The organism is Halalkaliarchaeum sp. AArc-GB (genome assembly GCF_031432225.1).
Classification (GTDB): domain Archaea; phylum Halobacteriota; class Halobacteria; order Halobacteriales; family Haloferacaceae; genus Halalkaliarchaeum.
In genome coordinates, this window is record NZ_JAVKGM010000011.1 from 53,879 (window position 1) to 106,511 (window position 52,633).

At 65.8% G+C, this 52,633-nt stretch carries 59 protein-coding genes and 1 tRNA gene; 31 read left to right on the top strand and 29 right to left on the bottom strand.

The window, feature by feature from the left end; all coding sequences use genetic code 11:
- Positions 1 to 23: 23 nt before the first annotated feature.
- Complete coding sequence (locus tag RH858_RS11210) at positions 24 to 608, bottom strand: hypothetical protein (protein WP_259534213.1); 585 nt, start codon at positions 606 to 608, stop codon at positions 24 to 26.
- A gap of 84 nt (positions 609 to 692) precedes the next feature.
- On the opposite strand from RH858_RS11210, the gene pheA reads away from it, so the two are divergent.
- From pheA to RH858_RS11225, 3 genes are all read left to right on the top strand, one after another.
- Positions 693 to 1,505, top strand: a complete 813-nt coding sequence (gene pheA / locus RH858_RS11215) for a prephenate dehydratase (RefSeq protein WP_310561897.1) — start codon at positions 693 to 695, stop codon at positions 1,503 to 1,505.
- Between the two features lie 77 nt (positions 1,506 to 1,582).
- Positions 1,583 to 2,023 (top strand): archaeal heat shock protein Hsp14, encoded by a 441-nt coding sequence (gene hsp14 / locus RH858_RS11220; protein ID WP_259534215.1) that lies wholly within the window; start codon positions 1,583 to 1,585, stop codon positions 2,021 to 2,023.
- 121 nt (positions 2,024 to 2,144) lie between these two features.
- Complete coding sequence (locus RH858_RS11225) at positions 2,145 to 2,636, top strand: Hsp20/alpha crystallin family protein (RefSeq protein WP_259534216.1); 492 nt, start codon at positions 2,145 to 2,147, stop codon at positions 2,634 to 2,636.
- 25 nt (positions 2,637 to 2,661) lie between these two features.
- Here RH858_RS11225 and RH858_RS11230 read toward each other — a convergent pair whose 3' ends face one another.
- The 3 genes from RH858_RS11230 to RH858_RS11240 form a co-directional block, all read right to left on the bottom strand.
- Positions 2,662 to 3,003, bottom strand: a complete 342-nt coding sequence (locus tag RH858_RS11230) for a hypothetical protein (protein ID WP_259534217.1) — start codon at positions 3,001 to 3,003, stop codon at positions 2,662 to 2,664.
- Positions 3,004 to 3,086: 83 nt separating this feature from the next.
- A complete protein-coding gene (locus tag RH858_RS11235; RefSeq protein ID WP_259534218.1) occupies positions 3,087 to 3,689 on the bottom strand; it encodes a uracil-DNA glycosylase in 603 nt (200 codons plus the stop codon).
- Positions 3,690 to 3,734: 45 nt separating this feature from the next.
- Positions 3,735 to 4,415 carry a class I SAM-dependent methyltransferase gene (locus tag RH858_RS11240; protein WP_259534219.1) on the bottom strand — a complete coding sequence of 227 codons (681 nt, stop codon included), beginning with the start codon at positions 4,413 to 4,415 and terminating at the stop codon, positions 3,735 to 3,737.
- Between the two features lie 119 nt (positions 4,416 to 4,534).
- Between RH858_RS11240 and RH858_RS11245 the strand changes: the two genes are divergently transcribed.
- Complete coding sequence (locus tag RH858_RS11245) at positions 4,535 to 5,116, top strand: hypothetical protein (protein WP_259534220.1); 582 nt, start codon at positions 4,535 to 4,537, stop codon at positions 5,114 to 5,116.
- A 37-nt stretch (positions 5,117 to 5,153) separates the two neighbouring features.
- Here the strand turns inward: RH858_RS11245 and npdG are convergent, their stop codons facing one another.
- Positions 5,154 to 5,822, bottom strand: coding sequence for an NADPH-dependent F420 reductase (gene npdG, locus RH858_RS11250; protein ID WP_310561898.1), 669 nt, complete (start codon positions 5,820 to 5,822; stop codon positions 5,154 to 5,156).
- Positions 5,823 to 5,962: 140 nt separating this feature from the next.
- On the opposite strand from npdG, the gene RH858_RS11255 reads away from it, so the two are divergent.
- Both RH858_RS11255 and cgi121 read left to right on the top strand, forming a co-directional pair.
- Positions 5,963 to 8,284, top strand: a complete 2,322-nt coding sequence (locus RH858_RS11255) for an ATP-dependent DNA helicase (protein WP_310561899.1) — start codon at positions 5,963 to 5,965, stop codon at positions 8,282 to 8,284.
- Between the two features lie 22 nt (positions 8,285 to 8,306).
- Complete coding sequence (gene cgi121, locus RH858_RS11260) at positions 8,307 to 8,801, top strand: KEOPS complex subunit Cgi121 (protein ID WP_259534223.1); 495 nt, start codon at positions 8,307 to 8,309, stop codon at positions 8,799 to 8,801.
- A 140-nt stretch (positions 8,802 to 8,941) separates the two neighbouring features.
- Here cgi121 and cmk read toward each other — a convergent pair whose 3' ends face one another.
- On the bottom strand, positions 8,942 to 9,556 hold the full coding sequence (gene cmk, locus RH858_RS11265; protein ID WP_259534224.1) for a (d)CMP kinase: 615 nt from the start codon (positions 9,554 to 9,556) through the stop codon (positions 8,942 to 8,944).
- Between the two features lie 152 nt (positions 9,557 to 9,708).
- Between cmk and RH858_RS11270 the strand changes: the two genes are divergently transcribed.
- Both RH858_RS11270 and RH858_RS11275 read left to right on the top strand, forming a co-directional pair.
- Entirely contained in the window at positions 9,709 to 9,858 is a 150-nt protein-coding gene (locus RH858_RS11270) for a hypothetical protein (protein WP_259534225.1), read from the top strand.
- Between the two features lie 14 nt (positions 9,859 to 9,872).
- The gene (locus RH858_RS11275; RefSeq protein ID WP_259536466.1) at positions 9,873 to 10,865 is read left to right on the top strand and encodes a TFIIB-type zinc ribbon-containing protein; all 993 of its coding nucleotides are present in this window, start codon (positions 9,873 to 9,875) and stop codon (positions 10,863 to 10,865) included.
- Between the two features lie 76 nt (positions 10,866 to 10,941).
- Here the strand turns inward: RH858_RS11275 and RH858_RS11280 are convergent, their stop codons facing one another.
- On the bottom strand, positions 10,942 to 11,943 hold the full coding sequence (locus tag RH858_RS11280; RefSeq protein ID WP_310561900.1) for a class I SAM-dependent methyltransferase: 1,002 nt from the start codon (positions 11,941 to 11,943) through the stop codon (positions 10,942 to 10,944).
- A gap of 113 nt (positions 11,944 to 12,056) precedes the next feature.
- On the opposite strand from RH858_RS11280, the gene RH858_RS11285 reads away from it, so the two are divergent.
- The 3 genes from RH858_RS11285 (at position 12,057) to RH858_RS11295 (ending at position 14,451) form a co-directional block, all read left to right on the top strand.
- Entirely contained in the window at positions 12,057 to 13,193 is a 1,137-nt protein-coding gene (locus RH858_RS11285; protein WP_259534227.1) for a glycosyltransferase, read from the top strand.
- 62 nt (positions 13,194 to 13,255) lie between these two features.
- On the top strand, positions 13,256 to 13,636 hold the full coding sequence (locus RH858_RS11290) for a hypothetical protein (RefSeq protein ID WP_259534228.1): 381 nt from the start codon (positions 13,256 to 13,258) through the stop codon (positions 13,634 to 13,636).
- Entirely contained in the window at positions 13,633 to 14,451 is an 819-nt protein-coding gene (locus RH858_RS11295; RefSeq protein ID WP_259534229.1) for a hypothetical protein, read from the top strand. The genes RH858_RS11290 and RH858_RS11295 overlap by 4 nt, the downstream gene beginning before the upstream one ends.
- Before the next feature lie 28 nt (positions 14,452 to 14,479).
- On the opposite strand, the gene RH858_RS11300 is transcribed toward RH858_RS11295, so the two are convergent.
- On the bottom strand, positions 14,480 to 15,631 hold the full coding sequence (locus RH858_RS11300; RefSeq protein WP_310561901.1) for a rhodanese-like domain-containing protein: 1,152 nt from the start codon (positions 15,629 to 15,631) through the stop codon (positions 14,480 to 14,482).
- Positions 15,632 to 16,404: 773 nt separating this feature from the next.
- On the opposite strand from RH858_RS11300, the gene RH858_RS11305 reads away from it, so the two are divergent.
- The 5 genes from RH858_RS11305 to RH858_RS11325 are packed head-to-tail and all read left to right on the top strand — an operon-like array spanning position 16,405 to position 21,303.
- A complete protein-coding gene (locus RH858_RS11305; RefSeq protein ID WP_310561902.1) occupies positions 16,405 to 18,693 on the top strand; it encodes a molybdopterin-dependent oxidoreductase in 2,289 nt (762 codons plus the stop codon).
- Complete coding sequence (locus tag RH858_RS11310) at positions 18,693 to 19,301, top strand: 4Fe-4S dicluster domain-containing protein (protein WP_310561903.1); 609 nt, start codon at positions 18,693 to 18,695, stop codon at positions 19,299 to 19,301. The genes RH858_RS11305 and RH858_RS11310 overlap by 1 nt, the downstream gene beginning before the upstream one ends.
- Before the next feature lie 5 nt (positions 19,302 to 19,306).
- Positions 19,307 to 19,621 carry a hypothetical protein gene (locus RH858_RS11315; RefSeq protein ID WP_310561904.1) on the top strand — a complete coding sequence of 105 codons (315 nt, stop codon included), beginning with the start codon at positions 19,307 to 19,309 and terminating at the stop codon, positions 19,619 to 19,621.
- Positions 19,618 to 20,589, top strand: coding sequence for a cytochrome b/b6 domain-containing protein (locus RH858_RS11320; RefSeq protein ID WP_310561905.1), 972 nt, complete (start codon positions 19,618 to 19,620; stop codon positions 20,587 to 20,589). Before RH858_RS11315 ends, RH858_RS11320 begins: the two co-directional genes overlap by 4 nt.
- Positions 20,590 to 20,610: 21 nt before the next feature.
- Positions 20,611 to 21,303: a molecular chaperone TorD family protein gene (locus RH858_RS11325; RefSeq protein ID WP_310561906.1), complete on the top strand. Its 693-nt coding sequence runs from the start codon at positions 20,611 to 20,613 to the stop codon at positions 21,301 to 21,303.
- Positions 21,304 to 21,415: 112 nt separating this feature from the next.
- Here RH858_RS11325 and RH858_RS11330 read toward each other — a convergent pair.
- A tRNA-Gln gene (locus RH858_RS11330) sits at positions 21,416 to 21,488 on the bottom strand.
- Positions 21,489 to 21,596: 108 nt separating this feature from the next.
- Here RH858_RS11330 and RH858_RS11335 point away from each other — a divergent pair.
- Positions 21,597 to 24,101 (top strand): MMPL family transporter, encoded by a 2,505-nt coding sequence (locus tag RH858_RS11335; protein ID WP_310561907.1) that lies wholly within the window; start codon positions 21,597 to 21,599, stop codon positions 24,099 to 24,101.
- A 24-nt stretch (positions 24,102 to 24,125) separates the two neighbouring features.
- Here RH858_RS11335 and hemA read toward each other — a convergent pair whose 3' ends face one another.
- Positions 24,126 to 25,487, bottom strand: coding sequence for a glutamyl-tRNA reductase (hemA, locus tag RH858_RS11340; RefSeq protein ID WP_310561908.1), 1,362 nt, complete (start codon positions 25,485 to 25,487; stop codon positions 24,126 to 24,128).
- Positions 25,488 to 25,784: 297 nt separating this feature from the next.
- Positions 25,785 to 27,479: an ethylbenzene dehydrogenase-related protein gene (locus RH858_RS11345; RefSeq protein WP_310561909.1), complete on the bottom strand. Its 1,695-nt coding sequence runs from the start codon at positions 27,477 to 27,479 to the stop codon at positions 25,785 to 25,787.
- A gap of 295 nt (positions 27,480 to 27,774) precedes the next feature.
- Between RH858_RS11345 and RH858_RS11350 the strand changes: the two genes are divergently transcribed.
- Positions 27,775 to 28,386, top strand: coding sequence for an IMP cyclohydrolase (locus RH858_RS11350; protein ID WP_310561910.1), 612 nt, complete (start codon positions 27,775 to 27,777; stop codon positions 28,384 to 28,386).
- 31 nt (positions 28,387 to 28,417) lie between these two features.
- On the opposite strand, the gene RH858_RS11355 is transcribed toward RH858_RS11350, so the two are convergent.
- Both RH858_RS11355 and RH858_RS11360 read right to left on the bottom strand, forming a co-directional pair.
- Entirely contained in the window at positions 28,418 to 28,747 is a 330-nt protein-coding gene (locus tag RH858_RS11355; protein WP_310561911.1) for a hypothetical protein, read from the bottom strand.
- Positions 28,748 to 29,122, bottom strand: coding sequence for a hypothetical protein (locus RH858_RS11360; RefSeq protein ID WP_259534235.1), 375 nt, complete (start codon positions 29,120 to 29,122; stop codon positions 28,748 to 28,750).
- Between the two features lie 132 nt (positions 29,123 to 29,254).
- Between RH858_RS11360 and RH858_RS11365 the strand changes: the two genes are divergently transcribed.
- A complete protein-coding gene (locus tag RH858_RS11365) occupies positions 29,255 to 29,992 on the top strand; it encodes a metallophosphoesterase family protein (protein ID WP_310561912.1) in 738 nt (245 codons plus the stop codon).
- Positions 29,993 to 30,024: 32 nt separating this feature from the next.
- On the opposite strand, the gene RH858_RS11370 is transcribed toward RH858_RS11365, so the two are convergent.
- The 10 genes from RH858_RS11370 to cobA all read right to left on the bottom strand — a co-directional run bounded on the left by RH858_RS11370 (position 30,025) and on the right by cobA (position 39,191).
- Positions 30,025 to 31,614 carry a globin-coupled sensor protein gene (locus tag RH858_RS11370; RefSeq protein ID WP_259534237.1) on the bottom strand — a complete coding sequence of 530 codons (1,590 nt, stop codon included), beginning with the start codon at positions 31,612 to 31,614 and terminating at the stop codon, positions 30,025 to 30,027.
- A gap of 169 nt (positions 31,615 to 31,783) precedes the next feature.
- On the bottom strand, positions 31,784 to 32,422 hold the full coding sequence (locus RH858_RS11375) for a thioredoxin family protein (protein WP_259534238.1): 639 nt from the start codon (positions 32,420 to 32,422) through the stop codon (positions 31,784 to 31,786).
- A gap of 308 nt (positions 32,423 to 32,730) precedes the next feature.
- A complete protein-coding gene (gene cobJ, locus RH858_RS11380; RefSeq protein WP_259534239.1) occupies positions 32,731 to 33,561 on the bottom strand; it encodes a precorrin-3B C(17)-methyltransferase in 831 nt (276 codons plus the stop codon).
- A gap of 15 nt (positions 33,562 to 33,576) precedes the next feature.
- The gene (locus RH858_RS11385) at positions 33,577 to 34,515 is read right to left on the bottom strand and encodes an SAM-dependent methyltransferase (protein WP_259534240.1); all 939 of its coding nucleotides are present in this window, start codon (positions 34,513 to 34,515) and stop codon (positions 33,577 to 33,579) included.
- On the bottom strand, positions 34,512 to 35,456 hold the full coding sequence (gene cbiG / locus RH858_RS11390) for a cobalt-precorrin 5A hydrolase (protein ID WP_310561913.1): 945 nt from the start codon (positions 35,454 to 35,456) through the stop codon (positions 34,512 to 34,514). Before cbiG ends, RH858_RS11385 begins: the two co-directional genes overlap by 4 nt.
- Before the next feature lie 4 nt (positions 35,457 to 35,460).
- Positions 35,461 to 36,240, bottom strand: a complete 780-nt coding sequence (cobM, locus tag RH858_RS11395; RefSeq protein ID WP_310561914.1) for a precorrin-4 C(11)-methyltransferase — start codon at positions 36,238 to 36,240, stop codon at positions 35,461 to 35,463.
- Positions 36,237 to 36,977: a cobalt-factor II C(20)-methyltransferase gene (locus tag RH858_RS11400; protein WP_310561915.1), complete on the bottom strand. Its 741-nt coding sequence runs from the start codon at positions 36,975 to 36,977 to the stop codon at positions 36,237 to 36,239. The genes cobM and RH858_RS11400 overlap by 4 nt, the downstream gene beginning before the upstream one ends.
- Entirely contained in the window at positions 36,974 to 37,567 is a 594-nt protein-coding gene (gene cbiT, locus RH858_RS11405; protein WP_310561916.1) for a precorrin-6Y C5,15-methyltransferase (decarboxylating) subunit CbiT, read from the bottom strand. Before cbiT ends, RH858_RS11400 begins: the two co-directional genes overlap by 4 nt.
- A gap of 75 nt (positions 37,568 to 37,642) precedes the next feature.
- Positions 37,643 to 38,284, bottom strand: coding sequence for a bifunctional precorrin-2 dehydrogenase/sirohydrochlorin ferrochelatase (locus RH858_RS11410; RefSeq protein ID WP_310561917.1), 642 nt, complete (start codon positions 38,282 to 38,284; stop codon positions 37,643 to 37,645).
- A 22-nt stretch (positions 38,285 to 38,306) separates the two neighbouring features.
- Complete coding sequence (gene cobA / locus RH858_RS11415; RefSeq protein WP_310561918.1) at positions 38,307 to 39,191, bottom strand: uroporphyrinogen-III C-methyltransferase; 885 nt, start codon at positions 39,189 to 39,191, stop codon at positions 38,307 to 38,309.
- A 158-nt stretch (positions 39,192 to 39,349) separates the two neighbouring features.
- On the opposite strand from cobA, the gene RH858_RS11420 reads away from it, so the two are divergent.
- Genes RH858_RS11420 through RH858_RS11435 form a run of 4 tightly spaced genes read left to right on the top strand, consistent with a single transcriptional unit; the run spans position 39,350 to position 41,764 of the window.
- Positions 39,350 to 40,012: an energy-coupling factor ABC transporter permease gene (locus RH858_RS11420; protein ID WP_310561919.1), complete on the top strand. Its 663-nt coding sequence runs from the start codon at positions 39,350 to 39,352 to the stop codon at positions 40,010 to 40,012.
- Positions 40,009 to 40,290, top strand: coding sequence for an energy-coupling factor ABC transporter substrate-binding protein (locus RH858_RS11425; protein WP_310561920.1), 282 nt, complete (start codon positions 40,009 to 40,011; stop codon positions 40,288 to 40,290). Before RH858_RS11420 ends, RH858_RS11425 begins: the two co-directional genes overlap by 4 nt.
- Positions 40,291 to 40,328: 38 nt before the next feature.
- The gene (gene cbiQ / locus RH858_RS11430; RefSeq protein ID WP_310561921.1) at positions 40,329 to 41,054 is read left to right on the top strand and encodes a cobalt ECF transporter T component CbiQ; all 726 of its coding nucleotides are present in this window, start codon (positions 40,329 to 40,331) and stop codon (positions 41,052 to 41,054) included.
- Positions 41,051 to 41,764, top strand: coding sequence for an ABC transporter ATP-binding protein (locus tag RH858_RS11435; RefSeq protein ID WP_310561922.1), 714 nt, complete (start codon positions 41,051 to 41,053; stop codon positions 41,762 to 41,764). Before cbiQ ends, RH858_RS11435 begins: the two co-directional genes overlap by 4 nt.
- Before the next feature lie 18 nt (positions 41,765 to 41,782).
- On the opposite strand, the gene RH858_RS11440 is transcribed toward RH858_RS11435, so the two are convergent.
- A complete protein-coding gene (locus tag RH858_RS11440) occupies positions 41,783 to 42,409 on the bottom strand; it encodes an MBL fold metallo-hydrolase (protein ID WP_310561923.1) in 627 nt (208 codons plus the stop codon).
- A 136-nt stretch (positions 42,410 to 42,545) separates the two neighbouring features.
- Between RH858_RS11440 and RH858_RS11445 the strand changes: the two genes are divergently transcribed.
- Both RH858_RS11445 and RH858_RS11450 read left to right on the top strand, forming a co-directional pair.
- Positions 42,546 to 42,722, top strand: coding sequence for a DUF5786 family protein (locus RH858_RS11445; RefSeq protein ID WP_259534250.1), 177 nt, complete (start codon positions 42,546 to 42,548; stop codon positions 42,720 to 42,722).
- Between the two features lie 23 nt (positions 42,723 to 42,745).
- A complete protein-coding gene (locus RH858_RS11450) occupies positions 42,746 to 43,336 on the top strand; it encodes a DUF99 family protein (RefSeq protein ID WP_310561924.1) in 591 nt (196 codons plus the stop codon).
- 12 nt (positions 43,337 to 43,348) lie between these two features.
- On the opposite strand, the gene RH858_RS11455 is transcribed toward RH858_RS11450, so the two are convergent.
- Positions 43,349 to 44,644 carry an O-acetylhomoserine aminocarboxypropyltransferase/cysteine synthase family protein gene (locus tag RH858_RS11455; protein ID WP_310561925.1) on the bottom strand — a complete coding sequence of 432 codons (1,296 nt, stop codon included), beginning with the start codon at positions 44,642 to 44,644 and terminating at the stop codon, positions 43,349 to 43,351.
- A gap of 162 nt (positions 44,645 to 44,806) precedes the next feature.
- On the opposite strand from RH858_RS11455, the gene RH858_RS11460 reads away from it, so the two are divergent.
- A complete protein-coding gene (locus RH858_RS11460) occupies positions 44,807 to 46,498 on the top strand; it encodes an ethylbenzene dehydrogenase-related protein (protein ID WP_310561926.1) in 1,692 nt (563 codons plus the stop codon).
- A 58-nt stretch (positions 46,499 to 46,556) separates the two neighbouring features.
- On the opposite strand, the gene RH858_RS11465 is transcribed toward RH858_RS11460, so the two are convergent.
- Together RH858_RS11465 and RH858_RS11470 are read right to left on the bottom strand one after the other, a co-directional pair.
- Positions 46,557 to 47,321 (bottom strand): CoA-transferase, encoded by a 765-nt coding sequence (locus RH858_RS11465; RefSeq protein ID WP_310561927.1) that lies wholly within the window; start codon positions 47,319 to 47,321, stop codon positions 46,557 to 46,559.
- 4 nt (positions 47,322 to 47,325) lie between these two features.
- The gene (locus RH858_RS11470; protein WP_310561928.1) at positions 47,326 to 48,333 is read right to left on the bottom strand and encodes a CoA-transferase; all 1,008 of its coding nucleotides are present in this window, start codon (positions 48,331 to 48,333) and stop codon (positions 47,326 to 47,328) included.
- Positions 48,334 to 48,444: 111 nt separating this feature from the next.
- Here RH858_RS11470 and RH858_RS11475 point away from each other — a divergent pair, with 111 nt between their 5' ends.
- Positions 48,445 to 48,621: a hypothetical protein gene (locus RH858_RS11475; RefSeq protein WP_310561929.1), complete on the top strand. Its 177-nt coding sequence runs from the start codon at positions 48,445 to 48,447 to the stop codon at positions 48,619 to 48,621.
- A 33-nt stretch (positions 48,622 to 48,654) separates the two neighbouring features.
- On the opposite strand, the gene RH858_RS11480 is transcribed toward RH858_RS11475, so the two are convergent.
- Complete coding sequence (locus tag RH858_RS11480) at positions 48,655 to 48,867, bottom strand: hypothetical protein (RefSeq protein ID WP_259534256.1); 213 nt, start codon at positions 48,865 to 48,867, stop codon at positions 48,655 to 48,657.
- Between the two features lie 160 nt (positions 48,868 to 49,027).
- Between RH858_RS11480 and RH858_RS11485 the strand changes: the two genes are divergently transcribed.
- A complete protein-coding gene (locus tag RH858_RS11485) occupies positions 49,028 to 49,348 on the top strand; it encodes a hypothetical protein (RefSeq protein ID WP_259534257.1) in 321 nt (106 codons plus the stop codon).
- 31 nt (positions 49,349 to 49,379) lie between these two features.
- Here the strand turns inward: RH858_RS11485 and RH858_RS11490 are convergent, their stop codons facing one another.
- Positions 49,380 to 50,636, bottom strand: a complete 1,257-nt coding sequence (locus RH858_RS11490; RefSeq protein WP_310561930.1) for a GTP-binding protein — start codon at positions 50,634 to 50,636, stop codon at positions 49,380 to 49,382.
- Between the two features lie 110 nt (positions 50,637 to 50,746).
- Between RH858_RS11490 and RH858_RS11495 the strand changes: the two genes are divergently transcribed.
- The 3 genes from RH858_RS11495 (at position 50,747) to RH858_RS11505 (ending at position 52,489) form a co-directional block, all read left to right on the top strand.
- Positions 50,747 to 51,124, top strand: a complete 378-nt coding sequence (locus RH858_RS11495) for a VOC family protein (protein WP_259534259.1) — start codon at positions 50,747 to 50,749, stop codon at positions 51,122 to 51,124.
- Positions 51,125 to 51,218: 94 nt separating this feature from the next.
- The gene (locus RH858_RS11500; protein WP_259534260.1) at positions 51,219 to 51,515 is read left to right on the top strand and encodes a hypothetical protein; all 297 of its coding nucleotides are present in this window, start codon (positions 51,219 to 51,221) and stop codon (positions 51,513 to 51,515) included.
- Positions 51,515 to 52,489 carry an ArsA family ATPase gene (locus tag RH858_RS11505; RefSeq protein ID WP_259534261.1) on the top strand — a complete coding sequence of 325 codons (975 nt, stop codon included), beginning with the start codon at positions 51,515 to 51,517 and terminating at the stop codon, positions 52,487 to 52,489. Before RH858_RS11500 ends, RH858_RS11505 begins: the two co-directional genes overlap by 1 nt.
- The last annotated feature ends 144 nt before the right edge of the window (positions 52,490 to 52,633 follow it).

Genomic DNA, 52,633 nt, shown 5'->3' on the forward strand with positions numbered 1-52,633 from the left:
TGCTCCCGACCGTTCCGAGACCGTCACGACAGCCGAACGTGGTCGACGTAGCGGGTGATCTCCGCCTGCCGGGCCACGGAGATCCCGACTGCCACGAGACCGACACCCTCCGCGTCGACCGGATACTCGACGGTCTCCCAGCCCTCGTGGTCCTCGACAGGGCGGGTACTATCGAAGTGCTCGGCCCGGAGGTAGCCACGGTTCGGTCGCGGCCCCACATACGCCGCGACCCTGGAGATCGTCGCTGTCGATTCCTCGGGGCTGTACACGTCGAAGGAAAGGCTGGTCACCCCTGTAAGATCGACCGCCTGCTGGGCCCAGATCGTCCCGCTGTCCTGTCGGCCGTCGACGAACAGTTCGCAGGAACGCTCTCCCTCCGAGGCGACGTCCGTCGTCGATCCCGCCCGGGAGGCCACGTACTGGCCGGTGGTGGGGTCAACCGGCAGGTCGCGGCCGATCACCCACGCCAGCAGCCCGTCTTCGAAGCCGGGGTTCGCCAGCTCCCCCGGCGCTGAGGGGTCGTCGGGACCAATCCACGGTGCAGTACAGCCAGCGAGCCCCGCTGTCGTCGCACTGCCGAGCACACAGATGAACTGTCGTCTGTCCATGGTGGATCGTTTCCCCACCTCCGCCAAAAGTAGCCACCGCGTTACCCACGCGTTTATCCCGCGCGATGGTGTATCCGACAAGCGATGAGAGCTGTCACACTCGGGCCCGCCGGAACCTACTCCCACCGGGCGGCCCGCGCAGTCGCCGAGGAGGTCGCGTTCCGCGAGTCGGTCACCGCCATCGTCGAGGCGGTCGCCGACGGGGAGTTCGAGCGGGGGGTCGTTCCGATCGAGAACAGCATCGAAGGGTCGGTCACGGAAAGCCTCGACGCGCTCGCAGACCGCGAGGTTGCCGTCACAAGGGAGATCGTCACCCCGATCCGACACGCGCTGCTGGCGCAAGGCGAGGAGTTCGACGTCGTCGCCAGCCACTCGCAGGCGCTCGCGCAGTGTCGATCGTTCCTCGAATCCGAGTATCCCGACGTCGGCCAGGAGGCGGTCGCCTCGACCGCCCGGGGGGTCGAACGCGCCCGGGAGGACCCGACGGTGGCCGCGATCGGTCACCCCGACAACGCGAACAACGGCGTCGAACTGCAGGTGCTCGCGGAGGACATCCAGGACCGCTCCTCGAACGCGACCCGCTTTCTGGTTGTCGCGCCCGTCACAGAGCGCTCGGAGGCCGGCGGCAAGACGACCCTTGTCGTTTACCCGAACGCGAACTACCCCGGGCTCCTGTTGGAGCTGCTGGAGGCGTTCGCCGAGCGGGACATCAACCTCTCGCGGGCGGAATCGCGCCCCAGCGGTCGGCGGCTCGGCGACTACCTGTTCCACTTCGACGCCGAGGCCGGACTCTACGAAGAGCGGACCAGGGAGGCGATCGAGGAGATCGAACGGATCGCCGAAAACGGCTGGGTCCGCGTGCTCGGCAGCTACGACACGATGCACGTGTTGTACTGATACTATCGGTCGAAAACCCGGCGGGTTTTCTCCCGCCGGTAAACATTCAAGAGATCTCTCGCCGAACAAACAACAGCATGACAGACAGAGATCCGTTCAGCGAGATCGACGAACTGTTCGAACGGCTGAACAGGGAACTCGACCAGTTCGGCGGACAGTTCGATCCGAGCCTTCCCGGCCGGGGCGTCAAGGTCGACATCGCCGAACACGACGACGAACTGGTCGTCACTGCCGATCTCCCCGGCTTCGAGAAGGACGACATCGAGGTGACGATACAGGAGGGGACGCTCACGATCGAAGCCGACCGGGAGGTCGAGTCAACACAGGAAGCGGAAGCGGACGACGGGCCGCGATTCCACCGGCGCGAACGCAGCCGGACGGCCGTCTCCCGGCGAATCCGTCTCCCGGTCGAGGTCGACAAGGCAGACGCCCGGGCGACGTATGCGAACGGCGTGTTGACGATCACCCTCCCGAAGCTGAAAAGCGACGACGGGGGACACACGATCGACGTGAGCTGAAAGAAGTCCACCTTACTGATACTACATCCCGGCTGTCCACACCACCACCCGTGCGACGGGCTATCCAGTATTCTGCTGTCTTTAAGCCCTGAGGCGCCGATATACGACCTGGTGAATACTGATGAGATACACGCCCTTTGAGGACATCGACCGACTGTTCGAACGGATGAGCGAGCGCCCCGCCGCCCGTGGGTGGAGCCCGTGGGGAGAGACGTGGAGCCGGATGGACGACAACCGAATGGACGTCGACGTCGCCGAATACGACGACGAAATCGTCGTGATGGCCGACCTCCCGGGCTTCGAGCGCGAGGAGATCGAGGTGACGATCGACGAGGGGTCCCTGCGGATCCACGCCGAGCGCGAACGCGAGTCCGAGCACCGCTCGGGCGACGAACGCGGCGCAGACGGGGAACTGATGACCCGCGAGCGCGGCAGCCGCCAGACGTATCTCCACCACGAACGCCGGCACGAATCCGTCTCCCGCCGCATCGACCTCCCCCGATCGGTCCGCGAAGCCGAGGCGAGCGCCCACTACCGCAACGGCGTGTTGACGGTGACCCTGCCGCTTGACCTCGATAGCGAGGGCGACGGTCACCGGATCGACGTCGAATAACGAGCGGGGACAACCTCCCCGTTTTTTACTCCGCGTTTTCAGCAGTGTCTGTGTTTCCTCGTTCGTCCGAAACGTAGCCGAACTTCGCGGCGGCGAGCCCGATCGTCACCACGAGCGTCGTCCCGATCACCGCGGTTTCGGCGTTGTCGACCTCGGCGTACGTGAGCGGGAACAGGAAGATCGGAACCAGATACGCGAACCAGGCGACGGCCTCGGCGCGTCGCCCCCGTTGATAGCGCAGATAGCCGGCCAGGGTGACGATCGCAGTGACGATGCCGACGGCGATGCTCGGCGGGAGGTAATCGCCGACGACGATCACCGTCACCGCCATGAGCCCGACGAGGACGAACCAGTCGACGGTATCCATCGGCCGGGAGTGTGCCACGCGAGCTTAAAAAAACCGCGTGACTGGGCCACGCAAACGACTGGCACCAACAGGGGGTCGAACGGCTATCCGTACCGGTCGAGCTGGGACTGTCCCTCGCCGTCGGACGATCCCACGCCGGCGATCGAGGCCGCCCGTTCGATCGCCGCGAAGAATCCGTCCCGCTGGCCACGGTCGTACAGCGTCGCCGCCGGATGCACCGACAGCAATACCCGGCGCGACCGATCGCCGATTCGGGCGTCGACCACGTCGCCGGCCTCGGACGTGATCGCCACCGGTCGATCCAGGAGGTGTTCGCTGGGCACCTTTCCGAGCGTGACGATCAGCTCCGGATCCACGGTCTCGATCTCGCCCTCCAGGAACTCGCGACAGTTACCCAGTTCCTCGGCGGTCGGATCCCGGTTGTCGGGGGGGCGACACCGGACGCAGTTGGTGATCCGGACGTCGCGACGTGGTACCGCCGCCGCCGACAGTGCCTCATCGAGCACGTCGCCCGACCGCCCCACGAACGGCTCTCCTCGCTCGTCTTCCTTCTTTCCGGGTCCCTCCCCGACGAACAGGAGCGCGGCGTCGGCGGGACCCACCCCGTTGACGATCCGGCTGCGCGACTCCAAAAGCGCGGGACACTGGCTACAATCACTCACACACAGTCCGTCGAAGTCGGCCATCTGTCTTTTGAGTCGGTGGCTACAGTTCGAGTTAAAGCTGGCGAGTCACGGTGCGACGCCCACCGTCAGAAGCGTCCCCCAGGTCCGGTAGCGGTCGACCATCTCCTCGCGGGTTTCCCAGTCGTCAGTCGGGAACTCCTCGGCCGGCGGGATCTCGATTTCCCGGTCAGGGATCGTGTCCTGCTCGACGACGTACAGCCCCGCCTCCCGGAACGCCTGCCGGTACTCCTCCCGGCTCCACCGGGTCATGTCGACGGTGATGTTCTCCTGCCACTCGTGGGAGGCCTCGTTTTCCTCGTAGTAGTTGACCGCACAGTAGAACGTCCCACCCGACCGGAGCACCCGTTCGACCTCCCGAAGGGTTTCGTCCGGATCCGCCGCATAATAAAATGCCTCCATCGAGAAGACGTGATCGACGCTCCCGTCGGGAAACGGGAGATCACCGAAGTCGCCGACGAGATACCCCACCGACGAGTCGTCGGTGTACGACCGGGCGTTTCGAGTCATTTCGGGCGAGCCATCCAGTCCGTACGCCCGGCCGACGCCGGCGGTCTCACGCAGCGCTCGCAGCGAGTAGCCGCTGCCGCATCCGAGATCCAGTACCGTTTCCCCCGCCTCGACGGGCATCCGAGCGAGAACGTGTTTGGCCGTGTGCCAGTGTCGCTGTTCCATCCCGCGGTCCTTGCCGGCCGCCGCCCAGGCGTCGAACTCCTCGCGAACGCTCATATGTCCGCGACGGGCGGGCGAAACAAAACGGGTTCGGACCGGACTCGAGTCCGAACCTTCCGGAGCCCCATTCTGCACTGATGTCCACGCTTAAGTTACTGGGGAGCGACCCACGTCGTATGGATTACGCCCTCGAACTCGAGGACGGGCCGGAAACGATCCCGGGGGGAACCGGACTACTGTTGTTGCACCCGAGCATCGGCGAAACCGACCGCGTCGACACCGGCTTTCTGAAGGTCGACACCGACCGATTCCTGGTGGTTTCCACCCGAACCACCGCCCGCGAAGTCGAACAGAAGCTGGAACACTACGAGGTCGACGAGACCAAAGCCGAGATCCTCGACACCCTCTCCGTCGAACGGGGCTACTCCCGACGCAAGAGCGACGACGTCCACTACGTCGGCTCGCCGGACGACCTCGCAGGGATCGTCGCAAAGGTGGAGGCGTTCCTCGAGTCGACGACCGGGAAGCGGCGGGTCTCGGTCGACTCGCTCACCGAGATGGCGTACTACGCCGACGTCGACGGCGTTCTCGACGCGACCGCGGAGATCCTCGATCTCCTGGGGGAACACGACGCGGTCGGCCTGTTTCACCTCTCGAAGGAGGTCCACGACGAGGAGACGGTCGATCGGTTCCGGGAGCTGTTCGACGGCGTCGTCGATCTCGCACCCGACGGCAACGTCTCCGTCGAGATCCAGTGACGCCCGAGCGGAAGGCCGGTGCCGAACAGACCCCGTGTCACCTGAAGCGGACGCCCAGATCGTGTAGCCCGTCGTTGTGCTGTGCGACGTTTATCAAAAGCGGCGTGAGCGCCTCCACCTCCGCCGCGTTCGCGAGCCCGCCGGCGTCCAGCGCCCGCAACCCGTCGATGTCCTCCGCGAGCAGCGTCGCGATCTCCTTTGCGCCCTCGTCGTCGCCGACCAGCAGCGTGTCGATCCCCAGCTCCGCGTCGAGGTCTGCGAGCCGGCCGGCCGAGAGGTTGTGAAACGCCCCGACGACCGACACCTCGTCGGGAACGGCCCCAGCGGCCAGTTCGGTGACGCTGCCAGCACTGGGTGGATGGGCGTGAAAGCCCGACTCGTCGCGTTTCATCCCCGCCGCCGGAGAGATCACCACGTCGGCGTCGGAAAGCGTCGACGCCACCGCCTCGACGGTGTCGGTGACGTGATACGGCGGCACCGCGAGCACGACGGCGTCGGCGCCGGCCGCCGCGTCGGCGTTATCCCGTCCCTCGATGGTGACGTCGATCCCGCGGCTGTCCAGCTCCGTCTCGTAGGCGTCGGCCTTCGTCTGCGCCCGGGTCGCCTCCCGCGAACCGATCACCAGCTCGTGGTTCGCGTGGTAGCCCCACCGGAGCGCCAGCCCTTCGCCGATATCGCCCGTGCCGCCGAGTATTGCAATTCGCATAGCGGTATCCCCGTCCGGCAGGGGTGAAAGCGTTTCGCGACGCCGGACGACTCGGGCGACCGATGAACGGAAGTAAACTCGAGTGACGACGGCACCCGACATCCGACGGTTTAAACGGGATCGGCAACCAATCCCTGGTGATGGAACCGACCGCCCTCGCGGGGCTGCCCGACGGCGTGACCGAGGCGCTCGCAGCGGAGGGAATCGAGGAGCTGTATCCGCCACAGGCGGAGGCCGTCGAGAAGGGGTTGCTCGACGGCGAGAGCCTCGTCGCCTCGGTGCCGACCGCATCGGGCAAGACGCTGATCGCGGAGCTCGCGATGCTGTCGGCGATCGAGCGCGGAGGGACCGCCCTCTACATCGTCCCGCTGCGGGCCCTCGCAAACGAGAAGAAAACGGAGTTCGAACGCTGGGAGGAGTTCGGCGTCTCGGTCGGCGTCTCGACGGGGAACTACGAGTCCGACGGCGAGTGGCTCGCCTCCCGGGACATCGTCGTCGCCACCAGTGAGAAGGTCGACTCGCTGGTCCGCAACGACGCCCGCTGGCTCTCGGATCTCTCCTGTGTGGTCGCCGACGAGATTCACCTGGTCGACGACAGTCACCGCGGGCCGACGCTGGAGGTGACGCTGGCGAAGCTGCGCCGGATCAACCCCGGGCTCCAGACCGTTGCGCTGTCGGCCACCGTGGGCAACGCCGACGTCGTCGCCGACTGGCTCGACGGGGAACTCGTCCGGTCCGACTGGCGACCGATCGACCTCCGGATGGGCGTCCACTACGGCAACGCGATCAACTTCGACGACGGCAGCCAGCGCGAGGTGCCCGTCGGCGAGGGACAGCGACAGACCGAAGCGCTCGTGGCCGACACGCTCGATGAGGAAATCGACGGCCAGGGCGGCTCCCTGCTCGTGTTCGTCAACTCCCGGCGCAACGCCGAGTCGGCCGCCCGCCGGCTCGCGGGCGTCACGGACCCCCGGCTGACCGCCGACGAACGGAACCGCCTCGAGGAACTCGCCGCCGAGATCCGCGACGGCTCTGACACCGACACCGCCGAATCGCTGGCCGACTGCGTCGCCCGCGGCGCGGCGTTTCACCACGCTGGGCTCACCGGCGACCACCGCCAGGCCGTCGAGTCGGCGTTCCGCGAGCGCCTGATAAAGGTGATCTGTGCGACGCCAACCCTCGCGGCGGGCGTCAACACGCCCGCGCGTCGGGTGATCGTCCGGGACTGGCGGCGCTACGACGGCGAGTTCGGCGGGATGCAACCGCTCGACGCCCTGGAGATCCACCAGATGTGCGGCCGGGCCGGACGGCCGGGACTGGATCCGTACGGCGAGGCGGTGCTGCTCGCCTCGGACGCCGAGACGATGGACGAACTGTTCGAACGGTACGTCTGGGCCGACCCCGAGCCCGTCCGGTCGAAGCTCGCAGCCGAACCCGCCCTCCGCACCCACGTCCTCTCGACGATCGCCTCCGGCTTCGCGGCCTCCCGGAGCGAACTACTGTCGTTCCTCGATCGAACACTGTACGCCACCCAGACAGCCGATCCCGGACGGCTCGAGGACGTCACCGACACCGTGATCGACTACCTCGAGGCGAACGGGTTCCTCGAACGGGACGCCACCGACGGGGGCGGCGACACGCTCACAGCGACGAGTCTGGGCCACACCGTCTCCCGGCTCTATCTGGATCCGATGTCGGCAGCCGAGATCGTCGACGGACTGCGAGACCGGGAGAGTGAAACCGAGGACCCACCCACCGCGCTCGGTCTGTACCACCTTGTGAGCCGGACCCCGGACATGTACGAACTGTATCTGAAATCCGGCGATCGGGAGCAGTACACCGAACTCGCCTACGAGCGGGAGGGAGAGTTCCTCGGGGCGATGCCCTCGGAGTTCGAGGACGTTCGGTTCGAAGACTGGCTCGCCGCGCTGAAGACCGCGAAACTGCTCGAAGACTGGGCGAGCGAGGTCGACGAGGACCGGATCACGGAGCGGTACGGCGTCGGCCCGGGCGACATCCGCGGGAAAGTCGAGACCGCCGAGTGGCTGTTGCGGGCGGCAGAACGGCTGGCCGGCGAGGTGGGTGTCGACGCCGTCCCGGTCCGGGAGGCCCGGAAGCGCGTCGAGTACGGCGTCCGGGAGGAACTGCTGGATCTGGCGGGCGTTCGGGGCGTCGGGCGCAAGCGCGCTCGCCGGCTGTTCGAGGCCGGAATCGAGACCCGGACGGAGCTCCGGGAGGCGGACAAAAGCGTCGTGCTGGCGGCGCTGCGGGGGCGTCCACGGACGGCCGAACGGATCCTCAAAAACGTCGGCCGGGAGGACCCATCGATGGACGGCGTGCGCGAGGGCACCGAGGCGACGGCCGCGGTCGCCGGCGAGGGCGACGATAGCGACGGCGGACGCAGTCGCGAGCGGGGAGGCACGGCCGACGAGAGCCAGTCGAACCTGGGTGATTTCGGATGACGGCGCGTTCGGAGGTGGTGAAATGAAACTCGTGGAGGGAGTCGCCCACGTAGACGACCTCGAGGAGTTCCTGGCGGCGGTCGACCGGATCACCGCAGAGACCGGCGCGATCGTCCAGGTGTTCGACGCCCGGTACGTCGTCTCCCGGGAGCAGCTGGAACGGGCGGTCGAGCTCGCCGAGCGCGCCCGCGACCGCGGTGAGGAGATCGCCCGCGATCCGGCCGTCGAGATCCTCCTGTATGCGGCCGGGCGCCGCCAGATCGATCGGGCCCTGGAGATGGGGATCGAGGAGGGAGAAACCCCCGCAGTCGCCGTCGTCGTCGGGAACGACGGCGACGAATCGGCGGCCGCAGCGGCGCTGGGGTCACTGTTCGCCGACGCCGACACGCTCGGCGAGTACGACGAGACGCGCGTGCGGGAGTTCTTCGACGTCTCCACCGCCGAACTCGCCGCCGTCGACGGCGGGCTGGCTGACGTCGTGCTCGAACGGGTGGCGCTTCTGGACGTCGAAAAGTGAGCGACCCGACCCGGGCTGGTTCGCCTTAACAGTAGTTGGCAATATGACCAGCATTTATATACGAAACCGGAGTACTCGAACGTGGAACGCTAGTTTGCGGGTTCCGACCCGAATAAAGAAGATCGAATTGCCAACAACTGTTAAATCTCCAGTTCCGGCGTCGGGAACGCCCCCTCGTCGACCTGCGAGTCGTACTCCTCGATGGCCCGCAACACGATGTCCAGCGTTCCCCCCGGGCTCCAGCGGGCCGTGTTAATGACCAGGTCGTAGATCGACCGATCCGAGAGGTCGATCCCGTAGTAGGACTCGTACCGCTGGCTTTCGATTACCTCCCTGACTTGCATCTCCGCCCCGCGCTCCTCGCGATCCTCCGTGCGCTCGAGGCGTACCTCCTCGGGGGCGTCCAGCCAGATCCGCAGATCCGCCCGATTGCCGGCGAGCCAGCCGGCGAGACGCGATTCCAACACGAACGCCTTGTTTGTCGACCCCCACTTCTCGGCGATCGTCCGGAGCCGACGATCGATCGCCCGGTCGAGTTCGTCCGACTCGCTCGCCCTGGCGGTCAGCTGCGAGAGGCTCAGGTCCCGCTCGGTTGCGATCTCCCGGAACACCTCGCCGCCGGAGACCCACCCGCAGTCCAGCGCCGCCGACAATCCCTCACACAGGGTGGTCGCCCCACACCCCGGCGGCCCCGAAACGGTGATAAAGAGGTTGGCGTCGAGTTCCCGCTCCGTGGTCCGATCGGTCGATGACATGACTCGGCTATCGGCACCCGAGGTGTTAAACGTCCCCGCGTGGGCCGGCCCCGATCGTCTACCGTTCGCAACTGAGGATAATTACTTTTGGTTTCATTAACTGTTATTTGGAACTAATAAACTTTACATCATTGGGTGTGTTATCTACGGTCATGACGATCGAACGCGCGGACGGGACGACACGGACGAAACAGACGATTGCGACGGAATGTGTCGCGACTACGAGTGAACGGGCGAGGATACGGGAGCGACTCGCCAGCGATCCACCGACTGTCCACCGATCGGGAGGTGAAGACGGGTGACGAAGTCGGGGTCGATCAGAGAGTCGACGAAAGAGCGACCGCGTGAGCACGGCACCCGGGAGCAGGAGAACTGCCCGGAGTGCGCCGGACCGCTCGTCGTCCGCGAGGACGACGGGGAGACGGTCTGTGACGACTGCGGGCTGGTTACCAGGGAGGCGGCGCTGGATTCGGGTCCCGAGTGGCGGGCGTACGACGCCGCCGAACGGGAAAAGAAATCCCGAGTCGGCGCGCCGTCGACGGAGCTGCTCCACGACCGGGGGCTGTCGACGACCATCGGGTGGGACGACCGGGACGCTCACGGACGGACACTGGATTCCCGAAAGCGACGGCAGCTCGCGCGGCTCAGGCTGTGGGACGAGCGGTTCCGGACCAAGGACGCGCACGAACGGAACCTCAAACACGCGCTCGGCGAAATCGACCGGATGGCTTCCGCACTCGGCGTGCCCGATCCGGTTCGAGAGACCACCGGCGCGATCTATCGTCGGGCACTGAACGACGATCTACTTCCGGGTCGGTCGATCGAGGGGATGGCTACCGCTGCGCTGTACGCGGCTGCCCGGCTGGACGGGGTCGCTCGGTCGATCGAGGAGGTGACAGCGGTCAGTCGGGTCGATGGGATGGAGGTGAAACGGACCTACCGGTATCTCTCCCGCGAACTCGAACTCGAGGTCCCCCCGACCCATCCCGCGGAGTATCTCGGTCGGTTCGCCTCCGACCTCGGCTGCACCGACGAGACCGAACGCCGCGCGCGGGAGCTCATCGACGCCGCGACCGAACGAGGGGTCCACAGCGGCAAACATCCGGTCGGAATCGCCGCGAGTGCCCTGTATGCCGCCGCAACGCTGACCGACGAGGAGGTGACCCAGTACGATGTGTCCGACGTCGCGAACGTGAGCGAGGTCACGATCCGGAACCGGTACCGCGAGGTGCTGGAGGCGGGCGCGTCCGAGGGCGTCGTCGACGACGATAGCTTCACGAACGAGGGGACCGAGGAGGCCGACGCCTGACTGCGAGGACAACCGATCGAGGCCACCTGTTCCGCGGCGACGCCGGTGCAGTGACGGCATCTCCCCCGAATCCGTCTCACGACGGCGCCCGATAGAGCAGATCGTACTGGTGGGCGACGTAGGCAAGCTCCGCCGTCGCGAGTTGTCGCCGGCGCGTCTCAAGCCAGTCGTCGAATCCGTCCCGGTCCAGTTCCGGAACCGTCGAGGCCGCCGGATCGACCGCACCGTCGACGAACGAGAGGATCCGAGAGACGAACCAGCGCTCGTCCAGGGGATACCCGCCAGTCGCTCCGTCCCGGGGCCGGACGATCCAGTCGGAAGCGTTCGCCGCGAGGAGCGTGCCGTCACGGTCGGCCAGACGCGAGAGCGCGGCCCGTCCCGCACGGCTGTTCCGCCCGTCGACGGCGTCGATTGCGTCGTGATAGGCTCGCTCGACGGCGTCGTCGAGCGGGTGGTCGGGAGCGAACAGCGTCCCGCCGTCGAACGTGATCGGCAGGTACGCCAGGCCGCCGGGCGCGAGCGCAGACTCGATCGCCTCGATCGTCGGCTCCAGCGGTGCCACGTCGAGGAACGCCCCCGCGACGACGAGGTCCGCGCCGCGTTCGCCCGATATCCGTTCCTCCGCGCCGCGTTCGCCCGATATCCGTTCCTCCCCGCCGCGTTCGCCCGATGTCCGTTCCTCCCCGCCGCGTTCGTTCGCTCGTTGCGAGAGCAGTTCGAGCGCGTCACCTGTCTCGAAGGCGAACTGTACCTCGACCGGGCGACTCTCCCGGGAGGCCTCGATCCGTCCGCCGCGTTGGGTGTCGACCGCCTCGTATCCCCGATAGCGGAGCTCCTTCGGACGAGCGTCGCGTGCGAACGCGATCACTCGGGGGTCGCGATCGACGCCGAGGTAGTCGAACGCCCGGACGCCCCACGACAGCAGTCGGGGGACGGTCACCCCTGTTCCGCAACCCGCCTCGAGCACCCGCGGCGCTCGGGGGAGCCCCGCCAGTAGTGCCGCGCGCACCCGCCTCGAGAGCGCCCGCCGGTCGACGGATCGCTTCGCCTCGAGGTATCTGGGCTCGGCGTGGTCCATCGTCCCCAACTGTGTGGCGCTTCTCATCAACGTTCGGGTCAGGGGGCGGCTGGGTTGGTCCCGAGACGAGAACGGTCCGTGAGCTTGATTGCAGTTCCGCCCCCCGTTGGACCATGGCGAGGGTGGCGGTCGTCCACAACACGCTGGATTTCCGGGGCGGCGCCGACGTCGTCGCGCTGTCGGTCTGTGACGCGCTCGACGCCGGCCACCGGGGGAGCCACGACGTCGATCTGTTCACAATCGCGGAAACCGACCCCGACGAACTGGCGCCGCGGTTCGGACTCGACGTCGACGTTCCGGTCTGTGAGCCCCCCATGGCCGATCGGATCGCCCGGACGCTGGGAACGCTCACTCCACAGATCGGTCCCCAGATGGCCGCCAGGAGCGCTCTCGTCTCGCGGTTCTTCCGACGTCACGCCGACGGCTACGACCTCGCGGTGAGCACCACCAACGAGCTCTCGCTTCCACTCCCCTCGGTGCAGTACGTCCACTTCCCGCAGTTTTCCCTCGGCCGTCTCCCGGACCGGTTCGACGCCGACCCAGGTCGGTTCGACTGGCTGTGGGCCCGACTAAGTGCGCCGACGCCCGGGGAACTCCCCGATGACGCGACGTTCGTGGCCAACTCCGAGTGGACCGCAGACGCTGTCGAGGCGATCTACGGCCGGTCGGCCGCCGTCGTCTACCCGCCCGTCCGGCCGATCCCGGGGCCACGGCCCTGGGAGGAGCGGGAGCTCGGAGCGGTGGTCGTCGGACGGATCGCACCCGATCGACGGACGTTCGAGGCGATCGACGTCGTCGACCGCGTTCGCGACCGGGGTCACGACCTCCACCTCCACGTGGTCGGCACCGCTCCGCGGGCGTACCGGCCGTACGTCGACCGGGTTCGTCGGGCGGCACGAGGACGGCCGTACGTCCACCTCGAGACGGACGTCCCGCGGGATCGGCTCGAGGCGCTGCTGCGGTCCCACCGATACGGGCTGAACGTCCGTCCGGACGAGTCGTTCGGAATCGGCGTCGCGGAGTTCCGCGCGGCGGGGATGATCGCGTTCGCCCCCGACGCCGGCGGGCAGCGGGAGGTGCTCGATGGCCGATCCGACAGGCTCTTCGAATCGCTCGAAGAGGCCGTCGATCTCCTCTCGGCGTCGATCGAATCGGGAGATCGTCCCGGGATGCCGACGGATCGATTCGGGCCCGACCGGTTCCGATCCGAGATCCGAACGCTCGTCGCGGACGCACTGGCTGAACTGTGAGGTTCCGTCAGTCCTGTCGTTTCGACGGTCGCGTTTATGATCCCGGGATGCTATCATGGACCATGGTCCAGTTCGAGCTCGATTTCGATTCGCTGACCGGCCTTCACTGGTTCGGCGTCGGTTGCGCGGCGGTGACGGGCGTCATTCACCTCTGGTTGGGCGTCGAGTTCATCGACAGCCCGATGGGGTGGAGCTTCCTGGCGGCCGGCCTGGGGTTTTTCGGCGCCATCGGTCTGCTGCTCGTTGGCGTCCGTCGGCGCCTGCTGTATCTGGTCGGCATCCCGTACACCGGAATCCAGATCCCGCTGTGGTGGATCGCCAACGACATCGTGGTTGCTGACCTGTTCGAACCCGGGATCGGCGTGTTCGACAAGCTGGTGCAGTTGCTGTTGATCGGTACGCTGGTCATCCTCTACCGTCGCGAGCGGGACGTCCCACAGTGAGCGATCGAACCGTGGCCGGAACCCACAGCTGGACCGCACGGCTCCGGGCCTCGTTCAAACGGCGGATGGTGTGGCCCCTCGCGGGTCGTCTCGTCCGGACGCCCGCCTGGGACGCAGCGCTCGTGGGGTACGCCGCGGTCGCGTCCGCCGGGTTCCGTCCCGGCAGGCGGACCGACGCCGATCCGCTTGCACTGCGGTGGATCGATCCGGCCCGACCGCTGGCGGACGCACTGCCGCCGGCGCCGGAACGCCCACCGATCGGTCGCGTCGAGGGGGGCGACTGGGATCTGGTCGACGACCGGTTCGCCGATCGGCCGGTCCCGCGGGCGATCGAGTTGCGCTTCCGGGAGGGGAAGCCGTGGGAGGAAACGCCGCTTTCGGATCACGTTCGCGATCAGGTCGAGCGATTCGGCGACGCCTGGGGCCACGTCGAAGAGGCGTTCGAACGGCGGTCCAGGGAGATAGAAGCGCTGTACGAAGCAATGCGAGCCGACGGCTACCGCACCCAGGCCGAACTCACAGCCCGCGGCGATGGCGGCCCGGGACCGCCGCCGGTTCCGACGCTGGGGGAGATCACCGTCGACGTCGGCCGCGACGGGAGGCTCTGCTGGCGGCGCAACGGGCAACACCGGCTGGCGATCGCCCGGGTGCTCGGGATCGATCGGGTGCCGGTGCTCGTGGCCCGACGACACGAGGAATGGCAGGACGTGCGCGACCGGATCCGTGACGGCGGTGTCGGAGCCGTGGATCCGACTCTCGTCGGACACCCTGACCTCGCCGACCTGACCGGCTCGGCCGGGGTCGCTGGCCCGTGACTGTCGTCGAAACCCCCGACCTCGCCCGTCAGTCGCCGGTCGCCGCGCAGTTGTTCGGGCCGAGTTCCAGTTCGACCGTCCGCTGTTCGTCACCCGGTGGTTCCCGACTCGCGTTGACGTCGATGATCGTCTCGTAGTTCGGCGGCTTCTCGGGGACCGACTCGGTCACCCGGCTCACGAACGTTTCCCTGTCGACCGCCAGGAGGTCGACGCCGGTCCGGACCGCGCCGATCGTCGCCGCCACCGGCTCGCCGGGCGTCACCGCGGTCGTCCCGTCGGCGTCGATGGCGAAGTGACCCGGAAGCACCGTGATCGAATCCGGTTCTGCCAGGAGTGTCCAGTGGAGGGAATCGTACAGGAGCTTCGCCCCTTCGGCGGCGTCGCCCTCGCCGAACTGTAGTTCGGTCCGGCCAACCGAATCGACGAAGAGGGTATCGCCGGTCACTACGGCCTCGGCGTCGACGAGATAGCTCACGGCCTCGGAGGTGTGTCCCGGCGTCTGGATCGCCTTCACGGATACGTCACCGACGCGCACGACCTCGTTGCGCTCCAGCGGTCGGTAGTCGACGGTGACGCCCCGGTCGCTGGCGTCGGCGCCGAGGTAGTACGTCGCGCCGACGTGATCGGCGAGTTCCCGTCCCCCGGAGAGGTGATCCGCGTGGACGTGGGTGTCGAGGACGGCCTCGATCGTGTACCCGCGATCGCTCGCGAGGGCGGCGAATTTCTCGACGTGCCGCGTCGCGTCGACGACCGCGGCGACCTCGGCAGCCGGATCGGCGATCAGATAGCCCAGACAGCCTTTCGCCCGGCGCTGGAACTGGACGATCTCGACGTCGCCGTCGGTCGGCACGTCCACGACGTCGTACACCTCGCTCCATCCCTGCATCCCTCCCTCGACGACGGTCACCTCCCCGTAGCCGCTGTCCTCGAGTCGCTTTGCGATGTCGAACGACGATACGCCTTTCGCACAGATGGTGACGATCTCGTCGTCCGGTGAGAGTCCCGTGTGGGCCCGGAACTCCGCGGGGTCGAACTCGAAGTCCGGCTTGTACGTGTACTGGATCGCGTCCCGGATGTGCCAGGCGTCGTAGCTGTCGTCCGGGCGGGTGTCCAGCAGGGCAAACGACCGTCCCTCGTCGATCCAGTCCCGGAGGCGCGCCGGTGTGATCGTTTCGACCATGCACATGGTACGGACTCACACTCCATATACTGTGGGAAGACCGAGATGCCCCGTGCTGTTCAGGTTCCCTCGACTATTCGTTCTCACGTCGTTCGAACAGAACGGTCCCACCAGGATTCGAACCGGAACCAGACGTGCTCGCTCACGTTCGTTCGCTGCGCGCGACTGGTAGGGCTCGAATCATTCCAGACTATCCGCTGCTCACGTTCGTTCGCAGCAGGATAGTCCCACCAGGATTCGAACCGGAACCAGACGTGCTCGCTCACGTTCGTTCGCTGCGCGCGACCGGTAGGGCTCGAATCATTCCAGACTATCCGCTGCTCACGTTCGTTCGCAGCAGGATAGTCCCACCAGGATTCGAACCGGAACCAGACGTGCTCTCCCCGTCGCTCGTCGAGCACCCGGATCAGGGAGTGTGTGAGCCGATCGGCCGAGAACAACGGCCGGGGTCACACCTCGCTTCACTCGAACTGAAATCGAGATTCCTTATTAAAAGTTTAACGTTTGAAGCACAATCCCGAAACCGGGACGACGAAAATTTTTCACTGTAATGGTCGTACCTACTGCGGGAAAATCGGGGCGAACCGTTCGGCGGGTTCGATCCCAGGGCGTAAAACACGACCAAGAACCCGGGCGAAAGGTGGGTAAAGACACCCACGCAGTCGCTTTCGGCGAACCAGGTCGGGGTGCGTTTTACGAGAGGACTCACGAGGCGGGAAGCCCCGGGGTCGGGGAGCCCCAACGCGAGACCGGTTGGGAGGGGGTGGATATCGATGAGTAGCGAGAACGCGACCGTCTCCCGTCGAACGTTTCTCGAAGGGAGTGCAGCGGCCGCGGTCGGCGCAGCGGCCGGCTGTGTCGGGCAAGCCGAGGAGACAAATGACGTGGTATCGCAGAGCGAACGGAGCGTCATTCATGGAAACTGCTGGATCTGTCGGGCTTCGTGTGGTCAGGAGATCACCGTCGAAAACGGGCGGGCGTTCGATCTCACGGGCGTGGACGGGCATCCGAAAGCCAGTGCAGGACCCGATCGGGAAGGCACACTGTGCTCGAAAGGGATGGCCCAGCTAGAGAAGACCTACAATCCGAACAGAATCACTCAGCCCCACATCCGCGAAGACGGTGAACTCCGGGCGGCTTCCTGGGACGAGGCGATCGAGTATGCCGCCGACAAACTCGAGGCGTTCGCGGAGGAACATGGCCCGGAGAAACTGCTTCGCTATCAGGGGTATCCGGTCGCCAAGCACCCCTGGCACGACCTGCTGTTCAAGAATCTCTACGGCGCGCCGCTGAAGGTGGGCCGAAAGACGACCTGTCACGGTCCGTTCTCGACCTCCTGGGAGTGGATGTCGGGCTACGGTCGGGAGTGGCCCGACTGGCAGAACTCCGAGTACATCATCGCCTGGGGCCGTAATATGATGGAGTGCTTCCGCGGGCAGTGGGAACCCAAGGGCGTCATAGACGCCAAACAGAACAACGACGCCACGGTCGTCGCGATCGACCCGCGGTACACCAAGACTGCCCAGAAGGCCGACAAGTGGATCCCGATCGAGCCCCGGACCGACGGTGCGCTGGCGCTGGCGATGGGGCACGTCATCATCGAAGAGGGCCTCCACGACGAGGAGTTCGTCAAGGAATGGACTCACGGGTTCGACGCTTACAAGGAGGCTGTCGCCGACAAGACCCCCGAGTGGGCCGCAGAGATCACCGGGATCGATGCCGACGAGATCCGCAAACTCGCGATCGGCTTCGCCAAAGCCGCCCCCAGTGCCGTCGCGTTCCCGTGGACGGGACTGGCGTACCAGGCCAACGGGTTCAAGAACTGCCAGAACGTCCACGCACTGAACGGGCTGGTCGGCAACATCGACCGTCCCGGCGGTACGCGTCAGTGGTCGTCGGGCTTCAGCCTGGACGATCCCCACGAGAGGCGGGGAATCGACGTGCCCGCGAACCACGAGGACAAGCCGTCGCCGGACTACGACGACTATCCGTTCCAGAAACACGGGATTCGCGACGTCTCTCACAACCTCGTCCCCAGGACGGTCGAGCGGGGCGACATCAAGGGGCTGGTCACCAACTGGTCGTCACCACCGAAAAGCGGTAACACCCGAGAGTGGCTGAACGCTCTGGAGGAAATGGAGCTCGTGATCGACGTCGACGCCTTCTGGGACGGGGTCAGCAAGCGGGCCGACGTGGTCTTCCCGGGTGCCTCACAGATCGAACAGCCGTTCCTCTCGACCGGCGGGGACAGTTCCTACAGCACGAGCGGCTGGGTCACTGCGTCCAGACCTGCGATCGAACCGGTCGGCGACTGTAAACCCGACTACCAGCTCTACAAGCTCCTCGCCGAAGAACTGGGGTGGGGCGAGTACTTCCCCTGGGAGAATGGTGACGAGTATTGGGACGAGCAACTCGAGGCCATCGACATGTCCTTCGAGGAACTCGCAGACCAGAGCTACTCGATCGTCACCGAGGTCGGGTACGAACAGTGGAAAGACGGCGGGTTCGAGACCGAGAACGGACTGTTCAACTTCGACCTCGACATCAAAGACGAGTACGCCGAGCTCGCCGCAGAGATGGACGCGAGCACGGCGCCGGAGTGGCAGCCGCCGGACGACGGACAGTACGGTGAGACGACCGACGAGGAGTACCCGCTTCTGTTCACTGACGTGTTCGTCGAGCAACTCAACCGCGGACACGACCAGGCCATCGAGCGGTCAGTCTCGGCCTACCAGGAGCGGTACGGTCTGGCGAACCAGGGTTACGATGGCAACTTCCTGCACATCAACCCGAAAGACGCCGGTCGGCGAGGTATCCAGTCGGGCGACATGGTCCGCGTCGAATCGGCCGACGATTCGATCGAACTGATGGCCCACGTCTACGAGGGAGCCCGCCCCGGCTGGGTCGCCACCGTCAACAGCTTCGGGAAGGGGACGTCCCATCCCGACGACGCAGGAGGCAACAGCATGATACTCAACCGCGAACGCCACGTCGAACCGGTGACGGGAATGACTGCGCGAAATCACCCTGTCGAGGTCGAAAAGATCGGAGGTGGTGACTGATGAGTGACGAGTGGACCTTCTATTTCGACCCCAACAAGTGTATCGGCTGTCACGCCTGTGCGGTCGCGTGTGACGTCCGGAACGATCGAGACACCGATGACGATCGGTGGCGAACGCTCAGACACGTGGGCATCGGGGAGTTTCCCGACTACGAGGAGACGGCCGTGTCGATGTCGTGTTTCCACTGCGGGAACGCGCCCTGTGAGAGAGTTTGCCCGACGAGCGCGCTGAACAAGCGAGACTCTGACGGCATCGTCACGGTCGACCAGGACGTCTGTATCGGCTGTCACTACTGCGGGTGGGCCTGTCCGTACGGCGCCCCGACGTACGACGAGGAGAGTAGGATGTCGAAGTGCCACCTCTGTTTGGGCGAAGGCGAGGGCAACGGTGCCGGCAAGCCTTCCCGGAAGCGGCCCGAGGAAGGCGGTGCCACACCCGGTTGCGTCGACAACTGCGTCACCGATGCGCTCCACGCCGGCCCCGTCTCCGAGATGATGGAGATCGCTTCGAAGGAGGCCGCCCGCGAGTTCGCTCAGAGTAGCCGGCAGATGATCGTCGAGCCGACGACCGGAACCGGAGAGACGGATCCCGAGATCGTCGGTGATTGAACGCCATGTCACACAGCGAGACAAAACAGTCCTGGGTCGCACAGAACGGATGGTGGCGAGCCGTCGCCGCTGCGGTCGTTGCGGTCGTGGGGACAGCCGCACTGCTAGTGGCGTTCGACCGGATTCCAACTATGATCAACAGTTGGGAACCCATCGCTGTCGGCCACCTGACCCGAGAAGTCTCCTACCATCAATTCAATTCCATCTGGCTACTTGTGCGGGCCGCCATCGGACTGTACATCTCCGTCGTGTTCGTCATCATCGCCGGACAGTTGGTCGGCCACTGGCGTCGATACGTGATCGAAGGAGGGGAACAATGACTGCACAGGCGACCGACACCGGCACCGGTTCGGCCGTCCTCAAGCGTTTCAACGGCGTCCAGGTCTACGTCCACGCCCTGCTGGCGGTGAGTATCTTCCTGCTGTGGTTGACCGGGCTTCCGATGACGTTCTACGAGCCGCTCGGCTGGCTCATCGAAACGATCGGCCACTCGAACGTCGTCATGGCCCACATGGTTGCGGGGGTCGGATTGATCGCCATCATGCTGTACTATACGGCCTTCATGGCGCTCGGGGTGGCGACCGGCAACACGACACTGCGTCATGTCATGTTCGGCCTCGGCGACGTCCGAGAGGCCATCCAGCAGATGAAGTGGCTCTCAGGGTTCGGCGAGGAAGCGGAGTCGGGAAAATACACCTTCTTGCAGAAGGCCGAAATCTGGATCATCGCCTTCGAGGTCGGCGTGATGATCGTCACCGGACTGTTGATGTGGTACATCGGCGTACTCGCGTCGACCTCGCCGAATCTACCGATGTTGATCGTCCGGGACATCCACGCGATCGTCGCCGTGACGATGTTGATGGGAGTGGCATTCCACCTGTTCATGACCCACGTCAAGGAGTTCCCGATCGACCGCTCGATGTTCGACGGGACTGTCGGGCTCGGCCGCGCGTGCCAGGAATGGCGCGGATGGGCCAGAGAAGAGACCGGCACGGCGACCGTCCCCTGTGAGGAAGAGACGCACACCACGGTCCTGACGACGGGGATGGTCGTTACTGTGATGCTGTTCTTCGTCATCTGGACAGGGGTCATCCTGCAGTACGTCTTCTCGCCGCTGCCGACCGGACCGAGCCTCAGTCAGCACATCGCACCGCATGCGCTCCCGGGGGGGACACTCGGGCTCGTGTACTCGATCGGTCTAAACCTCGCTGCGCTGGTCTGTATCGGCAGCCTCGTCGCACTCGGCTACGGGCTCTACTCCCGTTACAGCCGGCCAAGACTTGCCTGACCGTCCGTACGGTGGACACCTATGAACCACAACACACACGACAAGACGGAGTTGGCACGGTGCTACTCGCTGTTATCGGAGTGTCTGAAACACCCAGACGAGACGTTCTACGAGGACATCACAGCGGGTCGTTTCGACGCCGAACGCGAGCAGTTGACGTCGGGCCTCGGGCTCGATGTGGAGACGGTGCCGACTGCCGAGCAACTGCCGGACAGCCGAGCGGTGCTGGACAACCAGTACATCGCCCTGTTCGAGGCCTTCGAGACGCCTTACGCACCGCCGATCGAATCGCCATACAAGGAATGGCACGGGGGCGCTGGAAGTGATGGATTGCTCGGCGGACCGCCAGCCGACGACATGCGCGAGAAGTACGCAGCACTGGGGAGTTCACCTCCGGCTGCGTATCAGCCCGACCACCTGGCGCTGCTGCTCGAGTACGCTTCGTTGCTCGTCGACGGCAGCGACCGGGATGCGTACGAAACGTTCGTGCGCGACCACCTCGACTGGCTTCCGGCGTTCCGACGCCTCGTCGAAGACGCAGCCGCCGAGGCGCCGTTCTACCGTCGCAGCGTCGCACTGGTCTGTGATACTGTCGCGGTCGAACGGGAGCGTCTCGACCTGCCCGAACCCGACGCGGCGACCATCGCGGCGATGCTCGACCGCGTTGAGAGAGGGATGGTAGGAATGGACGAACAAAAGGAATTCCGAACGTAGTCCCACCAGGATTCGAACCGGAACCAGACGTGCTCGCTCACGTTCGTTCGCTGCGCGCGACTGGTAGGGCTCGAATCCCTCGACTATTCGTCCTCACTTCGTTCGAACAGAATAGTCCCACCAGGATTCGAACCTGGGTCGCGAGCCCCAGAAGCTCGCAGGATTGGCCACTACCCCATGGGACTGCACTCGTCGGTTGGTCTCAGTTCCGTTTAGATGTTGCGATCCAGACCGACTGCCACCCGGTGGGATGCAAAGGAAGCGGTAAGTGATCCGGGGATCTACGCCTCGCCATGCGGGACCCGGTCGCGTGGTATCTGTCGATCTTTCGGAGACGCCGACGGGCGATCGTCGTCGTGCTGTTGCTCGCGACCGTCGTCGTCGGCGCCGGTGCGGCCGGGCTCTCGGGCGATCTCGCGATCGTCGAGTTCGACGCCGACTCGGAGGCGGCCGCGGCCGACGAATACGTCGACCGCCACTTCGTGACCGACAGCAGGACAGTCACGCTGGTGGTCCTTCACGGCGAGAACACGCTCACCCGGAATTCGCTGTCTGAGAGCCTCGAGTTCCAGCGGGCGGTCCGCGAGAACGACACCGTCGCCCCGACGCTCGTGAAGCGTCGACCAACCGTCGGGACTGGCTCGGCCTTCGTCGAGACGTATCTCCGGTCGCTCGGGGCGTTCGGAACGCTCACGATTGAGGACAAACAACGGACGTTCGCCACGTTCGACGAGGAGGAACTCACAACGGAGCTCCCGGCAGCGATCGAAAGCGACCGTCCGATCCTCGGTCCGGGAACGACCGCGAGAACCCTGTTGCCGACCGACTATCGGACCGGTTCGACCCAGGCGGACGCCCGTCTCGTGGTCGTCGTTCACGACGCCGACGTGGAGCCGGCGGCGCTTTTGGACGCCCAGCTGGCCATCGAGGACCTGGCCGACGACCACCTGGCGTCCACGGACCAGTTCGTCTTCGGGCAGGCGCTCGTCGAACGGCGGGCCTCCGCCGCGACGGAAGCGGCGTTTTCGGTGCTGGGACCGCTGGCGCTGGTCGTCATCGTGGGGCTGTTGCTGGTGGCGTACCGGGATCCCGTCGACGTCGCGGTGACGCTGTTCGGGCTCGGCGTCGTGCTGGTCTGGACCGCCGGGTTCGTCGGCTGGACCGGGATCCAGCTCACCCAGCTGCTCGTTGCGGTGCCGTGGCTGCTCGTCGGCCTCGCCATCGACTACGGGTTGCACGTGGTGATGCGGTATCGGGAGACCCGGGAGGCGGGAACGGCGGACCCGGTGACGGCGATGACCGCCGGGCTCGCGGGCGTCCTGGTGGCGATCGGCGTGACGACTCTCACGACCGCTGCCGGGTTCCTCTCGGGGGTGTTCGGCCCGTTCCCGGCAGTGAGAGAGTTCGGCGTCGTCGCCGCCTTCGGGATCGTCGCTGCGTTTCTCGTCTTCGGCGGGCTGGTGCCGGCGCTCAAACTCGAACTCGACGACCTGCTGGATCGGGACGACCGGACGCGCCCAGTGGGACGGCTCCCGGCCGTGGAACGCCTCCTTTCGGTCGGTGTCCTCGGGGCCAGACGCGCCCCGGTAGCGGTCGTGGCGGTTGCGCTGCTCGTGACGCTTGCGGGCGCCTACGGGGCTGCACACGTCGACACGTCGGTCGACCGGACGGACTTTTACCCGGGCGACCCGCCCGACTGGGTCTCGCTGTTTCCGGGCGGTGGCGACGCGACCGACCGCGAGGGGCCCGGGAGCCTCCGCGAGCAGGCGGCGTTCCTCGACGAGCGGTTCGAAATCGCCGGCGGGGACCAGCGCGTGGAGATCCTGATACGCGGGGCGGTGACGAGCGAGGCGGGCGTGCGGGCGATCCACGCGGCCGAACAGGGGGCGCTCGAGACCGGCGTCCTCCGCGGCGACGATCCGGAGGCGTCGGTGTACACCCCGTTCGACGCCGTCGACAGGATCGCGGCGTTCGACGACGACGTCGAGGCGGAACGGTCGGCGGCCGACCGGACCGGCGACGGCCGGCCGGACGGTGACGTGACCGCCCTCTTCGATGCCGCCTTCGACACCGATCCGGACACGATGGCCGGAGTCGTCCATCGCGACGCGGGCGGCGACTACCGGGCCGTCAGAGTGACCGTCGTCGTCGACAGCGGCGCCGACGCCAGGACCGTGGCCGCCGACCTCCGCGAGGTCGCCGCGTCGGCCGACGAGGAACCCGGCGTCACCGCGACGGCGACCGGAACGCCGGTCGTGCGGGCCGACGCACAGGGGGCACTGCTCCGCCAGCTGATCGAGTCGTTCGCGATCGCGCTGGCCGTGACGTTCCTGCTTTTGGTGGCGCTGTTCCGGCACCGGTTCGACAGCGCCAGCCTCGGCGCGACGACGGCGATCCCCGTCGTCTTCGCGCTCTCGTGGGTGCTCGGAACGATGTTCCTGCTCGAGATCCCGTACAACGCCGAGACGGCGATCATCACCGGGATCGCAATCGGGCTCGGCGTCGACTACGCGATCCACGTCAGTGCGCGCTACCAGCAGGAACGGGAGGCACAATCCCAGAATCGCTCCGACGCGGGGGAGCCGACCGACGCGCTCTCCCGGGCCGTTCGAGACACCGGCGGCACGCTGTTTGCAAGCGCCGTCACCACGGCCGCCGGGCTCGGCGTGTTGCTGTTTACGTTCGTCCCGTCGCTCCAGCGGTTCGGGCTCGTGATGATCCTGGTCGTCGCCTACGCCTTCCTCGCGTCGGTGGTGCTACTGCCGAGCCTGCTCGTCTTGTACTCGCGGTATCGGTGAGAACTGGCGGTCGGCGGGATCGAGCTATCTCGTTTCGGCGTCGGCTTCCGACGTCGACTCCTCGGCATCACACTCCGATTTCTCGCGAACGTCGTCGACCGCGATCTCGTCGACCGTTCGATCGAACAGCGTCAGCCAGGCGTCGACCGTCTCCCGGTCGTCGGTGGCGGCTGCCTGCCGCAGCGCCGTCGTCTTCGGGTGGAGGAGTTTGTTGACGAGCGCCTCCGAGAAATCGCGCATCGCCGCCTCCTGTTCGGGAGTGAGCTGCTCGCTTTCGGCGTCCAGGCGGTCGAGCGCGCGCTCGAATTCGGCTTCCCGGCGTTCGTGTGCCCGCGAGTAGATCTGCGACAGCGTGTCGTCGACCTCTTCGGCCCGCAACTGTTCGGCGAGCCGGACCCGCTCTTCGGCGATGATCTCCTCGACGGCCGGAATCGCCGCCTCCCGCTGCTGTAATCCGTCGTTGCGCACCGACAGCACGTCCTCGATCGTGACGAGTGCAACGTCATCGAGGTCGTCGACTGCCGGGTCGACGTCGCGGGGGTTCGCCAGGTCGAAGACGACGAGTTCGTGGCCGACCAGGTCCGCGATCGAGAGCACGCGGTCGTCGGCACCCGTCGCGGTGACGACGAGATCGGCCGCCGACAGGTGATCGTCGCCCAGATCCACGAGTGCGACCGCCTCGCCGCCGACCACCGCGGCGAGTTCTTCGGCGTTCTCCAGCGTGCGGTTGGCGACAGTGAGGCTGGCCTCGTCGTCGGTATCGTCGACCGCGATCCTGTGAGCGAGCGCTTTGACGACGAGTTGTGCGACCTCTCCAGCGCCGACGACGAGGACGTTTGCGTCTTGGAGTTCGTCGACGCCGGAGACCTCCGGAAGCTCTTCGCGCGCCCGGTCTAGGGTGACACTACCCAGCGAGACCCGGCCCTCGTTGATTCGGGTCTCGGTGCGGGCGCGTTCGCCCACTCTGAGCGCTTTCAGCGCGATCGTATCCAGCGTGTCACCGAGCGCGTCGGCCTCGCTCGCGCGCTTGTAGGCCCCGCGCAGTTGGCCGAGGATCTCGTCCTCTCCGAGGACGCCGCTTTCGAGCCCGCAGGCCACCCGCAAGAGGTGCTCGACGACGGAATTGCCGACGAGCAGGCGGTCGGAGTCGGGAGAAACGTCGACGCCGATCTTCCGTCCGAGCCCCTTCAGAACCGCCGCCGCTTCTGGCCCGTGGAGGTACAGTTCATATCGCTGACAGGTGCGCAAGACGAGCGCCTCGTCTACCCCATCCTTTCCGAGCAGGAACGACCGGACCGACGACTCTTCGTGACTGCAGGCGATCTCGAACCGCTCGAACCCGTCTTCTTCGAGCGTGAATCGGAGTCCGGCGACGTCGTCGTACATTGATATGGTGTGTGGTGGATCGCTGTGGTAGGTCGTCGAATCGACGTCAGTGTCGGAGCTGGAGGTGGGAATCGGCCGCGTGGTATCGGTTCTCGTTTCCTCCTACACCCTTCTCCGTTTTGGCTTCTTCGATCGGAATCGCTTACTGAGAACGCGATCCCGTCCAACCGACGCGTAGCCATCCGGAGCGCTGCCGACAGACGCCGAGCCGACCGATGCGTAGTCCCCAAGTCCGACAGTGGGTCAGGGACCAGCCCGACCGTGTGCCAGGGACCAGTCCGACCGTGGGTCAGGCAGTTATTTCCGGGGCGCCATGGCGTCCTCGAGTTCGACCATCCGCTGGGCGAACGCCTCGGGGTTCTCGTCGTGGTACTCCCAGATGTTGATGTCGGCGTTGCGCACCTCGTCGACGCGCGGGTGCTCGCCGCTGGTGAGCCACGTCCAGTCGGTCATGCCTGGGTACATGAGCGGGATCGTGTACGTCTCGATGTCGTCCCAGTCCGGCTCGCCCTCGACTTTCTCTGCGACGAGTTCGCTGTTGCCGAGGTCGTCGCTCTCGCCGTAGAAGTCCGGCTCGACGCCGAGCCCGAGCTTGTACGGGTAGCCAACCCAGTGCCAGCGCTGCGAGCTGCCGTGGTGGATCGCCGGCGAGAACGTGTACACCTCGCCCTCCTCGACGGGCATGTCGTCGATGTAGCCCGTGTCGAGGTCGCGGCGTACTTCCATCGTCCAGGTGCCGTCCTCCCAGACGGCGTCACACTCCCAGGACGCGCCGGATTCGGAGGGGAGCCCCTGCGGACGCCGGGGAACCATCGCGCCCTCCCATTCGGCGACCTCGGGGTCGAACTCGACGGCGTTCTCGTTTTCGCCCTCGGTCATCAACGCGTACTGCTCGAAGTCCTGCTGGTCCGGGATGCCCGGCCCGGGCTCGTTGTCCTCGGTGATACACTCGTAGTAGTCGAGGGCACCGTCTTCGACGACGTCCGGATCGAACATCAGTTCGGGGCCGTCCTCGGGATCCCAGCCCTGGGTCCCGAAGGTGCGGTCGCCGGTGACGTTCCCGTTCCGGTAGTCGAGCAGGTGGTGGTTCGTCCCGTATCCCATCGGAACGGAACGGTGTCCACGGAAGAACGGGAAGTCGATGAACTCGCCGTTTTCCATCATCTCGTCGAGTTCGTCCTGGGATTTGGGGTCCCGCCAGTCGTGTTCCCACCACTCTCCGTTCCGGGACTGCGGGATGAACTTCCGCATGTCTCCGTCGTCGCGCCCCTCCGTACCGTGGTGGGGATGCGCGTCGACTTCGTCGCTGTGGGCTTCGCCGGGCAGGCGGCGGACGCCCTCCATGACAGTCATCCAGCCGCCGAAGTTCTCGAAGCCCTGGAGCGTGCCGTCGTGCCACATGAACGTGAGACGGTCCTCGTAGAGGCCCTGGTGGTGGTCCATCGCACCGGGCGGGGCTTCCTCCTCGTCGAGGTCCCACGGGTTCCAGTTGGCGTAGCGCACCCACTCCTCGCCGTTGTAGACGATCATGTCGTGGAGCCAGCCGCCCTCGTTGGGCTGGTCCCACTCGAACCGCATGATGATCTCGTCGTCGTTGAATGCGAACTGGACGTCGACCGGCTTGACGAGCGGGTCGGGTCGGACGTCCTTTTTCATGTGGTCCAGTTCGGAGTAGGCGTCCATCGGGCTGGCCGCCCAGTATTCCTCCTCGTCGTCATCGTCGTCATCGTCGTCATCGTCGTCATCGTCGGGCGTCGGCGTTTCCTCGTCGTCATCCTCGGGCGTCGGCGTCGGTTCTTCTTCCTCGTCGAAGAGACCGAGACAGCCGGCCAGAGCGACGGTGCCGGCACCGCCCATCGCCTGGAGCAGGCGACGGCGATGAGCTTTCGACGTCCCACCCGGGAACGTCGGCGTTCCACCGAACTGATCGAGCAGTTCTTCGTCGTCAGCCTCGGCTTCCTCTCGTTTCTCGTCGGTTGGTCTGTCGACCATATTCGTGATTCAATAACTGCACGTGTGAAGGGATACCCCTGAAATATGGTGTTCTTTAAGTAGATCAGTTTAAAGAGTCCTTTATAAATGATATTCAAAATGGAATATGCAGGACGGTCCCAAATTCGGGGACAGAAGGAGCAGAAGGGGTTGATGGAGGAAAATACGAGGTGAAAAGGCCTCTCATTTGCAGCGGGCAGATGACAGGTGTGACCAGGGGGCCAGACCGGAACAACCGGGAAACCGCAGGAGGACGACCGGTAGCTATAACCCGAAACCACCGCCAGACACGTGCATGTACGTCGGACGATTCGTCGTTGTCGGCCCCGGAATCGGCGGGTATCGCGTCTCCTCGCGCTCGTTCCCGAACCGCCATATTCACGAACGCGACGGCACGCTCACGGTTTCGCCGACCCCCGACGCCCCCGAGACGGATAACCCGTACATCGCCTACAACTGCGTCCGGACGGTGACCCCGGGGGCGGCAACCGACCGGACGACCGGTGACGACACACTGGCAGTCGTCGGCAACGGCTCACACGTCGACCCGATCACCGAAAAGCTCTCGCTGGGCTACCCCGCCCGCGACGCCCTCGCGAGTGCGCTGCTCGCGCTGGACTTCGAGAAGGACGACTACGACACCCCCCGGATCGCCGGCATCGTCGGCGCCGAGACTGCCCACGTCGGGACGGTCCGCCGCGACGCGCTGCTCGTCCGGGAAGTGGCGGAGTCGACGCTCGTGGCCACCTACGAGCGCGACGATCCCGAAGCGTGGGAGCTGGCGGCGACGACGGCCGACGGTGTCGCGAGCGAACTGTACGAGGCCGACTTCGAACACGCGGTCTGTGCGGCGGGTGTGACCGTCGACGTCGAGGGCGTGGAGACGGCGATCGAAAACGGCGAGTAAAAGGAAGCACTCCCGCCGGGTTTGCCATCAGCTATCTGAGATATGTTTCCAGTTCGTCGAGAACACGATCGACGAACCCGTCTGTGGTCCGACCTTGCCACGCGACAATGTCCTCGATTCGGGGAGAGTGTATTGCCCATGGAGAGACGAAAGACTCCTGTGGCACGCCACCAGTCTCCCAAACCTCCGGATCGAGCGCAAGTGAGCGATCGTACTTCGTGGTCGAGACGGCGACCGCGATGAACTGTTCTTCATCGAACGGATGCGATTTGTTGTTGACGATGAGCCACGGTCGCTGCCGCTCGCTTCCGAGTTTGAACGGGTCGAGACTCCGAACAACGTCTCCCTGTTCCGGCCGCATTCATCGCCTCTGCTCATCGTTCTGTTCGCTCGGATGCGGTTCGTCCGGCGCGACCGACTCCCACTCTTCGTGGTCGATACCCCCATCCTCCTCGTCGAGGCGTTCCATCGCCGTATGGAGGTCATACGCGTCAGTCAGTCGCTCCCGGTCGTCGGTTATTGCCCAGTAGTTCCCCTTATGTCGGACGAGATTGCGCTTCTTTAACCGCGAAAGAGCCGTCCCGACCGCGTTCTGGTCCTCGTCGATTCCGGCAGCGATCTCCGAGCGAGTGAACGCCTTGTCCCGGTGGGCGTAGAGGTATTCGACGACCTGCTCGGGCACGCTTCGGTCTCGAGTGAAATCACTTGCCTCGAAATCTTCGATCCGTACTGGCATGCTTTGTACTTGGTGTACTCGTGTGATAAGTGTACTGACGTACTTTCGGATCGTGGACGGCTGCACGGTTTCGAGATCGTAACAGCACCGACAGCCGTCCGGTTTTTCCGCCGGGCACCCCTAGGCCACCACATGCGAGTCGGCGTGATCTCCGACGTCCACGGCAACCGTCCAGCCCTCGAGGCGGTGCTCTCGGATATGCCCGACGTCCACGCGTCCGTCTGCGCGGGCGACATCGTCGGGTACAACCCCTGGCCCGCCGAGTGCATCGCGCGGGTCCGCGACCTGGAGGCACCGACTGTGCTGGGCAACCACGACCGCGAGGTCGCCCGCGGTGGTGGGTTCGGGTTCAACTCCATGGCGACGGCGGGGGTGAAGTACGCCCGCGAGGTGCTCGAGGACCACGACCGAGACTGGCTCGGTGCCCTGCCGACCCATCGAACGGAGTTCGACGGCCGGGTGCGGATGGTCCACGGCCACCCGAACGATCCGGACCGGTACACCTACCCCGACGAGTTCTCGGCCCGGATGCTCGAGAGGAGCGGGGAGGGTGACGGCGAAGACGCGGCCGACCGCCATCCCGACGTCCTCGTTCTCGGCCACACCCACGTGCAAGGCCACCGCGTCTTCGAGGAGGGCGTAGTGATGAACCCCGGGAGCGTCGGCCAGCCACGCGACGGCGACCCCCGGGCGGCGTACGCCCTGCTGGAACTCGGCGATCCCGAGGACCCGGTCGATACAGGGACCTCCGGCGACGTGCCGACAGTGGAGGAACATCGGGTCGAGTACGACATCGAAACGGTCGTCGACGCCGTCGAGGAGGCGGGACTTCCGAAACGGATCGGAACGCGGTTGCGCGAGGGGCGGTGAACTGAAGTCGCCGTCTGCGTCGAGGGTGTAGATTACTCCCCGCCGTCGACCAGCCGGTCGACCGTCCGGTTGATCTCGTTTACGGTGGCGGTCTGCTGTTCGTTCGCGGCGGCGACCTGCTCGACCTCGTCGCGGACGTCCTGTGCCTTCTCGCTGGCCTCCCCGACCATGCTTGCGACCTCCTCGGTGCTGGCCGCCTGGTCGTCGGTCGCGTCGGCGACTTCGGCGATCCCTTCGGAGGTCTCTTCGACGGCCTCGACGATCTCCTCTAAGTTCTCCATCGCCGACTCGACGCTGTCGACCCCCTCGTCGATCTGGTCTGTGGCGGTGCCGAGACTCTCGACGGTGCGTTCGGTGTCGGATTTGATCCGGTCGATCGTGGCCTCGATCTGGCCGGCCTGCTCCTGTGACTCCTCGGCCAGGCTCTTCACCTCGTCGGCGACGACCGCGAAGCCCGAGCCAGCGTCGCCGGCCCTTGCAGCCTCGATCGAGGCGTTGAGCGCGAGCAGGTTCGTCTGGTCGGCGATGTCGTTGATGACGTCCACGATGTCGTCGATCTCGTCGATCCGGTCGTCGAGCCGGTCGACGTCGTCTGCCACCTCGTCGGCGGCGTCGCCGACGTCCTCGATCACGTCGACTGCTTCGCCGGCGGACTCCCGGCCAGTCACGGCCAGTTTCTCGGCCCGGCTGCTGGTGGCCTCCACCTGGTCGGCCGTGGAGGCGATCTCCTCGACGGTCGCGCTGAGGTTCGACACCTCGCCGGCGACCTCCTGCATCCCCTCGGCCTGCTCGTCGGCGATCTCGGCGATCTCCTGGGTGCTCCGGGAGACGTCCTCGGACATCTCGCGGAGTTCGTCCACGGAGTTTTTCACCTCCTCGCCCACGCGTTCCTGGCGCTCGAGTTCGCCCTCCAGCCGGGAGCTGTACGACTCGATGTAGGTGTCCATCGCGACCTGCTGGTCGAGGTTCATCAGCTTCAGCACCGACAGCGCCCGGTCGACCACCTCGTCGACGGCTTCCTCGACCGACTCGACGGGTTCGGCGTCCGTGATTCTGGCCTCCTCGAGGGCTGGTTCGAAGGGATCGTCGGCGTCAGCGACCCCGTCCGGCTCCGCCGTCGCACCGCCGTCGGTCGCCGTTCCGTCACGGGCGCCGGCGCCCTCCGCGCGGGCTTTCACGTCCTCGGCGATCGCCTCCAAAAGCCGTCGGTAGTAGATCGAATAGGCGCCGAGATACATCCGCGGCCCCAGATCCAGCATGTCGTGGATCTTGCCGATCCGGGCACGCCGGTCGAAGTACGACTGGTCGTAGGTGCCCGCCCCGAGATCACGGAGGTACTCCGTCTGGGTGCGCTTGAGCGCCTCGACCCCTTTGCTGGAGGAGTCGATGACCGCCATCGACTCCGAATGAGACTGGAGATGATTGTAGAACTCGTCGACGACGTCGTCTGCGATGCCGTCGAAGAGGGGATCCATCTCCTGGAGTCGCCGGGCGTCGTCGCGTTCGAACTGCGTGAACTGCTTGCGCCACCGGATCTCCTCGTCGTCGATTCCGATCTCGTCGGTCAGGCTCGCGCCGTCGACACCGCGGCGTTCTTCAGCGCCGATCTTGTGTTCGGACATGATTGCTTATCGGTGAGTCCGGAAGCTGGAATATGTAAGTTGGCTCCCGATTACGACGACTGATAATAGCAGCAAGGCGAGACGACGAGGCGAGAGAATTCAGCTGGTAGGCTGAAGGACGGTTAAAGACCGAGCCACGTCCGAGAGAATGGGAGACCCAGGGGCGGATCTATAGCGCGTTTTTGACTTCCGAGAGGAACTGCTGTGGCGGGAGATTCCCCGTGAACTCGCCGTCTGTCCCGTTAACGTTAATCTGGGGAACGCCCCGGACGCCGTACTCCTGGGCGACCTCCATGAACTCCTGGGACTGAATCATCTCGCCGCTGACCTGGTCGTTGACCATCGCAAACCGGTGGGCAGTCTGAACTGCACCCGGGCAGTGCGGGCACGTGGGCGTGACGAACACGGTGATGTCGACCGGGTCGTCGATCTCCTGGACCGCCTCGACCAGGTCCCCAGAGAGGTCGGGCGCCCCGGTGGACAGCTCCACGATGTCGGTGATGTAGGAGTTGATCTCCTGGCCCGTCGGGAGCCCAAAGTACTTCACGCCGGAGACATCCCCGCCCTCGAGCACCTGCACGGGGCCGTGGTCGTACTTCGTTGCACCGTACTCCTCGGCCGCCTCGCTGTCGAAGTCGTGTTCTTCGATCGAGAGCAAGTCGGACGTCTCGACCATCTCCCGGTTGAACGCGAGACATTCTTCGCAGGTCTCACAGTCGTCGGTGAACGTGTGGATTGTCACCGGTTCGTCCATCCGCTCGAGGAGGTCGCCGATCTGTCGTTTGTTCTCGTCGGTCAGCAGTGACATGGGTCCCGTTTCGTCGCCAGTGCTTAAATGTGTGTTGACTCTACAATACTAATTCCAAAGGAGGATGTTCCGATGTTAGGGTACTGTTCTTCATATACGGGGTATTTAGGCAAAGTCAAAACCGATTTGGTAGGCCTTAAACTCCCTGATCATTGCCCATCAAACGCACTATTAACGACACATTACAGTTGGATATGATAAGAGCAGCAAGGGCGGTGACGCCGAGCAACTGAACCGCGCCGGTGAGCCGAATCGTGGTTAAAAACGAACCACCGAAAGGCGCCGGGATTCCCGGGTACGGACCATCACTAGTAGTCGTACTTCGTCTCGTACCCCCGCGGGGTAATCATCCGACCGTCGTAGACGTAGGTGTCCTCGGTGCCGACCAGAAGCGTCGACCGCATGTCGAGAACGTCGCTGTCGCCCATCGATTCCAGCTCCCCGAGCTCGACGATCTCGACGCGTTCGTCCTCGCGGCCGGCGGCGTGGACGATTCCGACCGGCGTCTCTGGGTCGCGGTGTTCCAGCAGGATTTCACAGCATCGTTCGAAGTTCCCCTCCCGTCGCCGACTCCAGGGGTTGTAGACGACGATCGCCAGCTTCTCGGGGGCGACCGCGTGCAGTCGCGACTCGATCTCCGCCATCGGGACGAGGTGATCCGAAAGCGAGATGGTGACGGTGTCGTTCACGAGCGGCGCGCCCAGCCGGGCGGCACACGACTGGGCGGCCGGGACGCCGGGGACGACCTCGAAGTCGAGGTCGCTGGGGGTCGCGTCCTTCGACTCGATTATCTCGAGTGTGAGCCCCGCCAACGCGTACACGTTGGGGTCGCCGCTGCCGACGATCGCCACGTCGTGGCCCGCGATCGCCCGATCGACCGCCTCCTCGGTCCGGGAGACTTCCCCGCCCATCGACGTGGCGTAGACGTCCGCGGCCGCCTCGATGATCTCCTCGGGCAGCAGGTCGACGTAGGTAGTGTAGCCGACGACGTGGTCGGCGTCGAGAAGCGCCTCCCGCGCCCGGATCGTCATCCCCTCCGGGTGACCGGGGCCGAGCCCGACAGCCGTAAGCGTGCCGTGGGTCGGTTCCTCGTCCTGTGCCGCCGTCCGTTCGTCGGTTCCGTCAGTAGCTGTTGTCATACGCTGATCGAATCCTCAAAAGTCGGTTATCTCGCGGTCGCCGCGGGGGGTGAACATACAGCGCCGACCACCGAATTCCCGAATCTCCGTCCCCGCGTTTCCGACGACGAGCGTTGTCGCCATCGCGTCGATTCCGTCATCGCTGGCTTCGTCCTCGTTGCCGTCGTTGCCGTCGTCCTCGTTGTCCAGTAGCTCCTCGAGCGTCGCGATCCGTCGCCGCTCGCCGACGCGTCCGGCTTCCTTCCGGCCGACGTCGGTGACGACGGCGACGGGAACGTCTCCGGCGCGTTCCTCGCGGATCGTCGCGAGCGCGCGACGGTGGTTCCCTCGAGGGTTGTACAGCACAATCACGAAGCCGCTTTCGGCGGCCGCCCGCAGCTTCCGGCCGATCTCGTCCCAGGGACGCCACCGCTCGGACAGCGAGACGGTACAGAAGTCGTTGGAAAGCGGCGCCCCCAGCGCCGCAGCCGCGCCGGTCGCCGCCGTTACGCCCGGAACGACTTCGATCGGGAGGTCCTCGGCGCCAGCCTGCTGTGCGGCCGAAAACAGCAGGTCCGCCTTGCCGTAGACGTTCGGATCGCCGCCGGAGACGTGGACGACGTCCTCGCCGTCGCGGACGCGCCGGACGGACAGCTCCGCGAGTTCCCGCTGGCGTCCCATGCTGGACCGCACCAGCGTCTGTTCGTGGCCGCTCTCCCGGACAACCACTTCCTCGTCAAACGTCGTCCCGTCCCCGTCGGCAATCGAGTCGTCCTCGAGCGCCGCCGGAGGGAGAATTCCGCCCTCACAGAGGAATCGGCGGTACAGGTCGGCGACGATCACGCAGTCGGCGTTCCTGATGACCTCCTGTGCCCGCCGGGTCGCGTGCTCGGGCAACCCCGGGCCGATACCGACGACGTACAGGGTTCCGTAGTCGTCTTCCCGGTCGGACGACGGGGAATCGTCCCCGGTCATCGCGCGATCGCCACCGTGATCTCGCCGCCGTAGCTCGTCTTCTCCAGCAGGAGCTCACCCTCGCGGCCGCCCGCGATGGCCGACGACTCCGCGATCCCCGGCCAGCCGACGAGCTCCCGCGACTTCGAGGGGGTCGGCCCCTCGTGGTCGAAAAGTGTCTCCCTATCGAACGTCACCAGGCCGACGCCGAACTCGGCTGCCGCCTCCCGGAGGCCCTCCTCGCCCTCCTTCAGCGTCCCGGTGGCGACGAACTCGACGTCCGCCGGGCCGTGTGCGGTCCGGTCGAGGGCGTCCCGCCAGGCGTCGAGGAACGCCTCCGCGCCGACGCCCGAGACGCAGCCGGTGCCGATCACCACGCCGTCGCCGCCGGCCGTCTGTGCGGCGCGTTCGAGTACGGTCACCTCGTCGTCGACGAGCACCGCCCGGGGGCCGTCGATCCTGACGACCGGGCCCAGCTCGCCCGTGAGCGCGGCGGTGTTGGTCGCGACCGTCGAGTCGGGGGTGACGATCCGCGCATTCAGCGCCGCCGCCCGCGTCTCGACGGCCGGCTCGGCGTCCGGTTCGTCGGTCGCCTCCGTCGCGGTCGTCACCGCCGGCGTCGCGCCCAGCGCCGCGAGCTCGGTGGCGATCCGGTTGCCGCCGTGGTGCCCCCCGACCAGCGGGATCGCCCACGTCACCCCGTCGTCGACGACGACGACCGCCGGGTCGGTCCACTTGTCCTCGAGCAGCCCGGCGACCTTCCGGACCGCGATCCCGCTTGCCATCACGGCCACGAAGCAGTCGTACGCCCCCCAGTTGTCGGCGAAGACGTCGGCGTGGTACGCCAGGACGTCGACCTCGCGTTCGGATCCCCGCAGCTCGTCGGCGATCTCCCCTGCGGTGTCCTGGTTCCGGTCGAAGGCGACGACGGCGATCGATTCGTCCCCGTTGATGTCGCTCACGCGATCAGTCCTCCCAGTCGTGTTCGCCCTTTGCCCACCCGCCGTAGAGGTGGGATCGCTCGTACCCCGATCCGGTGACCGCCTCGCCGATCACCACCAGCGCGGAGGCACGGTAGCCGGCCTCCTCGACCCGGTCGGCGATGGTGTCGATCGTGCCCGTGATGACGTCCTCGTCGGGCCAGGAGGCGTGATACACGACCGCGACCGGGGTGTCGGGCTCTTGGCCGTCCTCGAGCAGCCGGTCCATCGTCTCCCTGACGGCGTGGGTGCCCAGATAGACGCAGGTCGTCACGTCCCCCATGTCGACGAACTCGGTGATGTGGTCGTTCTCGGCGTCGAGGGTCCGCCCCTGGGGGCGGGTGATGACAACGTGGTTCGAGACCTCGGGCAGCGTGAGCTGGGTGCCGAGCGTCGCGCTCGCGGCGAAGGCCGCGGTGACGCCGGGCACGAGATAGCTCGGGATCCCGCGCTCGGCGAGCGCGTCCATCTGCTCGACCGCGGCGCCGTAGATCGACGGGTCGCCGCTGTGGAGCCTGACGACCGTCTCCCCCGCCTCGTAGGCGTCGGCCATCAGCGGGATCAACTCCTCGAGGTCCTTGCCCGCGGAGTTCACTGTCCGGGCGCCCTCACAGTACTCCTCGAGCAGCTGGCCGTTGACCAGCGACCCCGCGTGGACGACCAGGTCGGCCCCCTCGAGCAGCCGCCTGCCGGCGACGGTCAGAAGCTCCGGATCCCCGGGGCCTGCGCCCACGAACGGGATCCCCTCCCGATCCTCGTCGATCATCGCTGTCCCTCCGACCGAGACATCTCGGTTCGGAACTCGTCGGTCCGAGACTTCTCGGTTCGGAACTCCTCGGTCCGGAACTCCCTGTCGAGATCGCGTTTTTCGGCGTACGCGAGCGTGAAGTACTCCCCGTCGGTCAGATCTGCAGGATCGTCAGTTATCACTGTCTCTCCCTCCATGAACAGCCGCCGGCCGAACCGGACGTCGTAGCCCGCCTCGGTCAGCTTCTCCGCCGTCGCTTCCGGGTCGGTGACTTTGAACAGCACCAGCCGGTCCGGGCCGACCGGCGCCGCCCCGTCCATCGCCTCCCGGAGAGTGATCTCCGAGCCGGTTTCGATCTCGACGCCGAGGGCGCTCGCGAACGCGGTCGCGGCGCTGACGCCGGGGATCACCTCGATTTCGACGTCCGGGTGCAGCGCCTCCAGCGTCCGGCGGAGGTGGCCGAACGTGGAGTAGACGTTCGGATCCCCGAGGGTGACCACCGCGACGTCGCCCGTCCGGTTCGCCTCGGCGACCCGCCGGGCGGCTGTCCGCCAGGCCCGGCGCAACTGCTCGTCGTCGTCGGTCATCGGGAACGAAAGCTCCTCGATCGTCGATGCCGGGACGTGCTCGACGGTGATCGACTGCGAGAGCTCACCCGACGCGTAGACGGTGTCTGCGTTCTCGAGCAGTCGTTTCCCCTCGATCGTGAGCAGGTCGGCGTCGCCGGGGCCAAGTCCGATACCGTACACCGTCACCGTTCGTTTCCTCCACTCGCCTGGTTGTCGGCGAGTTCGTCGCTCGCTCCGCCGCCGCGACCGACGATCACGAACACCGGGTTCTCGGCCGACAACCCGGTTTCGCCGGCGAGGTCGTATCCTCTGCTCACCTGGAGCTGGATCGTCTCCGCGAGCAGGTCCCGCGACCGGAACGCCTCGATCATCCTCGCGGCGGTTTCGATCCGACAGACGTTCATTACGATCCGCTCGACGCCCGTCTCGACGGCGTGATCCAGCACCGCCTCGGCGTTCCGGCTCCCGCCCAGGAACAGCGCGTCGGCGTCTTCGGGGAGGCCGTCGGGCGCTTCCGCCTCCCGCAGGGTCACGTCGGCGTCGTAGTCGTTCGCCGCCAGGTTCCCCCGCGCGGCGTCGAGCCGTTCGGAGTTCCGTTCCAGCGCGGTCACGGCCGCCGCCCGGCGCGCCAGTTCCACCGTTACGGCGCCCGTACACGCCCCGACCTCGGCGACGTGATCCGTGGGCCGCACCGCGAGCTTCGAAATCGCCACCGCGCGGACCTCCGGCTTCGTCGGCCCGGCGTCCGCCTCGTGTGGCAACGAGAGTTCGGCCATCGGACGTACAGTTCGAACCATGCTTAAAAACAATTCCGTTTGATGTATAGAAACTCTGTTTTCATTCTCGGTTCTTCATTCCGTCGAGGCGATCTCGGCTGCTTCGAGTGCACGACCTCTGGCGTCGTCGTACCGCCCGTCTTCGAGCGCCCGCCAGACGCCGTCGTCGTCGATGATGCGGCGGAGCGCTTGCCGACGCTGTTTTGCCGACAGGTCGGGATCGTCGTCGAGTCGGTCGCGGAGGTCGGCCTGGAGCCCGACCATCGGTTCGGTCCGGTCGAGGAGCGGCTCGATCTCGCGTCGGAGATGTCGCGCCACTGCGGGGCTTTTGCCCCCCGTCGAGATGGCGACGGTGAGCGGTCCCGACTCGGCCCGGGCCGGCGTGACCGTGTCGCCGCGCTCGTCGACGCGGTTCACCAGCGCGCCCGCCTTTCGGCCCGCCCTCGCGATCGCATCGTTGAGCGTCCGGTCGTCGGTTGCGGGGATCACGAGGAAGAGATCTCCCTCCACGCTCGCGAGGAGTTCGTCGGCCTCGTCGGGTTCCAGCCGCCGCCGTCGACGTTCGCAATCGACCTCGTCGAGCCCGTCCACGAACGCGTCGGCGACGACGGTCACGTCGGCCTCGGTGGCGAACGTCCGCGCTTTGCGGAGCGCGACCCGGCCGCCGCCGACGATCACCACCGACCTGCCCTCGAAGTCGTGAAACAGCGGTAGCATGTCGTTTACTCTCCTTCGAGTTTCACGCGGGCTCGAACTCGCGCAAGCTTCCGTCGATGTCGTCGTACACCTCGATCACGTCCCCGATCACGACCGTCGCGGGCGAGCCGATCTCCGACTCCTCGACGCGGTCGACGACCGAATCCAGGCTCGCCCGGACGACGTGTTGCGCCTCCCAGCTGGCCTTCTGTATCACCGCGACCGGGATGTCGCCGTCGAGACCGTTGGCCTGCAGCGCCCGCACGTTCCGGTCGAGCGTCCGCACGCCCATCAGGATCACGAGCGTGCCGCCGCCGCCGACGTGGCGGGCGAGCGCGTCCCACTCGAGGGTGCTCTCCTCCTTTTCGGGGGTCTCGTGGCCGGTGATGACGGTGAACCGCGAGGAGACTTCCCGATGGGTGAGCGGGATCCCCGCGATCCCGGGCGCTGCGGTCGCACTGGAAATACCGGGCACGATCTCGAAGGGAATCCGCCGCTTTGCGAGATACTGGGCCTCCTCGCCCCCGCGTCCGAAGACGAACGGATCGCCTCCCTTCAGGCGAACGACCGAGTCGCCGTCGTCGGCGTGGGCGGCCATCAGTCGATTGATCTGTTCCTGGGGGGTCTTGTGGTCGACCCGCTTGCCGACGTCGAGCACGGTCGCGGACGACGGCAGACAGTCGACGAGCGTCTCCCGGACGAGCGCGTCGTGAAGGATCACGTCCGCGGTCTCGATCAGGTACCGCGCACGCACCGTAAGCAAGTCGGGATCCCCAGGCCCGGCCCCGATCAGATACACCGTCCCCGGCTCCGCGCGTGCCCGGTTCGGGATCGCCGGTGGTACCGGAAACGACGGCCCTTCGCCGGGGGCGTTATCGTCGAGATCACCATCGGGCTCGGGGGTAACCTGGGATTTCTGATCGTCCATTAGTAGATAAGGCTTATTTGAAGTAACTTCAATCTACTTGTATTCGTTCCCGGGTAGGTCTGCAGCTCGGATCTCCCTCACTGAAACAAGCTCCATTGAGTTAATGAAATCGAAATTGATTTAATCCGTTTCCGTGAACTCCGTCCTAGAGGCTACTCATGCACATAATGGAAGGCTTCTTGCCACCCCACTGGGCGGTACTCTGGTACGTACTGGCGGCCCCGGTGGTCGCGTACGGCGCGTATCGCACGTGGAGAATCGTCTCGGATCGGCGGGACGCGAAGGCCTTGCTCGCCGTCGTGGCGGCGTTCATTTTTGTCTTCTCCGCGCTGAAGATTCCTTCCATCGTGGGGAGTACGTCCCATCCGACGGGAACCGGGCTCGCAGTAGTGCTCTTCGGGCCGGCGGTGACAGCGTTCCTTTCGACGATCGTGCTCCTGTATCAGGCGCTGCTGCTGGCCCACGGCGGGATCTCTACCCTCGGAGCGAACGTCTTCTCGATGGGGATCGTCGGGCCGACGGCGGCGTGGTTGGTGTTTCTGCTCGCTCGGCGGCGGACAACGATCGCGCGATCGACGTTCCTCGCGGCCGTGGTGGCGAACCTGGTGACCTACCTCGTCACCGCGGGGCAGCTCGCGATCGCCTTCCCGGCTGGCGAGGGACTCGCCGGCGTTCTCGCGGCCGCGGTCAACTTCGCGGCCGTGTTCGCGATCACCCAGGTTCCGATCGCGTTCGTCGAAGGCGCAATCGCGGCCGGCGTGATCGGCTATCTCGCCGAGGTCAAAACCGACGTCAAGAGCCGCCTTGAGGTGCCGGCATGAAGCGGCCGGCGCTCGCACTGGCTTTCGGTGTGGTGCTGCTCGTCGCGTTGATCGCGAGCACGGGCTTTATCGCCGGCGACTGGGAGGGAACCGATCACGAGGTCGAACACCAGATCGAAGCGGAGAACCCGGAGTTCGAACCCTGGATCTCCCCCCTGTTGGAGCCGCCGAGCCACGAGATCGAGTCGCTTCTGTTTAGCCTGCAGGTCGGCATCGGCGCGCTGGTGATCGGCTACGTCCTCGGATCGCGGCGGCTCGTCGACGACGATCGGGCGTAAAACGCAGCAGACAATCAACCACATCAGGAACCATCTCAATGCACGAGACGCTGGAACGGGTACAGGTGACGTCGTCGCCGGCCATCGACGGGCCGCTGAAGGTGTACGTCGCGCTGCTCGCGCTGGCGCTGGCGGTAGCCAGCCCCGTTCGAACGACGCAGGTCGCGTGTGTGATCGCCTTCACGGGGCTCGCTTATCACGCCGCCGGCAGTCACGCGCTGCGGCTGTTCGCCGTGCCGGTGACGTTTCTCGTCCCCGGACTCGCGGTCGTCCTGATCGTGACGCCGGGCGGAGAGACGCTCGCGGAGTTCTGGTTCGTCTCGGTTACCGAAAGCGGGATCGAGACGGCACTGAATACCGGCTTGCGGTCCCTGGCGTCGCTTTCGGTGCTCGGGTTCCTCGTTTCCACCACCCCCGTTCCGGAGCTGTTCGCGGCGCTGCGGCGGCTCCGGCTTCCCGCGTTCGTCGTGGAGATGTCGCTGCTCGTGTATCGAGGCATCCAGCTCCTCCTGGAGGAGGCCGATCGGCTCCGGGCGGCCGCCGCCGCCCGGCTCGGCTTCCTGGACCGCGGGACGACCGTCCGATCGACGAAACTGATCGCCGGGTCGCTTTTGGTTCGATCGCTCGACCGCGCCGAGCGGCTGGATGACGCCATGCAGGCGCGCGGGTACGACGGCCGGATGCCGACCGGCGAGTACAACAGTTGCGGTCACGGCTACGCGGCCGTCGTCCTCGGGGCGTTGATCGTGACGGTGGTCCCATGACGATCGAGGCGAGGGGCCTCGAGTTCGCCTACGAGACGGCGCCGATCCTCGAGGGCGTCGACTTCCGGGCGGCCGGCGGCGAGGTGACTGTCCTGCTCGGGCGCAACGGCGCCGGCAAGTCGACGCTGCTCCGCCAGTTCAACGGGCTGCTCGAACCGGACAGCGGTGCCGTCTACGTCGACGGCGATCGCGTGAGCTACGACAGGGGGAGCCTCCGATCGCTGCGGCGGCGGGTCGGCTACCTCTTTCAGAACCCGGAGGATCAGCTCGTGGCCCCGACCGTCGGGGGGGACGTCGCGTTCGGTCCGGAAAACCTCGGCGTCGACCCGTCCGATCGGGTCGAGTCAGCGCTTGAAACCCTCGGACTCGAGGGGTACGAGGACCGTCTCTGCAACCAGCTGAGCGGGGGTGAAAAGAAGCGGGCGTCGCTGGCGGGCGTGCTCGCGATGGAACCCGACTATCTGCTGTTGGACGAGCCCACGCTGGGGCTCGACGGCGACGGCTGTGCCCGGCTCTCCGAGGACATCCAGCGGATCCGTGAGGCGGACATCACCGTCGTAATCGCTACCCACGATCTCGGGTTCGCCCTGTCGGTCGGGGATTCCTTTGCCGTCCTCGAGGACGGCGTGATCGCCCACAGGGGCGCTTCGATATCCCGGGAACAGGCCGTCGAGTTCGGCCTCCGGACGTTCGTGTTCGAGGACCGATAGTCGGTCGCCCCCTGGAGGTCACTCGTCGGGATATTTCGGCTCGCGCCGCTTTGCCCGCCGCAGCGCTCGTTCGATCACGTCCCTGACGGAATCGCCGGCCGAACTCGCCTCGAAGGGGTCTCCGTGGCCGGCGTACATCGTGGTCACGGTGTCGGGCAGGCGATCGAGCAGCGTCTCCAGGCTCTCGATCAGTCGCTCCCGGGACTGGCCGGCCATGTCCGTCCGGCCGAACGAGCCGTCGTCGAATGCGCCGTCGTTGTAGACGACGACGTCGCCGCTGAACAGGGCGGTCGCGCCGACCAGAGAGACGTGATCGTCGGCGTGTCCCGGGGTGTAGACGACCTCGGCGGTCTCGGTGCCGAGTTCGATCTCGTCGCCGTCCCCGATCGCGTGGGTTCGCCGGGGATGGTCAGCGTAGGCGTAACAGTCCGGATCGAACCGGTCGAGCACGGCGTCGAGTTCCGCGACGTGATCGCCATGCTGGTGGGTAAGCACCACCCGATCGAGTTCCTCGACGTGGTCGGCGACGACGTCCTCGACGCCGAGGACGGTCCCGACGTCCACGAGCGTCGTCGTCCCCTCCGTCAGGAGGTAGGCGTTGCAGGTGAACCGTTCGGCGCCGTCGGTGACCGTGATCGGATCCATACCGGCCGATCGGGCGCCTCCGAGGAAAAGCCAGCGGCCGGGATCGCGCGGGTCGATGTCGCGGAGACGGGCGCCGGAATACATGTCAAAAAACGGGCGGGAGATTTTTCCGTATGGGACGGATATATCTGTCTGTATGGGCTTCGGGAGCTACGACGAATCCGAACAGGAGAACCAGAACCTCGATGCCGACTTCGACGATTCTGGCGGCGTTCAAACCGCGGAGAACAACCACGAGGGAAGCGTCGAGTTCGAGTTCGAAGCGTCCAACGACGAACTCCTCGACCGGCTCAAGGAGATCAAAGGCGAGTGAGCGCCGGGGAGTAAACCCTGGGGATGAAACCCGGCGCCCGGCTGCTGGGGATCGCCGCCTCCGACGCCGCAGCGCGGAGTTACCTCGCGGGCGCGCTCGTCCGCGCCGACCGGATCGTCGACGGATTCGGGGTCGCACGTTGCACCGTCGGCGGGCTGGACGCCACGGAGTCCGTTCTTTTGCTCTTCGATCGACTCGACCGCGAGGACTGCCGGCTGCTTCTGCTGTCGGGGGTCGCTCCCGCGTGGTTCAACCTCTACGACCTCGATCGGATCCACGACGCCGTCGATCGGCCGGTGCTTTCGGTCTCCTTCGAGTCGAGCCCCGGCCTCGAGCCGGCACTTCGCGAACATTTTTCGGGGAACGACCTCGAAGAACGGCTCCGGATCTACCGCAACCTCCCGCCGAGACGAGCCGTCGACATCGGGGATAACCGTCTATACGTTCGGGCGGTCGGCTGTAGCGAAAAGCGGGCCGCCGAGATCGCCCGCACGGTGACCCACGACAGCGGCATCCCCGAGCCGATCCGGGTGGCACAGCTCGCGGCAGGGGCGGTTCGGGCGGCCGCCGAGGCCGACGAACACGGTGCCGAGAACGGCGCCGATTTCGAATGAACCCTCGTGTCGCTACGACGTCGCCGCCTCGATGGCGCGTTCGAGGTCCTCGATGATGTCCTGGGGATCCTCGATGCCGACCGACAGTCTGACCATGTCGTCGGTAACGCCCGCCGCCTCGAGTTCTTCCTCCGAAAGCTGCTGGTGAGTGGTGCTCGCTGGGTGGATCACGAGCGTCTTCGCGTCACCGACGTTCGCGAGCAGCGATGCCAATTCCGTCGATTCGACGGTGGTTCTGGCGGCTTCGTACCCGTCCTCCAGGCCGAACGTGATCATGCTTCCGTAGCCGTCGAGATACTCCGTGGCCTCCTCGTGGGTTGGGTGGCTCTCCAGCCCGGGGTAGTTCACCCACGACACCTCCGGGTGCTCGGAGAGGTATTCCGCGACGGCCTGCGCGTTCTCGACGTGGCGCTGGATCCGTAGCGGCAGCGTCTCGAGCTTCTGTAGAGTCACCCACGCGTCGAACGGGGACTGGGCGCTGCCGATGTCTCGGAGGCCACGGGCGATCGCGGCGTAGGTAAAGGCGGCGTCGCCGAACCGCTCGGCGAAGTTGACGCCGTGATACGCCGGGTTCGACTGGGCGATCTCCGGGTAGTCGTCGGCGTACTCTTCCCACGGGAACGACCCGCCGTCGACGAGCACTCCGCCGATCGTCGAGCCGGCGCCGTGGATCCACTTCGTCGTCGATTCCCAGACGAGGTCGGCGCCGTGCTCGAGGGGTCGGCACTGCACCGGCGTCGCGAAGGTGTTGTCGACGAAGAAGGGGATCCCGTGTTCGTGGGCGATGTCGGCGAGCCGCTGGAGGTCCGGCGTGTCCAGCGCGGGGTTGCCGATCGTCTCACAGTGGAGGTAGGCGGTGTCCTCGTCGATCGCCTCCTCGTAGGCCCCGTAATCGAGGGTGTCGACGAACCGGGTCTCGATCCCCCGCCGTTCCACCGAGTGGGTGAAGTACGTGTAGGTCCCGCCGTACAGCGACGAGGCGGTGACGATGTTGTCGCCCGATTCCGCGAGCAGGAACGTCGCCAGGTCCAGTGCGGCCATCCCGGACGCGGTCGGGACCGCGCCGACGGCCCCCTCCAGCGAGGCGAGCTTTTCGCCCAGCCGGGCGACGGTCGGGTTCAAAAGACGACTGTAGATGAACCCTTCCTCCTCGAGCGCGAACAGTCGGGCTGCGTGATCGGCGTCGTCAAAGACGTACGACGTCGTCTGGTGGATCGGCGGCGCCCGAGCGTTGGTCGCGGGGTCGGGCGTTTCGCCGTCGTGAACGCTTCTGGTGTCGAACCGGTAGCCGTCCGAGTCTTCTGGCATAGCCCTCTCTACGACGGGGTCCCTCCTAAACCATCGAGGCCGGGTCAGGACCTGCCGGTGTCTCCAACGCCGGCAAAAAGGGTCGCATTTTCCTGCAAGTGTTGTACAATTTCTGTTATCCTTACCAAAAATGGTATGCCCTGCCTTTACTTGTACCCCTTCATGGATGAAGATCACCCCGCGGCCGATTCCGGTCAGATCGACGACGAGGAAGCCGCCGAGATCGAAGCCGAACTGGGCGGACAGTTCACGATGCCACGGGGGTCCTCCGAGATCCACCGCCGAAGGTTGCTCGGCGCGATCGGCGGCGCGAGCACCGTTGCAGTGGCGGGCTGTCTGGGGATATTCGACGACGAGGAGCCCACGCCGACGCCGGACGAGGAGACACCCACGCCGACGCCGGACGAGGAGACACCCACGCCGACGCCGGACGAGGAGACACCCACGCCGACGCCGGAGGAACCTGAGCCGGAGTATCCCCTCGATTATTCCGCGATGGAGACGTTTCAGTCGGACGTCGCGCCGAAGGAACTCGTGAAGCCGATCGACGTTCAGATCGCCTTCAACGACGAGGAAATCATCTTCCGGTTCCAGTGGGAACAGCCCGATCCCGGCGGGTGGATCCACGACATGATCTACTACGACGGGGACGAGGGCGAATGGAAGCGCCTCGCCGACTGGGATCCGTGGGTGCTCGACCCCGATTACGGCTACGCCGACCACCACGAAGGCTACTACGAAGACCGACTCAGCTTCATGTGGCACGACGGATCCCTCCAGGAGTTCGAGAACTTCGGTGGCTGGATAACTGTCATGGAGGGTGTCCGAACACTCCCCGGGGCAGCCACGGAGGAAGCCGTCGTCAACCACCCACACTTCGGGGATGAGGGCCTCGGTCGCAGCGACATGCGGAAGTTCATTCCCCAGTCCCGCGAGGGCGAGTGGTGGGAGCATTCGTGGGACGAACCGAAGTCCGAGTCGGAACTCCAGGAGATGCTCGAAAACGGCGAGTACATCGACTTCCCGTTTTGGCGAGCCCACCGGAGTAACCCCGTGGGGTACGGAACGAACCACCACGTCCTGGATTACCGGCACGGTAACGTCACCGGTCAAGACACGTTCGGCAGCCAGGGCTGGGATCCCGAAACCGGCCCGGAGTACATGTTCGATCCCGACGTCCTCGAAGGCGGTGCGATCGACCGGGCCGACGTCGTCCACGACGACGGGTCGCCCAACAGGGAGGACATGCCCGCCGTCGACGAGCCCGAAACGTACGCGCTGATCGAAGACGAGAACATGGTCGAGTTCGACCCGGACGTCGCCGAATGGGACGGCGCGATGATCCCCCGCCGGCCGCTTCGGGAACCGACGGAGGCCGGTGCGTCCTGGCCCGCCGAGGGCGACTGGTCGGACGGCACCTGGACCGTCGAGATACGCCGGGAACTCGACACGGGGTACGTCGACGACATGCCGGTCGAATCGGGTGGCGTGTACACGTGGGCGCCGGCGATCCACCACGGTGCCTCCCAGCGCTGGCACTGGGTCGCGTACCCGTACAAGCTCGGGCTCGGGACCGAACCGGAGTACTACGGCGAGAGCGCCAACCTCGGCAACACCGAACTCGTCGCCGAGGAGGTCGAGGGCGAACCGGACTGGGACGACATCGAGACGTACACGATCCCGCTCATGTATCCCGGAATGGCCGACTGGACGTGGCTCACCAGCGGCGAACATCCTCGGGTCGACGACGTGCGCAACGCCGACATCACCATCTGGGAGTACCACGACGAGGATCCCCAGTCGTTCGCTCAGCGGATGATCGACCTCGAGGAACGCGAAGCGCCCCGGAAATAACGACCTCGCGGCGCCACCGCGGGGCGGGTGCTCGAAGCCGACAGGGCGTCCAGCACCCCTACCGAATTATCCCGCGCGGATCGAGCTCCTCGCGCAGCAGGCGAAGTTCCTCGTCGGTCGGCTCCGGACTCCGGCCGTAGTCGTCGGGGACGTGGATCTCGAAGCCGCTGTTTTCGTGGATCTCCTCGAGATCGACGCCCGGATGCAGTGCGTCCAGCGTCATCTCCCGGGTTTCCTCGTCGAACCGGTAGACGCCCAGCTGGGTGATCACCCGACTCGGACCGGTGTCGCTGGGGAGGCCGGCCTCCTCGCGGGCGCCCGGGCCGTCGAGGTAACCGGGTGTCGTCCGGAAGTCCAGCTCCTCGACGAACGATTCCTCGCGTTGCCGCATCGCGATGATCGTTTCGTTGGCCCACGAGCCGATGTCGTTGGCACCGCCGCTGCCGGGAAACCGGACCGTCGGCGACTCCCAGTCGCCGATGACGGTGGAGTTGAGGTTGCCGTAGCGGTCGATCTGTGCCCCCCCGAGGAAGCCGTAGTCGATCAGCCCCGCCTGGCCGTACGACATCACCTCGTGCATGCCCGCCGCCGTCAGCGCCCGGTGGAAGGTGCGCTCGTCGCCCACCGAGACGGGAAGTGCGGGGGCGTCGGCACCGATCCCGCCCGCCTCGTAGACGAGGGTGACGTCCGGAGCGTGGGTGCGCTGGGCCAACATCGCCGCCAGCATCGGCATCCCGGTGCCGACCATCACGGTGCTTTCGTCCTCGAGGATCTTCGATGCGACCGTCGTCAGCAGTTCGGTGTCGGTGTACGCGTCGGTCATGCGTTCACGCCCACGGGTAGTCGGCTTCTCGTTCGTACTGTTCGATCGCTTCAAGTTCGGCGAGTTTCTCCTCCCCGCCGATCGTTTCCAGGTACTCCTGGAAGTCGTCGGTGCCGATGATGTATCGCTCCAGGTACTCCCGGGCGCCTGCATCGGTTTCCGACAGCTCGATCCACTCGGCGAGGTGCGCCTCGTCGAAGTAGTACTGGCGGGGCATCTCCCCGGGATGGCTCCCGTAGGGCGCCTCGACGACGGCGTCGACCTGGAAGAACGGGATGTCGGTCGCGTCTGGATCTGCCCGGAGTTCCTCGGTGTCGACGATCTCCTCTGCGGTGACGATCAGTCGCTTCGCCGCCCCCGCGAGCTGCGGGTCCTCGACGGCGATTCCGTCGATCACTGCATTTCCGTATCTGTCTGCCTTCGAGACGTGGATCGACGCGACGTCGGGATAACAGGCCGGAAGCAGCGTCACCGGATCGCCGGTCCAGGGGTCCTCGACGACCTTCGCGGAGCTCTTCTCGAAGGTGTCTGTCCCCGACATGATCCGGGCCGGGACGAACGGGATCCCCATACTGGCTGCGAGGAAGCGCCACTGGAGCGCGCCGTTGCTCGCCTCGGCGAGGACCTTGACTTCCCCACCTTCGATCTTCCGCCGGGAGGCGGGGGCGAGCCCCCGCGTCTCGTGGCCGAACGAGTAGGCGACCTCGACGCCTGCGACCTGTCCCGCGCCGATCAGCAGGTCGAGATCGAAGACGGCGGTCTTGCCCGAGACGACGAGGTCGGCTACGTCCTGGCGGATGATCTCGTGGAGGATCGGCGTCGAGATCCTCACGTGGCCAAAGCCCCCACCGGCGATCAGGTCGCCGTCCTCGATGTACGCTTCGACCGCCTCTGCGGCGGTCATCCGCTTGTCCTCGAACGCCCGGGACTTCTCTTCGGCCATCCACTCCCTGGCGTCGTCGGGGTGTTCCCACCCCACCAGTTCGCCGTTGCCCTCCTCGATGACGTTCATCGTTTGGTCACGTCCGGAGCTACGGCCATGCTCCCCTTGACTGCACCGACTGTTCGCGGTCGGCGGATGACGGACGGAGGTTTAAGGCCGCCCGAACCGACCGTGGAGCCGATGGCGTCAAAGGGAGATCCTCGGGTCCACTTCGTGATGAACGTGATCCTGTCGGCGGCGTTCGTCTACGTCGCGCTGGTGGGGCTGGATTTCGTCGGTGCCGCAGAGTTCACGCTACAGACGTATCTGATCGCGACGGCGGTGCTCGTCGTCCTCACGCACGTGCTGGTCAGGTGACCGCGGTCCGCTGAGAGGATTGTCTCTCTCGCCTCAACAGGCGCAACTCGCAGTCCCGGGCGATCGCTCGAACGACATCTCTGCCCCACAGGAAGGACACTCGGGAGCGGCGTCCTCCGGGACGTCGCCCCCGGGGATTCGTTCGTCACAGTCGTGACACCAGTAGGCACCGACGGACTCGGATGCCGAGGGACGGTGCCGTGCCGGTTCCGAGAACAGGTTCCGCACCGAGTCGAGCAGTCCCATATTCGAGAGACAACTGCCAAACAGTTAGTTTTCTCCCGGATGTGTGAGCTATTTGCACACCTGGGCGTCGTCCGTCCGTACTGCTCTCGTTCCGGTGACGGCGCGACTTTGTATGGTAGCATACGACACGCTTTTTAGGGTAACTCCCTACGTTCGGTCGATGCAGCTCCGGAACCGCGAGGGGACGCCGATCGATCCCGTGCCGTTCCTGGTCGCGGCGCTGCTGGCCGCCACGATCGCGATCGCCTGGGGCCCGGTGTATCTGCTGGAGTTCGGAGTCGATCTCGCGGTCGCCGTCGCGGTCTCGGTTGCTGTCGCCGCAGTTTCTGTCGCCGTCGCGTACTATCGGCTGGTGTGGACGGCGAATCCGACCATTCGCGAGGAAGTTCCCGCGGACGTTCGGTTCCGGAAGTTCCTGTACGCCATCCTCGTCGCCGTGATCGTCCTGTTCGTGCTCCAGGGGATCCAGGTGTCTCGGTAATCACCCCCGTTTTCGGCGGCTCCGCCGCCGCTCACCGACGGTCGATCTCGACGGATTCGCCCGTCTCTACCGGGTATCTCGCCCCGGTTTCCGTCCGTTCTCTCGTCTCCCACTCCCCGGCGTCCCATTCGTCGTCGGTCACGAGACAGTCGTCGAGGCGGTCTGGGATCCCCGCGTCGTCGACGTCGCGACCGATGAATACGAGTTCGGTCCGGCGGTCGCCGTGTTCGTCGTCCCACGGCAGATCCGAGTTGCCGTCGCGGTACAGCTCCTGTTCGATTTCCGGAAGCCCCGCGATCCATGGCCCGACGGCCTCGAACCTGACGGTTGGACCGGCCTGACTGTACGACACCGCCAGGTCGTCCCTGCCGGCGATCCAGCACAGCCCCTTCGAGCGGACGACCGCTCCCGGGAGGTCGGTTACGAACTCCCACAGCCGTTCCGGATGGAACGGTCGGCGACGCCGGTAACTGATCGAGGTGATTCCGTACGTTCGCTCGGGTGATACATGGCCATGGTCGTGGTCGTGATCGTGATCGTGGTCGTGATCGTGATGTTCGTGCATGTGGCGGTCGATCTCGAACGTCGGCGCCCCGCCAGTCTCGCCGAGGTCATCGGGGTCGAAGCGACCGGTGGCGAGAATCTCCCCGGGATCGACCCGCCCGTGGACGCTCCCGACGAGTTTCGCTCCGGGGTTGAGCGTCGAGAGCAGTTCCTCGGCCAGTTCGCGTTCCTCCTCGTCGACGAGATCACACTTGTTCAAAAGCAGAACGTTGGCGGTTTCGATCTGTTCGACGAGGAGATCCGAGAGGGGCCTGTCTTCCGATCCAGGCGCTGTTTCCCGTTCGACTGTTTCGGTGTCACCGAACGTCTCGAGGAACTGCGTCGCGTCGACGACGGTCACGAGGGTGTCGAGGTCGTAGACGGCCGCCGCCCGTGACGCGGTCGTGAACAGTCGGGCGACCGGCTCCGGTTCGCTGATTCCCGACGCCTCGACGACCAGGTAGTCGAACTCGCGTTCGTCGGCGAGCCGTGCGACCTCCGTCTCCAGGTCGTCCTGGCGCTCACAGCAGATACAGCCGTTCGACAGTTCTGCGACCCCTCCGTCGGCAGCGACGTCGGTTCCCGTAGAGAGCAGTTCGGCGTCCACGTTGATCTCGCCCATGTCGTTTACCAGCACCGCGATCCGTCGGTCACCGGCGTTCTCGAGCAGGTGATTCAGCGTGCTCGTCTTGCCGGCTCCCAGACTTCCGCTGAGCAGCGTGACGGGGATCTCATTCGTGGTCATTGAAGACTCATCGATTGCCGAGCTACTTGACCTCCCGGGTGCCCCTAGCGACGACTGTTCTCGGTTGATGCCACCTCAACTGTTATGCAAGCGGCCCGAATTGGTCACGTATGGAAGTCATCCACACGGCGCTCTGGACCGACGATCTCGAGGCGACGCTCGCGTTCTACACCGACGTGCTCGACCTCGAACGAGTCTGGGGATTCACCGCCGACGACGGGGTAGAAAACGTGTACGTCGGAACGGAGTCGGGGGCCGAAATCCAGTTCAAGCACGATCCCGACGGCGACGAGGTTCCGGAGCCAGCCGGCATCGATCACGTCGCGATCGCGGTCGAGGACACGGACGCGACCTACGAGCACACCGTCGACGAGACCGGCTGCGAGGTTGTCGTCGAACCCGTAACGATGGACCACATCGACGTCAAAGCAGCCTTCGTCCGCGATCCGAACGGCTACGTCGTCGAGTTCGTCGAACATCTCGAGTGAGGGGAACGGCCGCGGTCGGCGCGGTCGAACTGTTTCGATCCCGCCCCTCTGTCGCCGGAGGAGTTTTGACCACGTGGCGTCCATACGCTGGCATATGGAGCTACGTTCCCGTATCGACGCGTTCCTGGAGACGCTCGACGAGTGGCTCAGGGGGCTGTACCACGGCCTCCTCACGCATCCGGCCTACGAGAAGATCGAAAATGAGGCGGAGGATCTGGAGGACGCGTTCATGCTGGCGTGCTTCCCCGACGCCTTCGGCATCCCGAGCCCGGTGTCGTACTACACGGCGGAGTTTCTGCCGTACCTCGAAGACGAGTACGAGGCCTGGCAGCGCCGGATGTGGGACCGGGACACGCTGATCGAACGGAAAGGACAGCAGTACCACTTCTGATGGCGACGTTCACGTTCTTCGGCGGCAAGGGCGGCGTCGGCAAGACTACGGTCTCGTCGGCGTTCGGGCTCAAGAGTGCCCGTGCCGGGCTGGAGACGCTGCTGGTCTCGACTGATCCCGCCCACAGCACCGCCGACGTGTTCGACCAGCCGTTCGGCGACGAGCCGTCCCCGGTCGACGGGATCGACGGACTCCACGCGATGGAGATCGATCCCGAGGAAGAGGTCGACCGCCACCGCCAGGAGATCCGCCGACAGCTCGGACAGCAGCTCAGTCCGGCGATGGTAAACGAGATCACCATGCAACTCGAAATGGCCCACCGCACCCCCGGCGCCTACGAGGCAGCACTTTTCGACCGCTTCATCGACGTCATGCGCGAATCCGACCCGTACGACCGAGTGGTGTTCGACACCTCACCCACCGGCGGAACGCTCCGGCTGCTTGCCCTGCCGGAGTATCTCGAAAAGTGGATCGACCGCCTGCATCACAAACGCGAAAAGAGCATCGAGTACTACGAACGCGCCGCGATCGGCGACCGCCAGGCCAGACGAATGATGGAGGGCGACCCGATCCTCGCCCGCCTCCGTGAGCGGAAGGAGCGATTCGCCTTCGCCGGGGAGACGCTCCGCGAGAACGCCGCATTCCATCTGGTGCTCAACCCCGACGAGCTGTCGATCCGGGAGACTCGACGCGCAGTCGACTCGCTCGAGGAGAGTGAGCTCACCGTCGCGGGGCTGGTCGTCAACAAGCTCACGCCGGCGCCCGATCCCGACGAAGACGGCCGGGGTGCCCGGTATCTCCGCGAACGAGTCGAGACGGAACAGGAGCGTCTCGAGACGATCCACGGCTCCTTTTCGGTCCCGGTCGTCGCCGAAATCGAAAACCGCGTCCGCGAGATCAAAGGTGATCTCCTCGAAAACGTCGCCGACGAACTCGCCATCGATCCGGCGGCGGCCACACACGCGTCAGGGTGATTTCTGTCGGTCAATTACCACGCTCTCGTCGTATTTCTCCCAACCAATACATTTATTATGATGTTTGTTACTTATCTACACACCTCAGCTTTGAACGTTAGCGTCGGCTGTTGAGTGAACGAAAAGGTGGTCGATCTCTTGCAT

Excerpts from the sequence above, each read along its gene's own strand:
- RH858_RS11350 (WP_310561910.1), top strand. The coding sequence starts at position 27,775 with ATGTACGTCGGACGATTCGTCGTTGTCGGCCCCGGAATCGGCGGGTAT.
- RH858_RS11245 (WP_259534220.1), top strand. The coding sequence starts at position 4,535 with ATGGATTACGCCCTCGAACTCGAGGACGGGCCGGAAACGATCCCGGGG.
- RH858_RS11365 (WP_310561912.1), top strand. The coding sequence starts at position 29,255 with ATGCGAGTCGGCGTGATCTCCGACGTCCACGGCAACCGTCCAGCCCTC.
- RH858_RS11490 (WP_310561930.1), bottom strand. The coding sequence starts at position 50,636 with ATGACCACGAATGAGATCCCCGTCACGCTGCTCAGCGGAAGTCTGGGA.
- RH858_RS11435 (WP_310561922.1), top strand. The coding sequence starts at position 41,051 with ATGACGATCGAGGCGAGGGGCCTCGAGTTCGCCTACGAGACGGCGCCG.
- RH858_RS11305 (WP_310561902.1), top strand. The coding sequence starts at position 16,405 with ATGAGTAGCGAGAACGCGACCGTCTCCCGTCGAACGTTTCTCGAAGGG.
- RH858_RS11235 (WP_259534218.1), bottom strand. The coding sequence starts at position 3,689 with ATGGCCGACTTCGACGGACTGTGTGTGAGTGATTGTAGCCAGTGTCCC.
- RH858_RS11325 (WP_310561906.1), top strand. The coding sequence starts at position 20,611 with ATGAACCACAACACACACGACAAGACGGAGTTGGCACGGTGCTACTCG.
- RH858_RS11355 (WP_310561911.1), bottom strand. The coding sequence starts at position 28,747 with ATGCGGCCGGAACAGGGAGACGTTGTTCGGAGTCTCGACCCGTTCAAA.
- RH858_RS11280 (WP_310561900.1), bottom strand. The coding sequence starts at position 11,943 with ATGGACCACGCCGAGCCCAGATACCTCGAGGCGAAGCGATCCGTCGAC.
- RH858_RS11370 (WP_259534237.1), bottom strand. The coding sequence starts at position 31,614 with ATGTCCGAACACAAGATCGGCGCTGAAGAACGCCGCGGTGTCGACGGC.
- RH858_RS11475 (WP_310561929.1), top strand. The coding sequence starts at position 48,445 with ATGGCGTCAAAGGGAGATCCTCGGGTCCACTTCGTGATGAACGTGATC.
- RH858_RS11345 (WP_310561909.1), bottom strand. The coding sequence starts at position 27,479 with ATGGTCGACAGACCAACCGACGAGAAACGAGAGGAAGCCGAGGCTGAC.
- hemA (WP_310561908.1), bottom strand. The coding sequence starts at position 25,487 with ATGTACGACGACGTCGCCGGACTCCGATTCACGCTCGAAGAAGACGGG.
- RH858_RS11480 (WP_259534256.1), bottom strand. The coding sequence starts at position 48,867 with ATGGGACTGCTCGACTCGGTGCGGAACCTGTTCTCGGAACCGGCACGG.
- RH858_RS11230 (WP_259534217.1), bottom strand. The coding sequence starts at position 3,003 with ATGGATACCGTCGACTGGTTCGTCCTCGTCGGGCTCATGGCGGTGACG.
- RH858_RS11450 (WP_310561924.1), top strand. The coding sequence starts at position 42,746 with ATGAAACCCGGCGCCCGGCTGCTGGGGATCGCCGCCTCCGACGCCGCA.
- cmk (WP_259534224.1), bottom strand. The coding sequence starts at position 9,556 with ATGTCATCGACCGATCGGACCACGGAGCGGGAACTCGACGCCAACCTC.
- RH858_RS11320 (WP_310561905.1), top strand. The coding sequence starts at position 19,618 with ATGACTGCACAGGCGACCGACACCGGCACCGGTTCGGCCGTCCTCAAG.
- npdG (WP_310561898.1), bottom strand. The coding sequence starts at position 5,822 with ATGCGAATTGCAATACTCGGCGGCACGGGCGATATCGGCGAAGGGCTG.
- RH858_RS11315 (WP_310561904.1), top strand. The coding sequence starts at position 19,307 with ATGTCACACAGCGAGACAAAACAGTCCTGGGTCGCACAGAACGGATGG.
- cbiQ (WP_310561921.1), top strand. The coding sequence starts at position 40,329 with ATGCACGAGACGCTGGAACGGGTACAGGTGACGTCGTCGCCGGCCATC.
- cobJ (WP_259534239.1), bottom strand. The coding sequence starts at position 33,561 with ATGACAACAGCTACTGACGGAACCGACGAACGGACGGCGGCACAGGAC.
- RH858_RS11290 (WP_259534228.1), top strand. The coding sequence starts at position 13,256 with ATGGTCCAGTTCGAGCTCGATTTCGATTCGCTGACCGGCCTTCACTGG.
- RH858_RS11465 (WP_310561927.1), bottom strand. The coding sequence starts at position 47,321 with ATGACCGACGCGTACACCGACACCGAACTGCTGACGACGGTCGCATCG.
- RH858_RS11445 (WP_259534250.1), top strand. The coding sequence starts at position 42,546 with ATGGGCTTCGGGAGCTACGACGAATCCGAACAGGAGAACCAGAACCTC.
- RH858_RS11505 (WP_259534261.1), top strand. The coding sequence starts at position 51,515 with ATGGCGACGTTCACGTTCTTCGGCGGCAAGGGCGGCGTCGGCAAGACT.
- RH858_RS11375 (WP_259534238.1), bottom strand. The coding sequence starts at position 32,422 with ATGTCACTGCTGACCGACGAGAACAAACGACAGATCGGCGACCTCCTC.
- RH858_RS11460 (WP_310561926.1), top strand. The coding sequence starts at position 44,807 with ATGGATGAAGATCACCCCGCGGCCGATTCCGGTCAGATCGACGACGAG.
- RH858_RS11335 (WP_310561907.1), top strand. The coding sequence starts at position 21,597 with ATGCGGGACCCGGTCGCGTGGTATCTGTCGATCTTTCGGAGACGCCGA.
- RH858_RS11270 (WP_259534225.1), top strand. The coding sequence starts at position 9,709 with ATGACGATCGAACGCGCGGACGGGACGACACGGACGAAACAGACGATT.
- RH858_RS11470 (WP_310561928.1), bottom strand. The coding sequence starts at position 48,333 with ATGAACGTCATCGAGGAGGGCAACGGCGAACTGGTGGGGTGGGAACAC.
- RH858_RS11455 (WP_310561925.1), bottom strand. The coding sequence starts at position 44,644 with ATGCCAGAAGACTCGGACGGCTACCGGTTCGACACCAGAAGCGTTCAC.
- pheA (WP_310561897.1), top strand. The coding sequence starts at position 693 with ATGAGAGCTGTCACACTCGGGCCCGCCGGAACCTACTCCCACCGGGCG.
- RH858_RS11285 (WP_259534227.1), top strand. The coding sequence starts at position 12,057 with ATGGCGAGGGTGGCGGTCGTCCACAACACGCTGGATTTCCGGGGCGGC.
- cbiT (WP_310561916.1), bottom strand. The coding sequence starts at position 37,567 with ATGGCCGAACTCTCGTTGCCACACGAGGCGGACGCCGGGCCGACGAAG.
- RH858_RS11410 (WP_310561917.1), bottom strand. The coding sequence starts at position 38,284 with ATGCTACCGCTGTTTCACGACTTCGAGGGCAGGTCGGTGGTGATCGTC.
- RH858_RS11420 (WP_310561919.1), top strand. The coding sequence starts at position 39,350 with ATGCACATAATGGAAGGCTTCTTGCCACCCCACTGGGCGGTACTCTGG.
- RH858_RS11310 (WP_310561903.1), top strand. The coding sequence starts at position 18,693 with ATGAGTGACGAGTGGACCTTCTATTTCGACCCCAACAAGTGTATCGGC.
- RH858_RS11255 (WP_310561899.1), top strand. The coding sequence starts at position 5,963 with ATGGAACCGACCGCCCTCGCGGGGCTGCCCGACGGCGTGACCGAGGCG.
- RH858_RS11300 (WP_310561901.1), bottom strand. The coding sequence starts at position 15,631 with ATGGTCGAAACGATCACACCGGCGCGCCTCCGGGACTGGATCGACGAG.
- RH858_RS11385 (WP_259534240.1), bottom strand. The coding sequence starts at position 34,515 with ATGACCGGGGACGATTCCCCGTCGTCCGACCGGGAAGACGACTACGGA.
- RH858_RS11360 (WP_259534235.1), bottom strand. The coding sequence starts at position 29,122 with ATGCCAGTACGGATCGAAGATTTCGAGGCAAGTGATTTCACTCGAGAC.
- RH858_RS11225 (WP_259534216.1), top strand. The coding sequence starts at position 2,145 with ATGAGATACACGCCCTTTGAGGACATCGACCGACTGTTCGAACGGATG.
- RH858_RS11425 (WP_310561920.1), top strand. The coding sequence starts at position 40,009 with ATGAAGCGGCCGGCGCTCGCACTGGCTTTCGGTGTGGTGCTGCTCGTC.
- cobA (WP_310561918.1), bottom strand. The coding sequence starts at position 39,191 with ATGGACGATCAGAAATCCCAGGTTACCCCCGAGCCCGATGGTGATCTC.
- RH858_RS11240 (WP_259534219.1), bottom strand. The coding sequence starts at position 4,415 with ATGAGCGTTCGCGAGGAGTTCGACGCCTGGGCGGCGGCCGGCAAGGAC.
- hsp14 (WP_259534215.1), top strand. The coding sequence starts at position 1,583 with ATGACAGACAGAGATCCGTTCAGCGAGATCGACGAACTGTTCGAACGG.
- RH858_RS11485 (WP_259534257.1), top strand. The coding sequence starts at position 49,028 with ATGCAGCTCCGGAACCGCGAGGGGACGCCGATCGATCCCGTGCCGTTC.
- RH858_RS11500 (WP_259534260.1), top strand. The coding sequence starts at position 51,219 with ATGGAGCTACGTTCCCGTATCGACGCGTTCCTGGAGACGCTCGACGAG.
- cobM (WP_310561914.1), bottom strand. The coding sequence starts at position 36,240 with ATGATCGACGAGGATCGGGAGGGGATCCCGTTCGTGGGCGCAGGCCCC.
- RH858_RS11440 (WP_310561923.1), bottom strand. The coding sequence starts at position 42,409 with ATGGATCCGATCACGGTCACCGACGGCGCCGAACGGTTCACCTGCAAC.
- RH858_RS11210 (WP_259534213.1), bottom strand. The coding sequence starts at position 608 with ATGGACAGACGACAGTTCATCTGTGTGCTCGGCAGTGCGACGACAGCG.
- cgi121 (WP_259534223.1), top strand. The coding sequence starts at position 8,307 with ATGAAACTCGTGGAGGGAGTCGCCCACGTAGACGACCTCGAGGAGTTC.
- RH858_RS11495 (WP_259534259.1), top strand. The coding sequence starts at position 50,747 with ATGGAAGTCATCCACACGGCGCTCTGGACCGACGATCTCGAGGCGACG.